General features: G+C 73.3%; 51 protein-coding genes and 2 pseudogenes (1 of these 53 cut by a window edge). 27 read left to right on the top strand and 26 right to left on the bottom strand.

All coding sequences use genetic code 11. The features are described from left to right. Positions 1-453, bottom strand: partial view of an alpha/beta fold hydrolase gene (locus tag HUN58_RS11045; protein ID WP_180224767.1) — the 5' portion only. 321 nt of this gene lie to the left of the window's left edge; 453 of the gene's 774 nt are visible here — the first part of the coding sequence; it begins with the start codon at positions 451-453; its stop codon lies off the left edge, out of view. Positions 454-536: 83 nt separating this feature from the next. Here HUN58_RS11045 and HUN58_RS11040 point away from each other — a divergent pair, with 83 nt between their 5' ends. The 3 genes from HUN58_RS11040 (at position 537) to HUN58_RS11030 (ending at position 2973) form a co-directional block, all read left to right on the top strand. Then, positions 537-959 (top strand): hypothetical protein, encoded by a 423-nt coding sequence (locus HUN58_RS11040; RefSeq protein WP_180224766.1) that lies wholly within the window; start codon positions 537-539, stop codon positions 957-959. Positions 960-998: 39 nt separating this feature from the next. Continuing rightward, complete coding sequence (locus HUN58_RS11035; RefSeq protein WP_058743175.1) at positions 999-1547, top strand: dihydrofolate reductase family protein; 549 nt, start codon at positions 999-1001, stop codon at positions 1545-1547. A gap of 94 nt (positions 1548-1641) precedes the next feature. Next, positions 1642-2973 carry an NAD(P)/FAD-dependent oxidoreductase gene (locus HUN58_RS11030; RefSeq protein WP_241490240.1) on the top strand — a complete coding sequence of 444 codons (1332 nt, stop codon included), beginning with the start codon at positions 1642-1644 and terminating at the stop codon, positions 2971-2973. Between the two features lie 35 nt (positions 2974-3008). Here the strand turns inward: HUN58_RS11030 and HUN58_RS11025 are convergent, their stop codons facing one another. Beyond that, complete coding sequence (locus tag HUN58_RS11025) at positions 3009-3911, bottom strand: SDR family oxidoreductase (RefSeq protein WP_180224765.1); 903 nt, start codon at positions 3909-3911, stop codon at positions 3009-3011. Positions 3912-4005: 94 nt separating this feature from the next. On the opposite strand from HUN58_RS11025, the gene HUN58_RS11020 reads away from it, so the two are divergent. The 3 genes from HUN58_RS11020 (at position 4006) to HUN58_RS11010 (ending at position 7085) form a co-directional block, all read left to right on the top strand. After that, positions 4006-4578: a TetR/AcrR family transcriptional regulator gene (locus HUN58_RS11020; RefSeq protein WP_180224764.1), complete on the top strand. Its 573-nt coding sequence runs from the start codon at positions 4006-4008 to the stop codon at positions 4576-4578. 67 nt (positions 4579-4645) lie between these two features. Beyond that, positions 4646-5857, top strand: coding sequence for an acyltransferase (locus HUN58_RS11015; protein WP_180224763.1), 1212 nt, complete (start codon positions 4646-4648; stop codon positions 5855-5857). A gap of 49 nt (positions 5858-5906) precedes the next feature. Further along, the gene (locus HUN58_RS11010; RefSeq protein ID WP_180224762.1) at positions 5907-7085 is read left to right on the top strand and encodes an NAD(P)/FAD-dependent oxidoreductase; all 1179 of its coding nucleotides are present in this window, start codon (positions 5907-5909) and stop codon (positions 7083-7085) included. A gap of 74 nt (positions 7086-7159) precedes the next feature. On the opposite strand, the gene HUN58_RS11005 is transcribed toward HUN58_RS11010, so the two are convergent. From HUN58_RS11005 to HUN58_RS10980, 6 genes are all read right to left on the bottom strand, one after another. Beyond that, positions 7160-8041: a UbiA family prenyltransferase gene (locus tag HUN58_RS11005; RefSeq protein WP_180224761.1), complete on the bottom strand. Its 882-nt coding sequence runs from the start codon at positions 8039-8041 to the stop codon at positions 7160-7162. A 108-nt stretch (positions 8042-8149) separates the two neighbouring features. Beyond that, complete coding sequence (gene fdhA, locus HUN58_RS11000) at positions 8150-9370, bottom strand: formaldehyde dehydrogenase, glutathione-independent (RefSeq protein WP_114850556.1); 1221 nt, start codon at positions 9368-9370, stop codon at positions 8150-8152. 93 nt (positions 9371-9463) lie between these two features. Next, the gene (dhaK, locus tag HUN58_RS10995; RefSeq protein ID WP_180224760.1) at positions 9464-10459 is read right to left on the bottom strand and encodes a dihydroxyacetone kinase subunit DhaK; all 996 of its coding nucleotides are present in this window, start codon (positions 10457-10459) and stop codon (positions 9464-9466) included. Positions 10460-10542: 83 nt separating this feature from the next. Further along, positions 10543-11172 carry a dihydroxyacetone kinase subunit DhaL gene (gene dhaL / locus HUN58_RS10990; protein ID WP_114850558.1) on the bottom strand — a complete coding sequence of 210 codons (630 nt, stop codon included), beginning with the start codon at positions 11170-11172 and terminating at the stop codon, positions 10543-10545. Beyond that, entirely contained in the window at positions 11169-11951 is a 783-nt protein-coding gene (locus HUN58_RS10985) for an HAD-IA family hydrolase (protein ID WP_114850559.1), read from the bottom strand. Before HUN58_RS10985 ends, dhaL begins: the two co-directional genes overlap by 4 nt. Beyond that, positions 11948-12811: a class II fructose-bisphosphate aldolase gene (locus HUN58_RS10980; RefSeq protein WP_180224759.1), complete on the bottom strand. Its 864-nt coding sequence runs from the start codon at positions 12809-12811 to the stop codon at positions 11948-11950. The genes HUN58_RS10985 and HUN58_RS10980 overlap by 4 nt, the downstream gene beginning before the upstream one ends. Before the next feature lie 142 nt (positions 12812-12953). Here HUN58_RS10980 and HUN58_RS10975 point away from each other — a divergent pair, with 142 nt between their 5' ends. Then, complete coding sequence (locus HUN58_RS10975) at positions 12954-13691, top strand: GntR family transcriptional regulator (protein WP_058743185.1); 738 nt, start codon at positions 12954-12956, stop codon at positions 13689-13691. Here the strand turns inward: HUN58_RS10975 and HUN58_RS10970 are convergent. After that, positions 13676-14608: a DMT family transporter gene (locus HUN58_RS10970; protein WP_217488516.1), complete on the bottom strand. Its 933-nt coding sequence runs from the start codon at positions 14606-14608 to the stop codon at positions 13676-13678. The two genes, HUN58_RS10975 and HUN58_RS10970, sit on opposite strands and share 16 nt — an antisense overlap. 70 nt (positions 14609-14678) lie before the next feature. Between HUN58_RS10970 and HUN58_RS10965 the strand changes: the two genes are divergently transcribed. From HUN58_RS10965 to HUN58_RS10920, 10 genes are all read left to right on the top strand, one after another. Then, positions 14679-15527 (top strand): LysR family transcriptional regulator, encoded by an 849-nt coding sequence (locus HUN58_RS10965; RefSeq protein WP_114850562.1) that lies wholly within the window; start codon positions 14679-14681, stop codon positions 15525-15527. A 29-nt stretch (positions 15528-15556) separates the two neighbouring features. Continuing rightward, positions 15557-16369 (top strand): fructosamine kinase family protein, encoded by an 813-nt coding sequence (locus tag HUN58_RS10960; protein ID WP_058743188.1) that lies wholly within the window; start codon positions 15557-15559, stop codon positions 16367-16369. 81 nt (positions 16370-16450) lie between these two features. After that, on the top strand, positions 16451-18658 hold the full coding sequence (locus HUN58_RS10955; protein WP_180224757.1) for a glycosyltransferase family 39 protein: 2208 nt from the start codon (positions 16451-16453) through the stop codon (positions 18656-18658). A 32-nt stretch (positions 18659-18690) separates the two neighbouring features. Next, positions 18691-19413: a response regulator transcription factor gene (locus HUN58_RS10950; protein ID WP_141862663.1), complete on the top strand. Its 723-nt coding sequence runs from the start codon at positions 18691-18693 to the stop codon at positions 19411-19413. 74 nt (positions 19414-19487) lie between these two features. Continuing rightward, positions 19488-20972, top strand: a complete 1485-nt coding sequence (locus HUN58_RS10945; protein WP_180224756.1) for a cell wall metabolism sensor histidine kinase WalK — start codon at positions 19488-19490, stop codon at positions 20970-20972. 99 nt (positions 20973-21071) lie between these two features. Beyond that, a complete protein-coding gene (locus HUN58_RS10940) occupies positions 21072-21347 on the top strand; it encodes a hypothetical protein (protein WP_180224755.1) in 276 nt (91 codons plus the stop codon). Between the two features lie 33 nt (positions 21348-21380). Next, on the top strand, positions 21381-21926 hold the full coding sequence (locus HUN58_RS10935; protein ID WP_180224754.1) for a hypothetical protein: 546 nt from the start codon (positions 21381-21383) through the stop codon (positions 21924-21926). Positions 21927-22149: 223 nt separating this feature from the next. After that, a complete protein-coding gene (locus HUN58_RS10930) occupies positions 22150-23430 on the top strand; it encodes a glycosyltransferase (protein ID WP_141862669.1) in 1281 nt (426 codons plus the stop codon). Positions 23431-23762: 332 nt separating this feature from the next. Then, the gene (locus HUN58_RS10925; RefSeq protein WP_217488515.1) at positions 23763-29375 is read left to right on the top strand and encodes a glutamate synthase-related protein; all 5613 of its coding nucleotides are present in this window, start codon (positions 23763-23765) and stop codon (positions 29373-29375) included. Continuing rightward, a complete protein-coding gene (locus tag HUN58_RS10920; RefSeq protein ID WP_180224752.1) occupies positions 29372-31159 on the top strand; it encodes a sulfite reductase subunit alpha in 1788 nt (595 codons plus the stop codon). The genes HUN58_RS10925 and HUN58_RS10920 overlap by 4 nt, the downstream gene beginning before the upstream one ends. Before the next feature lie 239 nt (positions 31160-31398). On the opposite strand, the gene HUN58_RS10915 is transcribed toward HUN58_RS10920, so the two are convergent. From HUN58_RS10915 to mvk, 8 genes are all read right to left on the bottom strand, one after another. Beyond that, the gene (locus tag HUN58_RS10915; RefSeq protein ID WP_114850570.1) at positions 31399-32532 is read right to left on the bottom strand and encodes an alpha/beta hydrolase; all 1134 of its coding nucleotides are present in this window, start codon (positions 32530-32532) and stop codon (positions 31399-31401) included. 4 nt (positions 32533-32536) lie between these two features. Next, on the bottom strand, positions 32537-33442 hold the full coding sequence (locus HUN58_RS10910) for a hypothetical protein (RefSeq protein ID WP_114850571.1): 906 nt from the start codon (positions 33440-33442) through the stop codon (positions 32537-32539). Next, entirely contained in the window at positions 33442-33942 is a 501-nt protein-coding gene (locus tag HUN58_RS10905) for a hypothetical protein (RefSeq protein WP_114850572.1), read from the bottom strand. The genes HUN58_RS10910 and HUN58_RS10905 overlap by 1 nt, the downstream gene beginning before the upstream one ends. Positions 33943-34108: 166 nt before the next feature. Next, positions 34109-35284: a hydroxymethylglutaryl-CoA synthase gene (locus HUN58_RS10900; RefSeq protein WP_141862684.1), complete on the bottom strand. Its 1176-nt coding sequence runs from the start codon at positions 35282-35284 to the stop codon at positions 34109-34111. Then, complete coding sequence (locus HUN58_RS10895; RefSeq protein WP_114850574.1) at positions 35281-36345, bottom strand: hydroxymethylglutaryl-CoA reductase; 1065 nt, start codon at positions 36343-36345, stop codon at positions 35281-35283. The genes HUN58_RS10900 and HUN58_RS10895 overlap by 4 nt, the downstream gene beginning before the upstream one ends. Then, positions 36342-37421 (bottom strand): phosphomevalonate kinase, encoded by a 1080-nt coding sequence (locus tag HUN58_RS10890; RefSeq protein WP_114850575.1) that lies wholly within the window; start codon positions 37419-37421, stop codon positions 36342-36344. Before HUN58_RS10890 ends, HUN58_RS10895 begins: the two co-directional genes overlap by 4 nt. Continuing rightward, positions 37418-38425 (bottom strand): diphosphomevalonate decarboxylase, encoded by a 1008-nt coding sequence (gene mvaD / locus HUN58_RS10885; protein WP_180224751.1) that lies wholly within the window; start codon positions 38423-38425, stop codon positions 37418-37420. The genes HUN58_RS10890 and mvaD overlap by 4 nt, the downstream gene beginning before the upstream one ends. Next, complete coding sequence (gene mvk, locus HUN58_RS10880) at positions 38422-39414, bottom strand: mevalonate kinase (RefSeq protein ID WP_180224750.1); 993 nt, start codon at positions 39412-39414, stop codon at positions 38422-38424. The genes mvaD and mvk overlap by 4 nt, the downstream gene beginning before the upstream one ends. Before the next feature lie 118 nt (positions 39415-39532). Here mvk and HUN58_RS10875 point away from each other — a divergent pair. The 4 genes and pseudogenes from HUN58_RS10875 (at position 39533) to HUN58_RS10860 (ending at position 43355) form a co-directional block, all read left to right on the top strand. Beyond that, positions 39533-41179, top strand: a pseudogene (locus HUN58_RS10875) (DHA2 family efflux MFS transporter permease subunit). 148 nt (positions 41180-41327) lie between these two features. Next, positions 41328-41843, top strand: a complete 516-nt coding sequence (locus HUN58_RS10870) for a MarR family winged helix-turn-helix transcriptional regulator (RefSeq protein ID WP_180224749.1) — start codon at positions 41328-41330, stop codon at positions 41841-41843. Positions 41844-41929: 86 nt separating this feature from the next. Beyond that, positions 41930-42352, top strand: a complete 423-nt coding sequence (locus HUN58_RS10865; RefSeq protein ID WP_058729284.1) for an organic hydroperoxide resistance protein — start codon at positions 41930-41932, stop codon at positions 42350-42352. A 28-nt stretch (positions 42353-42380) separates the two neighbouring features. Next, on the top strand, positions 42381-43355 hold the full coding sequence (locus tag HUN58_RS10860) for a zinc-binding dehydrogenase (RefSeq protein WP_180226125.1): 975 nt from the start codon (positions 42381-42383) through the stop codon (positions 43353-43355). Between the two features lie 61 nt (positions 43356-43416). Here the strand turns inward: HUN58_RS10860 and HUN58_RS10855 are convergent, their stop codons facing one another. The 5 genes from HUN58_RS10855 to HUN58_RS10835 form a co-directional block, all read right to left on the bottom strand. Further along, positions 43417-45195, bottom strand: coding sequence for a chloride channel protein (locus HUN58_RS10855; RefSeq protein WP_180224748.1), 1779 nt, complete (start codon positions 45193-45195; stop codon positions 43417-43419). Positions 45196-45268: 73 nt separating this feature from the next. Continuing rightward, positions 45269-45733, bottom strand: coding sequence for a MarR family winged helix-turn-helix transcriptional regulator (locus HUN58_RS10850; protein WP_058742475.1), 465 nt, complete (start codon positions 45731-45733; stop codon positions 45269-45271). A 20-nt stretch (positions 45734-45753) separates the two neighbouring features. Next, on the bottom strand, positions 45754-46458 hold the full coding sequence (locus tag HUN58_RS10845; protein WP_241490207.1) for a DUF4396 domain-containing protein: 705 nt from the start codon (positions 46456-46458) through the stop codon (positions 45754-45756). A 160-nt stretch (positions 46459-46618) separates the two neighbouring features. After that, complete coding sequence (locus HUN58_RS10840) at positions 46619-48076, bottom strand: sugar porter family MFS transporter (RefSeq protein WP_141862698.1); 1458 nt, start codon at positions 48074-48076, stop codon at positions 46619-46621. Positions 48077-48430: 354 nt separating this feature from the next. Continuing rightward, entirely contained in the window at positions 48431-48934 is a 504-nt protein-coding gene (locus HUN58_RS10835) for a hypothetical protein (RefSeq protein ID WP_141862700.1), read from the bottom strand. A 111-nt stretch (positions 48935-49045) separates the two neighbouring features. Here HUN58_RS10835 and HUN58_RS10830 point away from each other — a divergent pair, with 111 nt between their 5' ends. Further along, positions 49046-49951 (top strand): LysM domain-containing protein, encoded by a 906-nt coding sequence (locus tag HUN58_RS10830; protein ID WP_141862701.1) that lies wholly within the window; start codon positions 49046-49048, stop codon positions 49949-49951. A gap of 72 nt (positions 49952-50023) precedes the next feature. Here HUN58_RS10830 and pgi read toward each other — a convergent pair whose 3' ends face one another. From pgi to HUN58_RS10810, 4 genes are all read right to left on the bottom strand, one after another. Then, the gene (gene pgi, locus HUN58_RS10825; protein WP_058742471.1) at positions 50024-51730 is read right to left on the bottom strand and encodes a glucose-6-phosphate isomerase; all 1707 of its coding nucleotides are present in this window, start codon (positions 51728-51730) and stop codon (positions 50024-50026) included. A gap of 371 nt (positions 51731-52101) precedes the next feature. Beyond that, positions 52102-54348 (bottom strand): cation-translocating P-type ATPase, encoded by a 2247-nt coding sequence (locus HUN58_RS10820; RefSeq protein WP_180224747.1) that lies wholly within the window; start codon positions 54346-54348, stop codon positions 52102-52104. After that, complete coding sequence (locus HUN58_RS10815) at positions 54345-54563, bottom strand: heavy-metal-associated domain-containing protein (RefSeq protein WP_114850586.1); 219 nt, start codon at positions 54561-54563, stop codon at positions 54345-54347. Before HUN58_RS10815 ends, HUN58_RS10820 begins: the two co-directional genes overlap by 4 nt. A gap of 45 nt (positions 54564-54608) precedes the next feature. Beyond that, positions 54609-54920, bottom strand: a complete 312-nt coding sequence (locus HUN58_RS10810) for a metal-sensitive transcriptional regulator (protein WP_180224746.1) — start codon at positions 54918-54920, stop codon at positions 54609-54611. A 179-nt stretch (positions 54921-55099) separates the two neighbouring features. Between HUN58_RS10810 and HUN58_RS10805 the strand changes: the two genes are divergently transcribed. The 5 genes and pseudogenes from HUN58_RS10805 to HUN58_RS20245 all read left to right on the top strand — a co-directional run. Then, positions 55100-56293, top strand: a complete 1194-nt coding sequence (locus HUN58_RS10805) for a helix-turn-helix domain-containing protein (RefSeq protein ID WP_180224745.1) — start codon at positions 55100-55102, stop codon at positions 56291-56293. A 162-nt stretch (positions 56294-56455) separates the two neighbouring features. Beyond that, positions 56456-56911 carry an Asp23/Gls24 family envelope stress response protein gene (locus HUN58_RS10800; protein WP_114850588.1) on the top strand — a complete coding sequence of 152 codons (456 nt, stop codon included), beginning with the start codon at positions 56456-56458 and terminating at the stop codon, positions 56909-56911. Then, complete coding sequence (locus HUN58_RS10795) at positions 56904-57095, top strand: DUF2273 domain-containing protein (protein ID WP_022902999.1); 192 nt, start codon at positions 56904-56906, stop codon at positions 57093-57095. Before HUN58_RS10800 ends, HUN58_RS10795 begins: the two co-directional genes overlap by 8 nt. Beyond that, the gene (locus HUN58_RS10790) at positions 57092-57424 is read left to right on the top strand and encodes a hypothetical protein (protein ID WP_114850590.1); all 333 of its coding nucleotides are present in this window, start codon (positions 57092-57094) and stop codon (positions 57422-57424) included. The genes HUN58_RS10795 and HUN58_RS10790 overlap by 4 nt, the downstream gene beginning before the upstream one ends. A 12-nt stretch (positions 57425-57436) precedes the next feature. Then, positions 57437-57671 (top strand): annotated as a pseudogene (locus HUN58_RS20245) (hypothetical protein); the annotation flags it as partial.

The raw sequence follows: 57671 nt of genomic DNA, 5'->3' as shown, positions 1-57671 counted from the left end.
GACGGTGTCCCGCGTCAGGTCGAGCGCCTGCCGGAGCAGGGTGCGCCGGGACCGGTCGCACACGGGGCCGACCAGGACGACGGCCCGGACGACGCCGGGGTGGCGGAGCGCGGCCTCCGCGACGACCTGCGTCCCCATCGACTGCCCGATCGCGACGACGGTCTCCGCGCCGCCGTTCCGGACCGCCGCGATCACGAGGTCCGCGAGCTCCTCGACCTGCAGCCGGCGTCCGGCCGGCGGGAGGCCGCCGAACCCCGGCAGGTCGACGGCGACCGTGCGGTGGGTCCGAGCGAGGACCCGCTGCGTGCGGGCGAAGGACCGGTGCGACATCCCGATGCCGTGGACCAGGACGACGGTCGGGGCCAGGGAGTCGTGTAGACGACCGGCCGGCGCCAGGGTCCGGAGGCGCACGCGGAGGTCCCCGACCTGGAACGACCCGACCCGTGCGCGCACGACCCGAACCTACCCTCGGGTTCGCAGCGCCGGGTCAGGGTCGTCATCGGTTCCTCTTGGCCGAGCAGAGTGCACTGGCGCGCATGAGCGACCACTCCCCGAACACCGCACCGAGCCACGCGCCCGTCCCGCCGCACGGCTGGGGCGCGGCGCCCGCCGCCGGTCCGACCGCCACGCTCGACGGGCCGCCCGCCGCAACCGGCCAGCCCTCGTGGGCCGCGGCCCCGGTCGGTCCCGCCGCCTGGACCGGACAGCCGTCGGGGACCGCGGGGCGCACGCGTCCGAAGCCGCCGTGGTTCTGGCCCGTGGTGGCCGTGGCGGTCGGGCTCGGAGCCCTGCTCGCGGGCGGTGGCGTCGGGTACGCCGTCGGCCATGCCATCGGCGCGTCGCACTCGAGCTCCGTGACCGTCCCGGGTGGCGGGCGCGGCGGGTTCCCCGGGCAGGACGGGCAGAGCGGACAGCTGCCCGGCGGCGTGCAGGGCGGCGGGAGCGGCACGGGGAGTTGACCCTCGACGCCGGACGTGCCGGGCCCTAGGCTCCGGGTCATGCGCAAGGTGACCTCGGGGCTCTTCACGTCGGTCGACGGTGTCGTGCAGGACCCGTACACGTTCCAGTACGACTCCTTCGACGCGGAGCTCGGCACGGCGATGACGGCGTGGATGGACCGCACCGACACGGTCCTGCTCGGCAAGCAGAGCTACCTCGAGTGGTCCGAGTGGTGGCCGTCGCACGCCGACGACCCGTTCGGCCGCTGGATCAACCCGATCGAGAAGCACGTCGCCTCGACCACGCTCGGCCCGGACCTGACGTGGGAGAACGCGCACCTGATCCAGGGTGACGTCGACGCGTTCGTGCGCGAGCTCAAGGCCGGCGACGGCGGCGACGTCGCGGTGACGGGGAGCGTCACGCTCGTGCGGCACCTGCTGTTCGCGGGGCTGCTCGACGAGCTGCAGCTCATGACGCACCCGGCGATCGCGGGCGCCGGGCGGAAGCTGTTCGAGCCGACCGATCCGCCCACGCGGCTGCGCCTGGTGCAGAGCGTCGTGACGAGCAAGGGCAACGTGCTGAGCACGTACGCGCCGTTCGAGGCCTGACACCCCTCGAGACCGCAGGGCCGGTGGGACCGCTCCATCGGCACGGTGACGGGCGGGTGGACGGACACGGCTCCCGATCGGCGTACCCTTCTGGGTGGCCGTCGACCGCACCACCCTGGAGATCAGCATGTCCGAGGACACCCGCCCGCACGTCGTCATCGTCGGCGGAGGCTTCGCCGGCATCGCGGCGATGCGTGAACTCGCGGACGCACCGGTCCGGGTGACCCTCGTCGACCGCCACGTCTACAACATGTTCCAGCCGCTCATGTACCAGGTGGCGACGGGCGGCCTCAACGCCGGCGACGTGACGTACTTCCTGCGGAGCCTGCGCGCGAAGCAGTCGAACGCCGACTTCCGCCACGGGCTGCTCACCGGCATCGACGCCGAGCACCGCGTCGCCGAGATGTCCGACGGCGAGCACCTGCACTACGACTGGCTCATCCTGGCGAACGGCGTCAACACGAGCTACTTCGGCACCCCCGGCGCGTACGAGTACGCGTACTCGATGTACTCCCGCTCGCAGGCGCTCCGGATCCGCGACGAGCTGTTCACCCGGCTCGAGGAGGCCGCGGCGAACCAGGGCCCAGACGAGATCCGCGTGGTCATCGTCGGCGGCGGTGCGACGGGCGTCGAGATGGCCGGTGCCCTCGCGGAACTCCGCGACCAGGCACTCGAGGGCGCGTACCCCGAGCTCGACGAGGGCGCGATCACGATCACGCTCGTGCACCGCAGCGGCGAACTCCTCAAGCCGTTCGCCCCGCGCCTGCGCCGGTACGCGGCCAAGGTCCTGCGGAAGCGCGGCGTCGTGCTCCGGCTGGACACCGGGGTCGCCGAGGTCAAGCCCGACGGCGTCGTCACGGCCGACGGCGAGTTCATCCCCGCCTCCCAGGTGATCTGGGCGACCGGGGTCGCGGCCCACAAGGAGGTCTCGGGCTGGGGCTTGCCGCAGACCCACGGCGGGCGCATCCAGGTGAACGACGACCTCAGCGTGAAGGGCGTCGAGCGGATCTTCTCCGCCGGCGACATCGCCGCCCAGGACGACGCCCTCGCCCAGCTCGCCCAGCCGGCGCTGCAGGGTGGCCGCCATGTCGCCCGGCAGGTCGTCCGCCTGCTCGAGGGCAAGCAGACCGAGCACTTCAAGTACTTCGACAAGGGCACCATGGCGACGATCGGCACGAACGCCGCGGTCGCCCAGCTCCGCGGTGGCATCACGATGGTCGGCCCCGTCGCGTGGGCCGCCTGGGTGGCCGTGCACATCGCTTCGCTGCTCGGCAACGGCAACCGGCTGTCGACCCTGTCGCACTTCTTCGTCCGCTACCTGTGGTTCATGCGGAAGCGGTCCATCCCGATCGTCGGCGACGTCCGTCCGGTGCGCCCGAACGGGGACCGCGAGCCCGAGCCCTGGCAGATGCAGAAGGCCGAGTAGCCTCCCCCAGCCAGGGCGCCGGGCCCGCGAGCGGGTCAGCGCGCGACGTGCGCGTACGCCCCGGCGGCGATGTCCTCGAGCAGGGTCGGCCCGGTCGGGGTCCAGCCGAAGCGCTCCCGCGTGGCGTCGGCCGTCGCGGACATCTCGAGCGCGAAGAACCGCCCGATGAACCCGAAGTGCTCCTCGGCGTCCGCGGGGTCGATGCTCGTCACCGGGAGCCCGAGGGCGTCGCCGATCGCCTGCGCGATGTCCCGGATCGGGACACCCGTCTCGGCGACGGCGTGCAACCGCGTGCCAGCCGGGGCGTCCTCGAGCCCGAGGCGCACGAGCCGCGCGGCGTCGTCCACGTGCACGGCGGCCCACCGGTTCGTGCCCTCCCCCAGGTAGCCGGACACCCCGGTCCGGACGGCTGCGGCGACGATCGCGGCGATGAAGCCGTGGTCGCCGACGCCGTGCGTGGTCGGGCTGAAGCGCGCGCTGACAGCCCGGACACCGTCCGCCGTGAAGTCGAACGCGCGGTTCTCGCTGCCGCCGCGCATGCTGTCCGGGCCGACGAACGGCGAGGGGTCCTGCTCGGTGGCCGGTCGCCCGGGGGCCAGGCCGGCCACCCCGGAGGCCACCACGAGCGGACGGTCGGAACCGGCCAGGGCGCTCCCGAGCGTCTCGACGGCGGCCCGCTCGCTCGCGTTCGTGGCAGCCGGGTTGTCCCAGTCGTGCTTGTTCGCGAGGTGCAGGACGCCATCGGCGCCCGCCGCCCCGCGGCGCAGGGCGTCGAGGTCGTCCAGGTCGCCGCGCAGGACGGCGGCACCGCGGGACTCGAGTGCGGCGGCGGACGCATCGGACCGGGCGAGCCCGGTGACGGTGTGCCCGGTGGCGAGGAGCTCGTCGACGGTGTGGGAGCCGATCCAGCCGGAGGCCCCGGTGACGAACACGTGCATGAGTGCTTCCCTTCACAGGGTCCGTGGCGCGATGTCACGGACTGACATAACCGTAGCACTCGATGTCAGCCACTGTCATCAGTAGACTGCGTCCATGGCTCGTTGGCAACCCGGCACCCGCGAACGCCTGCAGTCGACCGCACTCCGGCTCTTCGCCGAGCAGGGCTACGACGAGACGACCGTCTCGCAGATCGCCGCGGCCGCCGACGTCACCGAGCGCACCTTCTTCCGGCACTTCGCGGACAAGCCCGAGGTCCTGTTCGCCGGCCGGACCGACTTCACGGCGATGTTCACCACCCCGGTCGAGCAGGCCCCGGACGGCACTCCCGCGTTCGACCTGGTCCGGCGGGCGCTGGACTCGGCCGCAGACTTCTTCCCCGAGGACCGTCGCTCGTGGTCCCGGTCGCGGCAGGCCGTGATCGACGCCGTCCCCGCCCTCGAGGAGCGCGAACTCGGCAAGCTCGCGAACCTGAAGGTCCGTCTGGGCGACACCCTGCGGGCGCACGGGATCGACGAGCCCCTCGCCACGATCGCCGCCGAGACGGCGGTCACCGTGTTCCACCTGGCGTTCACGCAGTGGATCGCCGAACCCGAGGAACGCGACTTCCGCACCCTGGTCGAGGAGCGGCTCGCGGCGCTGACCGCGCTCGTGCACCCCGGTCACTGAGGGTCCTCTTACCTGCGTGGAGCACGCTGGTCGTCACCCGGAAGACCGATCCTCGCAGGGAGGACCCGTGACGACGAACACGCTCGCCCCCGAGCACTCCAGCACGACCGGCCGCGCCACCGCGGCCGGTCGAGGGACCGGTGCTGCCCGGACGACGCCGCCACCGCCCCTGACGAACCGGGCGCCGGCACTCGACGGCCTCCGCACGATCGCGATCCTCGCGGTGATCCTGTACCACCTGCACGTCCCGCAGTTCCAGGGCGGCTTCATCGGCGTCACCGTGTTCTTCGCCCTGTCCGGGTTCCTCATCACGACGCTGCTGCTCGGCGAGCACCGGAAGACCGGCCGCATCCGCCTCGGCTCGTTCTGGTGGAAGCGCCTGCTCCGGTTGTACCCGGCGCTCCTCGCCCTCGTGGCCGTCGGACTGCTGCTGTGGAACTGGGTCGGCGACTACAAGGGTGCGTCGTTCGGCCCGGGCGAGGCCGCGTTCATCGCCCTCACCTACACGGGCAACCTGTTCCGCTCGTTCTGGGACACCACGCAGGGCGTCTTCGCGCACACGTGGAGCCTGTCCATGGAGGAGCAGTTCTACCTGGTGTGGCCGCCCGTGCTCGTGCTGCTCTTCGTGGTGCGCGCTCGACGTCGGTGGCTGATGGCCGGCCTCGGTGCGGTCATCGTGGGCTGCTCGATCGCCGCCGGGCTCGTCTACCAGACCCCCAACGGCGGGTCGACGCCGGACGTGTACTTCTCCCCCGTGCTCGGCGTCGTGCCGCTCGCGACGGGCTGCCTGCTCGCCCTGCTCCTCGACGACGTGCGCGTCCGCACGTGGGCGGCCGGGGTCGCCGGGCACGTCGCGAGCTGGGCGGGCCTGGCGCTCCTCGTCGGCATCCTGCTCTGGATCGGCGACGACTGGACGCAGCACGCGTGGACCTTCGGCGTCGTCCTGCCCCTGACCGGGGTCGTGTCGTCGGTGCTCATCGCCGGGCTCGTCTCGGTCCGGTCACCGCTCTCCGCCGCGCTCGCCTGGACGCCGGTGTCGTGGTTCGGCCGCCGCGTCTCGTACTCGGCGTACCTCTGGCACCCGCTCGTGATCGCCCTGCTCGACCCCTTCGCGATCGGGCCGTGGGGCACGGTGTGGCTCATCGCGGTCGCGCTGCTCGTGGCCGTCGGCGCTGCCTACGCGGTCGAGGTCCCGGTCGAGAAGGCGCGCAAGCGCGTCCGCGAAGCACGGTCCCTCGTCGCCGCCGACCGGGCCGAGCGCGCGAGCGTCACGAACTGACCACCGCGCGGCTGGCAGCCGCCGCACCGCCCGTCCGTAGGCTCGGCGCGTGACCTCCGACCCGACCGACGTCCTCGTGGTGGGCGGCGGCCCGGTCGGCCTCCTCGCCGCCGTACTGCTCGCCGCCGAGGGCGTCGACGTGCGCGTCTGGGAACGCCGGAACACGGCGCCGACGGGCTCGCGGGCGATCGGCATCCACCCGCCCTCGCTCGCGGTGTTCGACCGGGTCGGGCTCGCCGGTCCCGTCCTGGCCGAGGCGGTCCCCGTCCGCCGCGGGGTCGCGACGAGCCGCGGCCGCACCCTCGGGACGCTGTCGTTCGAGCACGTCTCGGACCCGTTCCCGTTCGTCGCCGCGCTCGACCAGCACCGCACCGAGACACTCCTGCGTGAGCGGCTCGCGGCCCTCGCCCCGGTCGCCCTCCGTACCGGCACCACGGTCACCGCGCTCGACCCGGAGCGCGGCCACGTCGCCGTGTCCGGCACCGGTCCGGACGGCGCACCGGTGCACGTCCGGGCACGGTTCGTCGTCGGCGCGGACGGTGCCAGGAGCACCGTGCGCGACCTGCTCGGCATCCGCACCACCGGCCGGACCTACCGCGAGCACTACGTGATGGGCGACTTCGCGGACACCGGCGACACCCCGGCGGACACCGCGGTCGTCGACGTCGGACCCGGCGGCGTCCTCGAGTCCTTCCCGCTGCCCGGCGGTCGCCGTCGCGCCGTCGCGCTCGTCACCGGCCCGGCCACGCGACCGCCCGGCACCGACGGGACGGAGGCGGGGCGCGCCTCCCGGCTGGCCGCGCTCGTCCGCGAGCGCACCGGCACGTCGCCCGACCCGGCGACCTGCTCGATGGTGAGTGCGTTCCGGACCCGGCGGCGGACCGCCGACCGGGTGGGCGTCGGGCGCGTCGTGCTGGTCGGCGACGCCGCGCACGAGATCAGCCCGATCGGCGGGCAGGGCATGAACCTCGGGTGGCTCGACGTCGCGGCGCTCGCGCCGCTCCTGGCCGACGCGGTCCGCTCCGGTGACGCGGGTCCGTGGCCCGCGTACGCGGCGACCCGGCAGGCGGCCGCGGCGCGCGCCGCGCGGCAGGCGGAGGCGAACGCGGCACTGGGTCGCCCGGCTCGCGGTGCGCTGCTGGTCGGACGGGAGGCACTGCTCCGGTCCGTCCTGGCACTCCCGTCCGCCAGGTGGCTGGCCTCGACGTACGCCATGGGGTGGGCCTGACCGCGTCGCGCCCGCCAGGCGGCTCGACTCTGCCCACGGACGGTACGCGATGGGGTGGGCCTGACCGGGTCGGCTCAGGCGACGAGTCGGGCGCCGGCGACGCCGAGCTCGACCACGAGGACGAGGGACGACGCGATCACCAGCCGGAACAGGGCGCGGGTCGGTCGCCCCACCAGGACGAGCCGGACCCCGACCACCGCGAGCACCACCACCACGAGCGCCCCGACGACCGCGAGGACCGCCGCCGCGCCGCGAGCCGGGTCGGCTCCGGCCAGCTGCCCGCCGAGCACGAGCCCCGCGGCGACGACGAGCGACCCGAACGCGAGGACACCGGCACCGCGCAGGCCGAGGCGGTGCGGGAAGCCCCGGACACCCGTGGCCGCGTCGTCGAGCAGGTCGGGGAGGACGTTCGTGCAGTGGATCGCGATGCCGAACACCGCCCCGGTCGCGATCGCCCACCAGGCCGGCCAGGCGCCACCGCCGGCGGCGACCGCGACGACCGGCAGCAGTCCGAAGGCAACCAGGAACGGTGCGACGGACCAGGCCGTGCGCTTGAGCCCCGCGTCGTAGGCCCACCCCGCGGCGACGAGCACGAGGTGCGCGACGGCCGCGACCGGACCGAGGAACACGCTCGCGAGCACCGCGACCGCGGCCGTGACGAACGCGGCGGTCCGGACGGTCGAGGCTGCGACGAGGCCCCGTGCAACGGGCTTGTCGGAGCGGCCGACGGCCCGGTCGCGGTCCGCGTCGATCCAGTCGTTCGCCAGGCCGATCGACAGCTGCCCCGCCACCACGGCGAGCGCGACGAGCAGCACGGTGCCGAGCGGGTGCCCGACCGCGACGGCGATCACCGTGGCGAGGACCGTGACGGTGACGGTCGGCCCGGGGTGCGAGGACGCGAACAGCAGCCGCAGGGTCGACGGTCGGCTGGCCCGGGGTCGGTGCGGTGCGTCCACACGGGCGAGCGTACGGACGGACGGCTGCACGCGGTCGGGCCCGGATGACGGACGGCCCCTGCGCCGCCGCCGGGTGTCGACGGTGCAGGGGCCGGTGGGACCGCCGGGTCAGGCCGCGGGGATGAGGCCGTTCGGGTTGAGGACGTACTTCGTCGCCGCGCCCTTGTCGAACTCCTCGTAGCCACGCGGGGCCTCGTCGAGGCCGATCGGCTTCGCGTTCACGTTCTTCGCGATGCTCGTTCGGTCGTGCAGGATCGCCATCATCAGCTGCCGGTTGTACTTCATGACCGGGCACTGCCCCGTCGTGAAGGACAGCGACTTCGCCCAGCCGGTGCCGAGGCTGAGCGACAGGGCACCCTTCTTGGCGGCCTCGTCGACGCCGCCCGGGTCACCCGTGACGTAGAGCCCGGGGATGCCCAGGGCGCCACCGGCTGCCGTGATGTCCATGAGCGAGTTGAGGACCGTCGCCGGCGCCTCTTCCCCGGATCCGGAGCCGTGCCCCTTGGCCTCGAAGCCGACGGCGTCGATGCCGCAGTCGACGAGCGGTTCGCCGAGGATCTGGTCGATCTGCTCGGCGGGGTCGCCCTTCGTCAGGTCGACGGTCTCGCAGCCGAAGCTCCGAGCCTGGGCCAGACGGTCGGCGTTCATGTCGCCGACGATCACCACGCTGGCACCGAGCAGCATCGCCCCGGTCGCGGCCGCGAGTCCGACCGGCCCGGCGCCGGCGACGTACACCGTCGAACCGACCTCGACGCCGGCGGTGACCGCACCGTGGAAGCCGGTCGGGAAGATGTCGGAGAGCATCGCGAGGTCGAGGATCTTCTCGAGCGCCTGGTCGCGGTCCGGGAACTTCAGCAGGTTCCAGTCGGCGTACGGCACGAGGACGTACTCGGCCTGTCCACCGACCCAGCCGCCCATGTCGACGTAGCCGTACGCGCTGCCCGGGCGGTCCGGATTGACGTTGAGGCAGATGCCGGTCTTCCGCTCCTTGCAGTTCCGACAGCGACCGCACGCGATGTTGAACGGGACCGAGACGATGTCGCCGACCTTGATGAACTCGACGTCCGAGCCCACCTCGACGACCTCGCCGGTGATCTCGTGACCGAGGACGAGGTCGCTCGGCGCGGTGGTGCGGCCGCGGACCATGTGCTGGTCGCTGCCGCAGATGTTCGTCGCCACCGTACGGAGGATCGCCCCGTGGTTGACCTTGCGCCCGACGTTCGCCGGGTTCACACCGGGTCCGTCCTTGAGCTCGAACGTCGGGTAGTCGGTCTCGATGACCTCGACCTTGCCCGGCCCCTTGTACGCGACTGCGTGGTTGCTCGCCATGTGATCCTCCTCGATCGTCGGCGTCGGGACACCCGCGGTCGCGGGCGTCCTGTGTGGGAGCCGTCGGCGGGCGGGGTGGTGCCCGCCGACGGGTCAGAACGTGCGGATCGGGATCTCGGCGGGGGCGGCGAGGAGCTCCTTGACCTCGTCGTCGAGCTTCACGAGCGTGATCGAGGCGCCGGCCATGTCGAGCGAGGTGCAGTACTCGCCGACGTAGCTCCGCACGGGGGTGATGCCCTGCGCGACGAGCTTCTCGTGCGCGATCCCGTAGAGCAGGTAGAGCTCGCTGATCGGGGTGCCGCCGAGTCCGTTCACCATGAGCGCGACCTCGTCGCCGTCGGAGAAGGGCAGGTCGGACACGATCGGGTCGAGCAGGATGTCGACGATCTCGTCCGCCGGGACGATCTTCTGCCGTGCGCGTCCGGGTTCACCGTGGATGCCGACGCCGACCTCGATCTCGTCGTCGCCGAGTTCGAACAGCGGCGAGCCCTTGGCGGGCGGGGTGCACGCCGTGAGGGCGACGCCCATGGTCCGGGTCACCGAGTTGACCTTCTTCCCGACCCGGACGACCTCGTCGAGGTCGGCGCCGGCCTCGGCCGCGGCGCCGACCGCCTTGATCACGAAGAAGTTCCCGGCGACGCCACGACGGCCGATCGTGTACGTGGAGTCCTTCACGGCGACGTCGTCGTCGATGAACAGGGTCGCGACCGTGATGCCCTCGGCCTCGGCGAACTCCTCCGCCATCTCGAAGGCCATCTTGTCGCCCGTGTAGTTGTTGACCAGCAGGAGCACGCCCTTGGGGCTGTTCACCCGGCGGGCGGCCTCGATGACGTAGTCGGTCGGCGGCGCGGCGAACACGTCCCCGGGGCAGGCCGCGTCGAGCATGCCCTTGCCGACGACCATGACGTGCGCGGGCTCGTGCCCGGAGCCGGACCCCTGGACGATCGAGACCTTGTCGTCGCGCGGGGCGTCGGCGCGGACGATCAGGTTCGCCTTCGGGTCGTAGGTCAGGGTGTCGGAGTTGGCGAGGGCCAGACCCTTCAGCATGTCCGGGACGAACTGCTTCGGGTCGTTGACGAACTTCTTCACTGCGGTTGCCTCACTTCATCGTGGTGGTCGGGTACTGCGAAGGGTCGTGCTGGTGGGGGCGGATCGGATCTGGTCGGCTCGCGTCACCACTCGTCGGCGATGCGCTCCGCGAGCACCGCGACGGCGACCGCGCCGGGGTCGGGCGAGCCGATGCTGCGCTCCCCCGTGTACGACGCACGCCCACGGCGGGCCTCGAGCGCCGAGGTCTCGTCCGCTGCCTGGCGTGCGACCTCGGCGGCGTGTCGGGCGATCGCGGCGCCGTCCCGGCCGTCCGCCGCGTCGGACTCGATCGCGTCGGTCATCGGGACGATCGCGTCGAGGAGCGTCTTGTCGCCGAGGTCGGCGCCACCGCGCTTCTTGATCCCCTCGACCGCGGCGCGGAGCATCGCCACGACGTCCTCTGCGGTCAGGTCGTCCTTGCCCTTGACGACCCCGGCCGCCCGCAGGAACGCGGTGCCCCAGATCGGACCGGACGTCCCGCCGATGCGGCTGCTCATCGTCATCGCGACCTGCTGCAGGAAGGTCCCCGGGTCCGACCGGTCGTAGTCGTCGAACCCGGCGAGCACGTTCTCGAACCCGCGGGCGAGGGAGTAGCCGAAGTCGCCGTCGCCGGCCACCGCGTCGAGGTCGCAGAAGTACCGCTCGTTCTCGACGCAGGTGCTCGCGATGAGCCGCACGGTGGACTCGAGGTGGGTGGTGGCTTCGGTGGTCATCGTCGTCCTCCGGTCGGGAGCTGGGTGAGGGTGTCGAGGGTCACCTGTCCGGGCACCGCGACGTGGTGGGGGTCCGCGAGCACGTGTGCCGGCTCGTCGGGCAGGTCGCCGAGCCGGTCGACCACGAGCGCCGCGCCGGTGAAGTCCTCGTCGGCCGTGTAGCTGCTGACGGTGACGACCGTGGTGAGTCCGGCGCCGAGCGCTGCCCGGAGCCCGTTCGCGCTGTCCTCGACGACGACCGCATCTGCCGCGGTGACGCCGAGCTCGCGGAGCGCCAGCTCGTACACGTCGGGCGCGGGCTTCTTGCGCGGGACGACGTCGCCCGCGAAGACCGCGAACCAGTCGGCGGCGTCCTCGCCCACGGCGTGCTCGAGCACCGCGCGGACCGACGCCTCGGCCGAGGTCGAGGCCACCGCGAGCAGCCAGCCCGCGTCGTGTGCCTCGTGCACGATCCTGGCGATGCCGGGCCGCCCGGGCATCACCCCCTCGCGGACCATCGCGGTGTACCGCCGGGTCTTCTCGGCGTGCCACTCGGCCACCAGGGCCCGCTGTTCCTCGGGATCGGTCGGCAGGCCGGCGCGCTCGACGAACTCCGGCGTCAACAGGGACGCCAGCCGCTCCTTCCCGCCGCCGATCCTGAGCACCTCGGCGTAGTCGTCCTGGCTCCACCGGACCGGCAGGTCGAAGTGCTCGAACGTCTGGTTGAACGCCGGCAGGTGCCCGTCGCGCTCGGTGTCGGCGAGCACGCCGTCGCAGTCGAAGACGAGCGCGCGGGTCACGACCGACCGGCCTTGCCGTCCGCGCCGAACCACGTGACGTGCTCGGCGATGACGTCGGTGACGGCGGACTCGATCGCGGTGACGAGCTTCGGCGGGTCCCAGCTGTCCGTCGCCCGTGCCTGTTCGAGGTGCTCGAGCGAGGCGCGCATGTACGCGTGCTTCACCGCTGTCGAGATGTTGATCTTCGACACCCCGGCGTCGATGAACGACCGGAAGTCGTCGCGGCTCAGCCCCGTGCCGCCGTGGAGCACGATCGGCCGGTCGGTCAGGGCGGCGAGCTCGGCGGCGCGCTCGGGCAGCAGCACCGGGTCCGCCTTGTACAGTCCGTGGCTCGTGCCCAGCTGCGGCGCGAGCAGGTCGCTGTCGGTCCGCTCGGCGACCTCCGCCAGTTGCTCGACCGAGTACGCGTGCCGGGACTCGTCGCTGCCCACGCCGTCCTCGACCCCGAGGATGTTCTCGATCTCCGACTCGACGTCCACCCCGGCGGCGTGCGCCGCGGCGGTGACCTCGGCGGTCTCGCGGACCGCGTCGTCGAACCCGCGGTCGGACGCGTCGAAGAGCACGCTGGACCACCCCGCGGCGATGACGTCGTCGAGCACCGCCCGGTCCGGACAGTGGTCGAGGTGCAGCGCGACCGGCACCGGGACGTCCCGGGTGAGCGCGCGGAACAGGTCGGTGGTGAAAACGGTTCCGGAGGCCTTCACGGTCTTCACGGAGATCTGCACGACGAGCGGCGCCCCGGTCCGGACCGCCGCGGCGATCACCGCCCGCATGCTCAGCTCGTCGAACACGTTCACGGCCGGTACCGCGTACCCGCCGTCCCGCGCGGTCCTGGTCAACGTCCTGGTGGACACGTCCATGCCTGGGTCCCCTCTTGCGTCGCTGCGTCGTGGGATGTCGCCGTCAGCGTCGACGACTGCTCGGACTGTACCTGTCTAGACCGGACTCGACAAGTATCATGAGCGGTTACCGGACGACCGTCCGGCCGGCAGGAGGTGGATCGTGGTCGACGAGGTGGACCGCGACTCCGCCGTGCCCATCTACCAGCAGCTCGAGGACATCTTCACGGCGAAGATCGCGAGCGGCGAGTGGGCGCCGAGCCAACGGATCCCGTCCGAGAACGAGTTGAACCGGCACTACGGGACCAGCCGGATGACGGTGCGCGGCGTCCTGACGAAGCTGACCACTGACGGCGTGCTCCACCGGGTCCCCGGCAAGGGCACGTTCGTCGCGCCCGAGAAGATCAGCGCGGTCTCCCCGGCGTACCGCGGCATCCGCGAGCAGCTCGAGGTGCTCGGCTACGACATCACCACGACGCTCGTGTCGATCGACCGGGCCCCGGCGCCAGCCCGCATCCGGGACCGCCTGGGCCTCGGCCGCACCGACGACGTCTTCGCGATCGTCCGGCTGCGGTCCGTCGACGGCAAGCCCCTCAGCGTGCACCGGTCGTTCGTCCCGGCGGCCCTCGCGCCCACCCTCGACGCGCTGGACGTCGTCGAGGAGCAGCTCTGCGTCGTGCTCGAGGACGCCTTCGGCCTGGCGATGCACGACGTCGCGGAGGGGCTCGAGGCCGTCGCCGTGGCCGAGGCCGACGCCGGGCTGCTCGGCCTGCGTCGGGGCGACCCGGCGCTGCAGCTCACCGACGTCATCGCCGACCGGGCCGGGACGACGTTCGAGTACTCGACGATCGTGTTCCGTGGCGACCGGATGCGGCTGCAGTTCGACTACACGCGCCCCTGACCGGCACCGGCCGGGGCCACGGCGGACCTCCGGCGCCTCCGGACGGCCAGCCGTCCCGACGCCAGCGCGATCCCCGCGAGCACGACGACTCCGCCGACGGGCTCGTTCCACCGCAGCGGCTCACCGAGCACGAGCACGCCGAGCGCGACCCCGACCACCGGGGTCAGGTACGTCACGGTCGACGCCCGACCGGCACCCCACGCGCCGACCAGGCGCGTGTTCCACGCGTAGGCCAGCCCTGTGCCGACCGCACCGAGCGCGACCATCGCGGCCACGATCCTCCAGTCCAGCTGCACCGGACCCGTCGCGACGACGGGCGCGACCAGCAGCATGAGCAACGCCGCCAGGGTGAGCTGCACCGTCGCGACGGTCGTCGGGTCCTGCCCGCTGCCGACGCCGAAGCGGCGGAGCCACGCCAGGCCGACGCCGTAGGACGCGGTCATCCCGAGCAGGGCGACCTGTCCCGGGACGGTCGCGAGCACCGCGGGGTCCCCCACCAGGCTCCACGGGCCGACCAGGACGAGCACGCCGACGATCCCGAGCACGACGCCGCCGACCTGCCGACGCGACAGGCGTTCGCTCGGCACCAGGACGGCCAGCGCGAGCAGCGTCATGATCGGCGTCGTCGCGTTGTAGATGCTCGCGAGCCCCGACGGCACGGTCTGCTCCGCCCAGGCCATCAGCGACGACGGCACCGCGTTGAGGAACACCGCGACGACGAGCAGGTGCCCCCACACCCGGCGTTCCCGCGGCCACCGACGCCGCGTGACGAGCAGCACGACCACGAGCGTCAGGGCGCCGAGCACGGTCCGCACGGTCGCGACCTGCTGCGGGGCGAGCCCCTCGAGCCCGATCTTCGCGAAGAAGAAGCTGGACCCCCAGGTGAGGGCGACGAGCACGTAGAGGAGGGCGTTCACGAGGGGTAGCATCGAGCACCGCGGCGCATGTGTCGAACGAATGTGCTGCATGGGCCCATGAAGGAAGCGCATGACCGTCTCGATCCCGCAGCTCCGTGCATTCGTCGCGACCGTCGACGCCGGGTCGTTCACCGGTGCCGCGACCGCGCTCGGCGTCGGGCAGTCCGCCGTCTCGCACGCCGTCGCGGGACTCGAGCGCGAGGTCGGCGGGAGCGTGCTGCGCCGCAGCGCGGCGACCGCGCCCACCCCGCTCGGGGACCGGCTGCTGGCCCACGCCCGCAGCGTGCTCGCCTCGGTCGACGCCCTGGAGGCGGTGGTCCGGCCCGCCACGGACCGCGGCACGGTCCGGTTGGCCGCCGTGCCGACGGTCTGCCAGGGGCTGCTCCCCCGGCTGCGTGAACTGTGGGCGGTGACGCTGCCGGGTGTCGACGTGCAGGTCTACGAGGGGGACGACGACGAGATGCCCGAGTGGCTCGAGGGCGGGACGGTGGACGCCGCGGTGCTCGTCGACCCGTCCCCGGTGCCGGCCGGCGGCGTGGTGGTCGCGCGGGACGAGATGGCCGCCGTCGTGCGCCGTGACCACCCGCTCGCCGGGACCGAGCAGCTGACGCTCGACGACCTGCACGACGACGGGCTGGTCGCGGGCGGCGGTGGGTGCGAGCACCAGATCCAGCGGATGCACGAACTGGCCGGGCAGCCGTTCCGCTGGGCGCACCGGGTCCGCGAGATGAGCACGATGTTCGGGATGATCCAGCGCGGGGAGGGGGTGTCGATCGTGCCGTCGCTCGGGCGCGTGATGCTGCCCGCCGACCTCGTGATGCTGCCGGTCGAGCCGCGGTACGTGCGGACGCTGGTGCTGAGCGGGCCGTCGTCGCGGCCGTGGCACCCGTTGGCGCAGGCACTGGTGGACTCGGTGTGACGCCCAGCCGCCGTAGGCAGGATGGACACGTGCCCGACACCCACGTGAAGACCTTCACCGACCCGGACGAGGCTACCGCCGAGGCCGCCGGCCTGCGCTGGCTCGCCGAGGCCGAGGACACCGGCGGCACCCGCACCGCCCGGGTCCTCGCGCACCCGTCCTCCACGGTCCTGCACCTCGAGCGCATCAGCGACGGCGCCCCGACCCGGGCCCAGGCCGAGCGCTTCGGCCGGTCGCTCGCGCACACCCACGCCGCCGGTGCCGCGCACTGGGGAGCGCCGTCCCCCGGGTTCCCGGCGAGCGCGGGGCTGCGGATGGGGCGCTCGCGCACGCCGTTCACCGCCGCGGCGGACGCACCGGCGACGTGGGGCGCGTTCTTCGCCGAGTACCGGATCCGCGACTTCGTGCAGCGGATCGTCGACCGGGGCGGCTTCGACGGTGCCGAGGCAGCGGTGTTCGACCGGGTCGCCGACCGGCTGGAGGACGGTTCGCTCGGGTCGCCGCAGCCCGCGCTCGTCGGGGACGGACCCGCCCGGGTGCACGGGGACCTGTGGGCCGGGAACGTCCTCTGGCCGACGGACAGCTCGGAGCCGACCGGCGCGGTGCTCATCGACGCGACGCCGCACGGCGGGCACGCGGAGACCGACCTCGCGCTGCTGGGGCTGTTCGGGCTCGCGCGGCTCGAGACGGTGCTGGCCGCGTACGACGAGGAGTCCCGGCTCGCCGACGGCTGGCAGGAGCGGGTCGAGCTGCACCAGCTCGCACCGCTGCTGCTCCACGTGTACCTGTTCGGCGGGTCGTACACGGCCGCAGCCCTGCGCGCCGCGCGTCGCTACGCCTGACCCTCACCCCACCGACGGGTCTTAGGGAGCGCCAAGGCAGCGCATCGGGTCGCACGGGGAACGCCGGGGAGGCTCACCGGCATGACCACGTACCCGACCCCCGTGACCGACCGTCCGGGCCACGCACGTCCCGGCGGGACCACCGCCGCGCGGGACCGGCGTCGACCGCCGCTCGTCCGCCTGTTCGCCGGCGAGCGCGAGGACGCCCGCTGGCTCCGGCCGGCGTTCTGGGCCCTCCTCGTCCTGACCGCCGTCGTGTACTGCTGGGACCTCAGCGTCTCCGGGTACGCGAACAGCTTCTACGCCGCTGCCGTGCAGGCCGGTACGAAGTCGTGGGAGGCGTTCTTCTTCGGCTCGCTCGACTCGTCGAACTTCATCACCGTCGACAAGCCCCCGGCCTCGCTCTGGGTGATGGTGCTGTCCGCGCGGCTGTTCGGCTTCTCGTCGACGAGCCTGCTGCTGCCCCAAGCGCTCATGGCCGTCGCCTCGGTCGCCCTCGTGTGGGGCACCGTGCGACGGACCATCGCCCGCCTCGGCACGACCACCGCGAACGTCGGTGCGCTCCTCGCCGGGTTCGTCGTCGCGGCGACCCCGGCGGCGGCGCTGATGTTCCGCTTCGACAACCCGGACGCGCTGCTCGTCCTGCTCATGACCGCGGGTGCGTACTGCACCGTCCGCGCCCTGCCCCGGGGCAGCTGGCGGTGGATCGCCCTCGCGGGGGTCGCCCTCGGCTTCGCGTTCCTGACGAAGATGCTGCAGGGCCTGCTCGTCCTGCCGGTCTTCGGGCTGGTGTACCTGGTCGCCGCCCGCACGTCGTGGGGGAAGCGCGCGATCGGCCTCGGCATCGCGGCGGTGTCCCTCGTCGTGTCCGCCGGCTGGTGGGTCGTCGCCGTGGCGCTCTGGCCCGCCGAGTCCCGCCCGTACATCGGCGGATCGACGGACAACACCGTCCTCGACCTCGTCTTCGGGTACAACGGCCTCGGCCGGATCTTCGGCGGCTCGGGCAACGGCGGCGGTGGCGGCGGGACGGGCGGCGGCACCGCGGGGTCGTCGTTCGGCGGCTCGACCGGCCTGGACCGTCTCTTCTCGTCCGAGATGGGGCTCGAGATCTCGTGGCTCCTGCCCGCCGCACTCGTCGCGCTCGTCCTCGGCCTGGTGGTCGTCGGCCGTCGGCACCTCGCCGATCCCGCCCGCGCCGGCCTGGTGCTGTGGGGTGGCTGGCTGCTCGTCACCGGGCTCGTCTTCTCGTTCATGTCCGGCACGATCCACCCGTACTACACGGTGGCCCTCGCCCCGGCGATCGCCGGTCTCGTCGGCACCGGCGGCGCCCTGCTCTGGCACGCCCGCGAGCGCGTCACCGGTCGCCTCGGCCTCGCCGCGATGGTCGGCGGGACCGCGTTCTGGAGCTGGTGCCTGCTGAACGAGGACCCCACCTGGCTCCCCTGGCTGCGCTGGGTGGTGCTGTTCGGCGGACTCCTCGCCGCGGCCGCGATCGTGGTCGGCAGCGTGCCGACCCTCCGCCGCCTGGTCGCCGTGGGCGTCCTCGCCGGCACGCTGTTCGGCCTGACCGGCACCACCGCCTACGCCCTCGTCACGACCACCGTCGCGCACTCCGGGTCGATCCCGAGCGTCGGTCCGGCGGGCAGCAGCTCCGGTGGGTTCGGTGGCAGTCCCGGTGGTGGCGGCATGCCGGGAGGCACGGCAGGCCCCGGCGGATCGGCCGCCGGTTCCGAGACCGACGGGTCCGACGGCGCGGGCAGCTCCGGCACACAGCAGGGTCCCGGTGGCCAGCCGCCGACCGGCGCGATGCCGACGATGCCCGGCGGCGCGACCGGCGAGGGCACGTCCGGCCAGGGCGCCAGCGGCGAGGGCACCACCGGCGAGGGCACGAGCGACCAGGGCACCACCGGCGAGGACGGCCGGACGGGCGGCGGCACGGGCGGCGAGGGGGCGACGACCTCCGCGGCGCTCACGAAGCTCCTCGCGGCGACGGACACGACGTGGTCCGCCGCGGTGAACGGTTCCCAGTCGGCCGCGCAGCTCGAACTCGACTCCGACACCGCGGTGATGGCGATCGGCGGCTGGTCGAGCGACCCGACCCCGACCCTCGCCGAGTTCGAGGCGCTCGTCGCCGAGGGCAAGGTCAGCTACTACATCAGCTCGGGGAGCCGCGGCGGGATGGGCGGCGGCTCGTCCACCGCATCGGCGATCCAGGAGTGGGTGGCGGCGAACTACGACAGCACCACCGTCGGCGGGTCGACGGTCTACGACCTGACCACCGCGAAGTGATGCACGACGAGGGCCCGGATAGGCTCGCCGACATGGCCGACCGAGCACTGCGGCGGACCGACGGCTCACCCGTCCGGGTCCTCGTCGTCGACGACGAGCACGCGCTCGCCGAGGCCGTCGCCCTCGCGTTCACGGGCGACGGCTGGGCCGTGCGCACCGTGCACCGGGGCCGCGACGTGCTCTTCGCCGCCCGGGAGTTCCTGCCGGACGTGGTCGTGCTCGACGTGATGCTGCCGGACATCGACGGGTTCGAGGTCCTCGAGCGCCTCCGCGACGGCCGGGACCCGGTCCGCGTGCTGTTCCTCACCGCGCGGGACGCCCCCGAGGACCGGCTCGCCGGGCTGACGGGCGGCGGCGACGACTACCTGACCAAGCCCTTCGGCATCGACGAGCTGCTGGTCCGGGCGCGCATCCTCGCCCGCACCGCACCCCAGGTCGTCGCGGCGCCCGGCTCGTCGGCGGTCGTCGTCGGCGACCTCCGGCTCGACGAGGAGGACCGCTCCGTCCGCCGCGGGGACGAACCGGTCGACCTCACGCCGACCGAGTACGAGCTGCTCCGGTACCTCGCCCGCAACGCGAACCGGGTGCTCTCCCGCGAGCAGATCCTGGCGAGCGTCTGGGGCATGGACTTCGGCACGTCCTCGAACCTGGTCGACATGTACGTCTCGTACCTGCGGAAGAAGCTCGACGCCGGACGCGAGCCGATGCTGCAGACGATCCGCGGGGCCGGCTACGTGCTTCGGCCGACGACGTGAGCGGTCCCGCGGAGCCGACCCGTGCCTCCCGGCCGGTCCGCACTCCGTCGCTGCGGTGGCGGATCGTGGGGGCCGTGGCGCTCCTGCTCGTCGTGACGAACGTCGTCGTCGGCGCGGTCACCGTCGTCGCCTACCGGGAGTACCTGGTCGGGCGGCTCGACGCCGAGCTGGCGACGGCCGCGGGGCGGACGCCCGGCGGCCGCGACGGCGAGCGGCCGAGCGGACCGCCGCCGGGGTCGGACGGGACGTCGTCGGCACGGCCCGACCCGGACAACACCTTCATCGGCGCGCCCGGGCAGGCGGCCGACACGGTGGTGGCGATCTTCCGGGACGGGGACGCCGTGCTGGCGGGGTACACCGACGACGAGGGGCGGCAGCACTCGCTGACCACCGCGCAGCGACGACAGCTCGCCACCGTGGCGGCCGACGGCGAGCCCGTGACGGTGACGCTCGGGTCGCTCGGCTCGTACCGGGCGCAGGCGGTCGGCGACGACGGCGACGTGTTCGTGACCGCCCTGCCGCTCGGGAACCTCGACGCCGGCATCGTGCGACTGGTCGTCGTGGTCGGGAGCGTCACGCTCCTCGCGCTGGTCGTCGCCACCTGGGCGCTGACCCTGACGATCCGTCGGTCGCTGCGCCCGCTCGAGCGCGTGGCGTCGGTCGCGTCGAGCGTCACCGACCTGGACCTCGAGCGCGGGGACCCGGACATCGCGGCCCGCGTCGCGCCGGCGGACCTCGTCGTGAACCGCGAGGTCGGACAGGTCGGCTCGGCCCTGAACCGGCTGCTCGGGCACGTCGCCCGGGCACTGACCGTCCGACGGGACGCCGAGCGCGGGATGCGGACCTTCGTCGCCGACGCCTCGCACGAGCTGCGCACGCCGATCGCCACCGTCCGGGCCTACGCCGAACTGTCCCGGACCACCGACGACATCGACGACCTGCACCGCAACGTCGACCGGATCGGCCGCGAGGCCCGGCGCATGGGCGACCTCGTCGAGGAGCTCCTGCTGCTCGCCCGGCTGGACGCGACCGCGCTGGCCGCCGGACCTGACCCCGTGCGCGAGGTCGTCGACCTGACCGCGACGGTCGTCGAGGCCACCGTGGACGCCCGGGCCACGGCGCCGGGACACCGGTGGACGCTGCAGCTCGCGGACGACCACCCGGTCGCGGTGTCCGGCGACCCCGGGCAGCTGCGGCGCGTGGTGACGAACCTGCTGTCGAACGCGCGGACGCACACCCCCGAGGGCACGACGGTGGTGGTCTCGCTCCAGCAGGTCGCGCTGCAGCAGGACTCGCTGCAGCACGACTCCGGCGGCGTTCCGCTCGTGCGGCTCGTGGTCGCGAACGACGGGCCGCCGATCGACGCGGACGTCCTGCCGACGCTGTTCGACCGGTTCACCCGGGGGTCGGCGTCCCGGACGCGGGAGCACGGGACGAGCGGCCTCGGGCTCGCGATCGTGCGCGCGGTGGTCGAGGCGCACGGCGGCACGGTGCGGGTCGTCTCCGAGCCGGGGCGCACGGCGTTCACGGTGGAGCTGCCGGTCCGCCCCCCGTCCTGACCGATCCGGTCGTCCGTCCGGCGCCCCGACCGTCCGGTCGTCCGTTCCGGTCCGCCGCTCCGGCGGGTACGCTGCGGGCACGAGCGGAGGGCGGACGCGATGGAGAACCGGTACGGCCACCTGCCGGAGCACCCCCGGCCGGAGGACCTCGTCGTCGAGGTCCCGGCGTTCGAGGACGACCGCCCGCAGCCCGATCCGGAGCCGCCCGCCGGCGCTCCCGAGCTCGTCGCGGCGACGCGCTTCGCGCAGGCCTCGCACGAGCCACCGACCATCCGCCGGACCCAGATGCGCGCGGGCGCCTGGATCGCGGGCGTCCCGATCGCGGCGCTCGCGGTCGTCGCGGTGGTGCAGGTGCTGCTCGGCCTCGGCGACTGACCTGGCTGCGACTGATATGTAGAGTGGTGCGCCATGGGGGCGCGCGGTGGTCGAGAGCGGACCTTCTTCGTCGACGAGTCGAAGACGAACGACTACCTCCTCGTCGCGGTGGGCGTCGCACGGTCCGACCTCGAGCCCTGCCGCCGGGCACTGCGCGCACTGGTCCTCCGCGGACAGTCGAGGCTCCACATGCGCAAGGAGAGCGATCCGCGTCGGCGGCGGATCCTGACGACGGTCCTCGAGCTCCCGATCAGCGACGTGGTCATCGTCCGCGCCCCGAAGGACGGGCGGACCGATGTCGAGCGACGAGCGGCCTGCATCCGACGACTCGTGGGGATCGCCGCAGACGGACCGGCCACGCTCTGCTTCGAGCTGGACGAGACGCTCCTCCGACGGGACCGGCAGCTCCTGGTCGAGAGCAACCGACGACTCTCGCCGAGCTCGCAGGTCCACCACCGGCACGACTCCGCGGCGCACGAGCCGTTGCTGGCCGCGCCGGACGCCATCGCGTGGGCATGGGCGAAGGGCGGCGACTGGCGCCGCCGATGCGGCGGAGGGATCGCGGTCGAACCGGCCTGACCCGAACAGCCCTGAACGCGAACAGCCCCGGACAGCGCGAGACCCGAGCGCCCAACCGTCCGGATGGGTCTCGGGTCCACTTCTCGGAGCTCAACGCCGCGAGCTCAGCCAGGCTAGCAGTGACTCCCGCGATGTGCCACGAGCGGAGGGCCCTCGCCCCTTCTTACGCGCGGCACAGGGTGCTGCTGCGGTCCGCATCGGAGCGCTGCCGAGCCTGATCGGCATGACGGACTCGGACCAGACCCTCGACATCGACATAGTGGTGCCCTGCCACGACGAGCAGGACACGCTCGCCGCACACGTCCGGCGCCTGCACCAGTTCTGCCGGACCTCGTTGCAGCACTCGTGGCGGATCACGATCGCGGACAACGCCTCGACCGACGACACCGCGCGCATCGCCGACGACCTCGCGGCCATGCTGCCCGAGGTGCACGCGGTGCACCTGGCCCGTAAGGGACGTGGGCGCGCGCTCAAGGCGGTGTGGGGCGACTCCCCCGCCGCGGTGCTCGTGTACGTGGACGAGGACCTGTCGACGGACCTCGCGGCACTCGAGCCCCTCGTCGCGCCGCTGCTGTCCGGCCACTCCGACGTGGCGATCGGCACGCGGCTGGTCGGGTCCTCCCGCGTGGTCCGGGGCGGCAAGCGCGAGTTCATCTCCCGCTCGTACAACCTGCTCCTCCGCAGCACCATGGGGGTCTCGTTCTCCGACGCGCAGTGCGGGTTCAAGGCCGTCACCCGAGAGGCCGCGGAGCACCTGCTGCCGCTCTGCGAGGACGACGCCTGGTTCTTCGACACCGAGCTGCTCGTGCTGGCGGAGCACGCGGGGCTGCGCATCCACGAGGTCCCCGTCGACTGGGTGGACGACGTGAACTCCTCGGTGCACATCGCCTCGACCGCGACCGAGGACCTCAAGGGCATGTGGCGGGTCTCGCGTGGCCTGGCCACCGGACGCATCCCGATCGCCCCGGTGTACGACGCGATCGGCCGGCGTCCGTTCAGCACGCCGCACGTGGGGATCCTCGGACAGGTGCTGCGGTTCGGCACGATCGGGGTCCTCTCCACGCTGGCCTTCGCGCTGCTGTACGCGCTGTTCCGCCCGGCGATCGGCGCGCAGACCGCGGACTTCCTGGCGCTCCTGGTGACGGCGATCGGCAACACCGCGCTCAACCGGCGGTTCACGTTCGGCGTGCGCGGCCGTGCCGGTGCCGGTCGACACCACGTGCAGGGGCTCGTCGTGTTCGGGATCGCCTGGGCGATCACGTCCGGGTCGCTCGTGGTGCTGCACGCGACGACGCCCGGCGCGTCGCACGGGGCCGAGGTGCTCGTGCTCACGGGGGCGAACCTCGTCGCGACCGGGGTCCGGTTCGTGCTCTTCAAGGCGTGGGTGTTCCGCACGCGGCGTCGCCCCGTGCTCGTGCGGCCGGGCGACGCACCCGCGCCCGCGCCCGCAGCCGCTCCCGCAACCGGCGACGAGCGGCAGGTCGTGGAGGAACGCACGAACTGACCGTCCCGCCCGCGGAACGCAGGCGTCGGCGGTTCCTCGCAGCGGTATGTCGCTGCGAGGAACCGCCGACGTTGCGTCTTGCGGAACCGGAAGCGGAACCGGCACCAGCACCGGCCGGCAGCAGCACCCAGCCGGCCGCCGCCCGCCCGCCGGACCCGACCCGTGCCTCCCGTCCGGTCGGTCTGTTGCGTGCGCGGTATACCAACCCGTAGCATCGCCCTACCGCACCACCCCACAGGGCCCGGCCACCATCCGACGGTCTGCCCGCGGCGAGCGCTCCACCGATGCAGCCTGGCCGACCGCTGCCGGCACTCGCTCCACTGGACCCGCTCGTGAACCCCTCCCCCTTCGGCCTGTACGACCCTGCTCGCGAATCGAGCGACTGCGGCGTCGGCTTCATCACCCGTCTCGACGGGACCCCGAGCCACGACGTCCTGGTGAAGGGCGACGAGGCACTGTGCGCGATCCCCCACCGCGGCGGCAAGTCCGCCGAGGGCGTCGGTGACGGCGCGGGCGTGAGCATCGACCTGTCGGTGGAGTTCTTCAGCGCGATCACCGGCCAGACCCTGCGCGCCGGGCACTTCGGCGTCGCGAACTGCTTCGTGCCGTCCGACCCCGACGAGCGTGCCGACGCCGAACGCCTCGTGACGGCGGAGCTGGCGGAGCAGGGCTTCGAGCTGCTCCTGGTCCGCGACGTCCCGGTCGACCACGGCGTCGCCCGCCCGGAGGCCGAGCAGTACCAGCTGCCGATCGTGCAGTGGGTCTTCCGCGCCCCGGAGTCCTGGTCCCGCGCCGACGTCGACGCCGCGGCGAACCGCGCGCTCCTCGCGATCGAGGCGGTGTCCTACGCCCGCGCCGCCGAGGAGCACGCACCGCACGCGGCCCTGTACCCGCTGTCGCTCAGCGCCCGGACCCAGGTGCTGAAGGGCCGGCTGAACTCGGGCGAGGTGATCGGCTACTTCACCGACCTGCGCGACCCGCGGCACTCGGTCCGGACGCTGTACTTCCACACCCGGTTCTCGACGAACACCGAGCCGCACCCGACGATGGCGCAGCCGTTCCGCCTGATGGCACACAACGGCGAGCTGAACACCGACCGCAAGAACCGGCTGTCCGACGAGGCCTCGGCGCGCGCCCGCACGCGCAGCATCGTCCGGCCGCCAGGGCAGTCGGACTCGAGCCGGCTCGACCAGACCCTGCAGAGCCGGGTGTTCGACGACGGCCTGGACCTGGTCGAGGCCGTCGTGACGCTCATGCCCCCGGCGTGGGAGAACGACCGCACGCTCACTCCAGCGGTGCGCGACATGCTCGAGTACCACTCGCTGTACGAGGAGAAGAACGACGGTCCCGCCGCCGTGATCTTCAGCGACGGCGACGTCGTGGGCGCGCGCCTCGACCGGCTCGGCCTCCGGCCGCTCCGCACCGTGCAGACCGCCGAGTACCTGATGGTCGCGTCGGAGTCCGGCCAGGTCGCGTTCGCCGCGGACGAGGTCGTGCACCGCGGCCGGATCGAGGCCGGCGGCATGCTCGTCGTCGACCACCGCACGGGTTCGGTGCTGCGCACGCGCGAGGCCCTCGAGCTGCTCGCCGCCCGCAGGCCCTTCGGCGCGCTGCTCGACGCCGCCCGGGTGGAGCTCGACGCCCTGCCCGCGCCCGCGTACGAGCGCGGCACGAGCACGCTCGGCTACGACGGGGACCTGTCGCTCGCCGGGCGCTACGTCGCGTACTCGCTGAACCAGGAGAGTTTCCGGTTCATGCTCGACCCGATGCTCGCGAACGGCTCGGAGCGCATCTCGGCGATGGGCTACGGCAACGCGATCAACGCCCTGAGCGACACCGAGGGCGGCATGGCGAAGTACTTCTCGCAGCGCTTCGCCCAGGTGACGAACCCGCCGCTCGACTCGATCCGCGAGGCCGACGGCATGTCGATGCGCGTGGCCCTCGGCGCCAAGCTCGACGCCCACACGCGGGCGGCTGCTGGTGGACACACCAGCGCGCAGGCCGACGCCGACACCAGCACGGCCGCCGTCCCGACCCGTCAGATCGTCGTGCAGTCCCCCGTGCTCGGCCACCTCGACATGGTCCGCCTGCGCGACCAGGACGTCGTCCCGCTCGAGCGCTTCGACATGCTCTACGTGCCCGTCGTCGACGACGAGCACGCCAACGCGGACGCCGTCCGCTCCGCCGTCGAGGCCCTGTGCGACCGGGTCGAGGCGTTCGCGCGCACCACGGGCGGCATCGCGGTCCTGACCGACCGCGCGGTGTCCTCGACCCGCGCACCGCTCCCGGTGATCCTGGCGGTCGCGGCCGTGAACCAGCGGCTCATCGAGACCGGCCTGCGCCTGCGCCTGTCGATCGTCGCCGAGTCCGGGCAGCTCCCGTCCTCGCATCACGTGGCCACGGCGCTCGGCTTCGGTGCGTCGGCGGTCTACAGCCTGTCGGCCCGGCTCCGTGCCGAGGAGCAGTACCCCGCCGAGGCCGCCCCCGCCGGCGAGGTCACCGCGACCGACCTGGCCCTGCGGCGCTTCCGGAAGGCGGCGGAGAAGGCCCTCGCGAAGACGATGGGCCGCGTCGGCCTGTGCACCGCGGAGAGCTACATCGGCGGCGCGTTCTTCGAGCCGAACTACCTGGACACCGGGGACGACCTGTTCGCCCGGGTGTTCCCGTACATGCAGGCCCCGGTCGGCGGTGTCGGCTTCACCCGCATCGCACAGGCCGCGACGGAGTGGCACGAGCGCGCCCGCTCGGTCGCGACCGAGGCCCAGGTCCCGCTGCTCGGCCTGTTCAAGGAGCGCTCCGACGGCGCCGGGCACTCGTTCGGCGTCGCGAGCGTCCGCGGCTTCGGCGGGATGACCGAGGAGCGCCCGGCCTTCGAGCGTGCCGGCGACTCGGAGGCGCTCCGCCTGCTCACCCTCGGCCAGCTCGACGACGCCTTCGGCATCACCGACAGCGCGTACCGGGGCACCGGCTACGACCGGCTGAGCGACGCCGAGGTCGACGCGCACCGCATCACGCCCGGCTACGTGTCGTTCCTGCAGACCACCCACGACGAGCGGTCCCGCCGTCCCGCCGCGCTCCGCGACGTGCTCGCGCTGCCCGCGGACGTCACGGGCATCGACGAGGCCGAGGACTTCGCGCGCGAGCTCGGCCGCTTCTCGACGACCGGCAACGCCAGCATCACGGTGCGCGGTCTGTCCGGCTCGCGGCCCGCCTCGCCCGACGGACTGCCGGGAGGCACGACCCGCTTCCGCCTGGAGCTCACGTCGACGGGACCCACGGGTTCCGCACGCCACCGGGCCCTCGCGGACGGGCTCGCCCTGCTGCACCCCGGCCAGGTGGACGTCGACGCCGTCGACGACGACCAGGTGACGCTCCGCGCCACCGGCGCCGCCGCCGCGCTCCTCGCGCTGCTGCAGGCGGCCCCGGCGAGCGTGGACCTCGACCGGGTGCAGCCCGCGCACGAGATCACCCGCACGCTCGCGTCCGGGGCGATGAGCCACGGCGCCCTCGTCGCCACCGCGCACGAGGCCGTCGCGCACGGCACGAACATGGTCGGCGGCATGTCGAACTCGGGCGAGGGCGGCGAGCACCACTCCCGCTACGGGACGATCCGCGGCTCGAAGATCAAGCAGTTCGCCTCGGGGCGGTTCGGCATCTGGGCGGGCTACCTGGCCGACCCGATGCTCGAGGAGCTCGAGATCAAGATCGGCCAGGGCGCCAAGCCCGGCGAGGGCGGTCAGCTGCCCGCGCCGAAGGTCACGGTGGACATCGCCGCCGCACGCGGAGGCACGCCCGGCGTCGAGCTCATCTCGCCGCCGCCGCACCACGACACGTACTCGATCGAGGACCTCGCGCAGCTCATCCACGACTGCAAGGCCGCCCGCGTCCGGGTCGTCGTGAAGCTCGTGTCCTCCGAGGGCATCGGGACGATCGCCGTCGGCGTCGCGAAGGCCGGCGCGGACGTCATCAACGTCGCGGGGAACACCGGCGGGACGGGTGCCGCGGCGGTCACGAGCCTGAAGTACGCGGGCCGCTCCGCGGAGATCGGCGTCGCCGAGGTGCACCAGGCCCTCGTCGCGAACGGCCTGCGGCAGAAGGTCACGCTCCGGTGCTCCGGCGCCCACCAGACCGGATCGGACGTCGTCACGAGCGCGCTGCTCGGCGGCGACTCGTTCGAGTTCGGCACGACCGCGCTCATGATGCTCGGCTGCGTCATGGCGAAGAACTGCAACGTGAAGTGCCCCGCCGGCCTGACCACGAACGCCGAGGCGTTCGAGGGCGACCCGCGTGCGCTCGCGCAGTACCTGCTCAACATCGCGCACGACGTTCGGCAGATCCTCGCGCGCCTCGGGCTGCGGTCGCTCCGCGAGGCCCGCGGGCGCACCGACCTGCTGCAGCTGCTCGACCACCCGGCGAGCGTCGGCCGGCTCGACGTGCGGGACCTCCTGGCGCAGGTGCCGGAGAAGGTCGTCGCAGACCCGGAGTACCTCGAGAAGGACTACCGGACCGACGACGCGCTCATCGCCCAGGTGCGTACGGCGCTCGTCGACGGACACGAGCATGCGCTCGTGGTCGACGGCGTCGTCCTCGGCAACGCGGACAAGTCCGTCGGCGGCCAGCTCGGCATCGACCTCGAGCGGATCCTGAACCACGAGCTCCGCGGGGCCGACCTGTCCGGGCACCCGGCGATCGCCGAGGACGACCGCGGTCGCCGTCGGCTGGTCGACGGCGCCCTGACGATCCGCACGAGCGGGTCCGCGGGGCAGTCCTACGGGGTGTTCACGAACGACGGCACGACGCTCGACCACACCGGCACCGCGAACGACGGTGTCGGCAAGAGCCAGTCCGGCGGCCGGATCGTCGTCCGCGCGCCGGGCGGCGGCAGTGCCGAGCGCGGCGGCAACGTCCTCGTCGGCAACTTCGCGCTGTTCGGCGCCACGGGCGGCCGGACGTTCGTCGAGGGCGAGGCCGGCGACCGCTTCGCCGTGCGCAACTCCGGGGCGACCGCGGTCGTCGAGGGCCTCGGCGACTTCGGCTGCGAGTACATGACCGGCGGTGCCGTGCTCAACCTCGGCGGCTTCGGCAAGGGGCTCGGGAACGGCATGTCCGGCGGCTTCCTGTACCAGTACGACCCCTCGGGGCAGGTGACCGAGCGCGCGAGCACCGACTCGCTCCTGGTGTTCCCCGTCACGGAGACCGGGCGCGGGGCGTTCCACGAGGCGGCCGCGAAGCTCCTGCTCGAGTGGCACCTCGAGGCGACGGGCTCGGCGCTCGCCGAGCGGCTGCTCGCGGCGTGGGAGACCACCCGCGACCACGTGTACGTCGGCATGCCGCGGGCGCTCCTGCTCAGCCAGGACGCCGACGAGATCCTCGCCGCCGCGACCCGACCGGAGCTCCTCGACGAGCTCGCGACCTCGGTCGCGACGGACAAGCTCCGCGCGTTCAAGACGGACTACCGCGACCGGCGCACCGTGCTCGACGGCCGCGCTCCCGCGCTCGGCGACCAGGGCGAAGACACGTTCGCGCTCCTGTCGTCGTACACGGTGCTCGGCGTCGCCCAGGACGTGGCGCAGGAGCGCGTCCCCGGTGCCGCGGCGGGCGACCCCCGGGTCACCGAGGCGGTCCGCAACCTCGTCCTGACCGAGGACTTCCAGGTCAAGCAGCGGGTCGTGAAGTATCTGCGCCGCACGCTCGAGTCCTTCGCGGACGACGAGCTCGCGACGCTCATCGCGACGAAGCGGCTCGACGACGCCAAGCGTGCGCTCGCGCAGCGGAACAACCGCAGCTCGGACGCACCGGGGACCACGGGGTGGATGATGCACCAGACCGCCAAGAACGCCGGCCGACGCCGAGCCGCACGGTTCGACGAGCTGCTCGCCACCGCGGCGCTCGAGGACATCGCCCGCCGCGCGCCGCTCGCCCCGGTCGAGGCGGTGACGGCATGACGACCATGCCCCCGACCGGGTCGCTCATCCCCGTCGACGCCCCGTTCTCGGCCGCGCAGGAGTCCTGGCTCGCCGGGTTCATCGCGGGCATCGCCGCCGCGGGGAAGAAGGCCGCCCCGGCAGCACCGACCACGACGATCGACGTGCTGTTCGGCACGCAGACCGGCAACGCGGAGCTCCTCGCCGAGGACCTCGTCGCCGGCGCGACCGCCAGGGGCCTGGGCGGTCGGGCGACCCCGCTCGACGCCGTCACCCCGGAGCAGCTCGCCGGCATGACGCACGTGCTCGTCGTCACCTCGACGTACGGCGAGGGCGAGATGCCCGACAACGCCGGCCTGTTCTGGGAGGCGCTGCAGTCCCCCGCGGTCCCCCGTCTCGAGGGCGTGCAGTACGCGGTGCTCGGGCTCGGCGACACGAGCTACGACGAGTTCTGCCAGGCCGGGAAGCTCCTGGACCTGCGGTTCGAGCAGCTCGGCGCGGCCCGCGTGCACGACCGGGTGGACTGCGACGTCGACTACGAGGACCCGGCCGCCCTCTGGAGCGCCGCCGTCCTCGACCGGATCGCCGCCCAGGCCGGCGTCGCCGCGACGGGCGGGACCACCACTGCCGGGGCCGCGCCGACGGCGACCGCAACCGGCGGGGCGGGCGCGGGTCGTGCCTCCCGGCCGGGTGCGCAGTGGACCAAGCGCACCCCGTACCGGGCGCCGCTCGTCGTGAACCGGGTGCTCAGCGCGCCGCGGAGCGCGAAGGAGATCCGGCACCTGGAGTTCGACCTCGGCGACTCCGGGATCACGTACGCGGCCGGCGACGCGCTGGCCGTGGTGCCGCACAACGACCCGGCGCTCGTCGACCAGCTGCTCGACCACCTCGGCGCGGACGGTGCGGCGGACGTCGACGGCCGACCGCTCGCCGAGGTCCTGCGCGTCGAGCGCGAGATCCGGACGCCGTCGAAGGACCTCGTCGCCGACCTGGTGCAGCGTGCGCCCGCGTCGGAGCTCGCCGCGGTCGTGGCGCACGGCGACAAGCAGGAGCTCGACCGGTGGCTGTGGGGGCGGGACGTCCTCGACCTGCTCGTGGACGCCGGACCCGCGGCGCCGTCGCTCGACGAGCTGCTGCCGAACCTCCGCGGACTGCAGGCGCGGCAGTACTCGATCTCGTCGAGCCCGCTCGCCCACCCCGGCCGCGTGCACCTGACCGTCGCGAGCGTCCGGTACGGGGACACCCGACGCACCCACCACGGCGTCGCGTCGACGTACCTGGCGGACCGGGTGCAGGCGGACGGTGAGGTCGGCGTGTACCTGCAGCCGAACGCCGCGTTCGGGGTGCCGGCCGACGGCGACGCCCCGATGGTGATGATCGGCCCCGGGACCGGGATCGCGCCGTTCCGCGGGTTCCTGCACGAGCGGGCGGCCGCCGGGGCGACCGGGCGCAACTGGCTGTTCTTCGGCGACCAGCACCGCGACACGGACTTCGTCTACGAGGACGAGCTCACCGCGTTCCGGGAGTCCGGCGTGCTCGACCGGCTCGACCTGGCGTTCTCACGCGACCAGGCCGAGAAGGTCTACGTGCAGACCCGGATGCGGGAGCAGGCCGTCGAGCTGTACCGGTGGCTCGAGGACGGCGCGTTCGTGTACGTGTGCGGCGACGCCTCGCGGATGGCGAAGGACGTCGAGCAGGCGCTGCTCGACGTCGTCGCCGAGCAGCGGGGCCGGGGCGCCGACGACGCGCTCGGGTACCTGGCCGACCTGCGGCGCGCGAAGCGGTACGTCCGCGACGTCTACTGACCCGCGCGCGGGGTGCCGATCCGCGCGTGGAAGGCGCTTCCGCGCGTCGGGTGCCGTTCCGCTCGTAGGAGGCCGTTCCTTCCGGCCTCCGACGCGCGGATCGGCATCCCAGGACGGAGGCGATGGGAAGGATCGCTCACGCGACCGGCTGACGGACGGGAGGCCCGTGGCGGCACCGGCACGGGCCTCCCGTCCGTCCCCGGGTCACCACCCGATCAGCGCGACGCGGTGCAGCGCCCTCAGCGCGCGGGCAGCCCCGCGATCCACCCGGCGACCTGCGCGTCGAACCACGCCGCGTCGAGGTTCCGCTCCCACGCGTGCTCGGCCGAGCCGCTGACCACCAGGGTCACCCGGTCGGGCTCCCCCGCGGCGAACTGCTGGCTCACGGCGAACGGCACGGTGCGGTCCCCGTCGGAGTGCACGAGCAGCGTCGGCGGCAGGGGCGGCGGGACCCGGAGCCACGACAGCGCCCGGACGTCGACGGGCGCCCGGAGCCCGACCACGCGGTGCAGCAGCGGCGTGCGCATCGCCGCGAGGGCCGCGGAGACGACGAACCCGGGCACCGGGGTGCGGGCCGCCTGAAAGCGGACGGCCGCCTCCCAGTCGAGCGCCGGCGCCACGAGCAGCACGCCCGTGACCAGGTCGCGGTGGGCCGAGCGCAGCAGCAGCTCGTGGGTGATCGTGGCGCCCATCGACCAGCCGACCAGGACGATCCGCCGAGCACCGTTCGCGACCGCGTGGTCGAGGGCTGCCTCGACGTCGACCCACTCCCGGGCACCGAGGTGGGACGCGCGTCCCTCCCACGGCGCCTCACCGTCTCCGCGGAACGATGGCACGATCGAGGTCCAGCCGGCCTCGAGCGCCGCCGGGACGGTCCGGAGCGCGGTCACCCGGGTCGTCCGGATGCCGTGCACGTGGACGGCCCACGTGGCCGCGGCGTCGTCGTCGGGGCGGGCGGGGCGCACCACCCACGCGGGTGCCGCGCCGAGCGGGGTCGGGATCGACACCTCGGACCAGTCGACCTCCATCGCGGCGGGGTCGGGGTGCACGTGACCGCTCCACCGGATGCGGGCGGACACCGCGCCGGTCGTCCGGACCACGGCGCGGCGGACGGTGCCGGCGGCCTCGTCGACCTCGAGCACCGGCCCGACCGTGGTGTGTCCGTCGCCCTCGTGCCACAGGCCGTACTCCCCCGGCCGCAGCGTGTCGGCGGTCAGGGGCAGCTGCACCGAGTCGGCGTCCGCGTCGAGCACCGGCGTCCACCGGTGCCGCCCGGGCAGGACGATCTTGCCGACCACCGCACGGACGGCCAGCAGCCCGCCGACCACCACGAGCACCACCAGGGCGACGAGCGCCCACACCACGACCGTCATGCCGTCATCCTCCGAGGTTCCGAGCGAGCAGCCGCTCCGCCGACCGCACGTGCGCGAGCTCGCCCGGGTCGATCGTCCGTCCCTGCACCTCGGCGTCGCGGATCGCGATGACGAGGTCGTACGTCCGCACCCGCAGGTCGGCACGGCGGTCGACGGGCCGCAGACCGTGGTGTCGGACGACGCGGGCGAGCCGACGGTGGTGCCGGCCGAGCCGCAGGTCGCGGACCCACCGGCGCACCGTGAACGAGGCCATCCCGACGACGACGAGCACGATGCCGAGGTAGAAGGGCGGGTCGAACGCGAACCGCAACGCGTCGCGGACGCCGGGGGTGGCCAGGCCGAGGTGGTCGGCCGTCAGCGACACGATCTCCTCGACGCTGGCCAGGGTGACGAGGACGAGTCCGACCCGGAAGACCCCGAGTGCCCCGCGCCCGGTCGGCATCCCGCGCACGAGCGTCGTCACCGTGATCGCGGCCACGCAGGCCATGTAGACCGAGGCGTAGAGCCACATCGCGGTCTGGTCGATGCCGAGCACGATGAAGTGGAACGCGGTCGTGCCCCGGTCGGTGATGCAGGCGAACGGGATCGTGAACGCGGTGACCACGGCGAGCAGCGCGAGGGGGTGCGCCAGGACCGGTCGGCGCGGCAGGTCGCCCGTGGACGCGCGGAGCATGAGCCAGAAGGCGGTGGTCGCGCAGACGTTCTGCACGAGGTTGATGAGGTTCGTGCCGCCGAGCCACCCGTCGAGCACGGTCTGCGGCACGACGCTGCCGAGGGTGAGGAGCCCGAGGGCGCCCACCCCGGTCGCCGCCCAGGCCGCGCGACCGCGCGGGTTCCGCCACACCGACGGCGTCCGCGCCACGAAGATGAGGGCCGCGCACCAGAAGGTGGCGGCGTGCAGGGCACCCATCAGCCGTAGGCCCGCTCGTCCGACGACCCCGCGCCGAGCAGGACGGTGGCGACCTCGTACGCGAAGCGCTCCGCGAAGTGCTCGTCGTCGCCGGACACGCGCACGAGCCCGTGCCCGGCAGTCTGCGTCGGGTCGTCCGCGTGCGCCGCGCTCCGGCCGTCGACGTCCCGCTGGCACACGTTCGTCCCCGCGGCGAGCGACGCGACCGACGCGGGCGTCGGCGCCCCGGCGTCGCCGTGCAGCAGGTGCCCGAGTTCGTGCAGCACGCAGTGCATGCGGTACAGGGGCGGCACGGCGGCGGGGACGAGCACGAGGTTCTCGTGCGGCGCCTGCGAGACGAGTGCGGTGAGGCTGCCCCACGACGGGCCGTCCACGTCGACGACGCGGGTCGGCGTGCCGACCGTGCGGGCGACCGCGGCCACGACGTCGTCGAGACGCGGGTCGGCCGGCAGCGTGCGCACGAGGTCGGCGACCACCGTCGTCACGTTCCGCCCTGCCATCGACTCCCCCTCGTCCCGCGGACAGCCTACCGGCCCGGATCCACGCGTCGGGCGGTGCGGTCCCGGCGACGGCGCGCGCGGTCGCGGGGTGACCGGACGACGGACGGGAGGATCGTGGCGGGCCCGCCACGGTCCTCCCGTCCGCGTCCTGGCGGGCCGGACCCGCTCAGTCCTGCGCGACCGCCTCGTAGTGGCGCGCGCCACCGCGCACCCCGGCGAACCGGTACGGACCGGCGGTGACCCGGGGACGCTCGACGTCCTCGCTGGTGGCGGCGCCGCCGGCGTGCAGCGCGCGGTACTCGTCGACCGTCAGCCGGACGCGCGCGTCGAGCACCGCGCGCACGCGACCCTCGCGGCGGTGCGACCGGTAGTCCGGCTGCACGATGCCCGTCATGAGCTCGCCGACGCTGCCGGAGCCGTAGCTGAACATCGCGATGCGCTGCCCGCCGAGCTCGTCGTCCAGGTCGAGGAGTGCCGCGAGGCCGATCCAGATCGACGCCGTGTAGGTGTTGCCGGTCTGCCGGTTGTAGGTGAAGCCGATCGCGAGCTCGGACTCGTCGAAGGGCTCCCCGACGTGCTGCGTCAGCTTCCGGTGCGCCTTGAGGGCCATCTTCGTGAACGGCTGGTGGTGCACGAAGCGGGTGATGTCGGCGTACGCGGGACCGCCCTGCGCGGCGAGGTCGTCCCAGGCGCCGACGAAGGCGTCGACGTACGCGCTCACCGAGAGCCGCCCGTCGACGAGCGCCGTGGAGCGGTCGTTCGGACGCCAGAAGTCGTCGACGTCGGCGGTGAAGACACCGGCGGCCGGCTCGAGCTCGACGAGGTCCGGGTCGGCGGACACCAGGATCGCGGCGGCGCCGGCGCCCTGCGTGGGCTCCGCGGCGGTGTCGACGTCGTAGCGCGCGACGTCGGCGGCGATCACGAGCACCCGCTCGTGCGGGGCGCGCGCGACGATGCCGAGCGCGAGCTGCACGGCCGCGGTCCCGCCGTAGCAGGCCTGCTTGAGCTCGACGACGCGCACCGACTGCGGCAGGCCGAGCAGCCCGTGCACGAAGACGCCGGCGGCCTTGGACTGGTCGACGCCGGACTCGGTGGCGAACAGCACCGTGCGGATGCCCTCGACGCCGTGGCGGTCGATGACCTCCTTGGCGGCGGCGGCCCCCATCGTGACGATGTCCTCGTCGGGCGCGGGCACGCTGAACGCGTCCTGGCCGATGCCGACGTGGTACTTCGCGGGGTCGACACCCAGGCGCTCGGCGAGGTCGTCGAGCTCGAGCACGTGGTGGCCGGTGGCGATCGCGATGTCGTGGATGCCGATGCTCAGCGGCTGCTGCGCGGTCATGCTGCACCTCCTGCAGGCCGGGAGCCCCGGCGTTCCATGGCGACGTGGGCCGCCATCAGTTCTCCGGGGTTCGTCTGGGCGGCGAGCAGGGAGAGCTCACCGCAGAGGACCGTGGCGGCGCACAGGGCCGCCAGGCGTCGGGCGTTCGCGCCGGGTTCGCGCTCCTCGCGGCAGCCGAGCCGCACGAGCGCGTCCTCGACGACCGGCAGGTCGCCGCCCTTGCCGTTGCCGACCGTGCCGACGATCAGGTGCGGCAGCGCGGTCGAGAAGTACAGGTCGTCGCCGCGGGCCTCGGCGTAGGTGATGCCCTGCGAGCCCTCGACGATGTTCGCGGCGTCCTGCCCGGTGGCCAGGTAGAAGCCGAGCAGCATGTTCGCGTAGTGCGCGTTCGCGGAGCGCAGGGCACCGGCGATCGTCGACCCGACGAGGTTCTTCGCGACGTTGAGCTCGGCGATCCGCGCGGCACTCGACCGGAGCCGCTTCTCGACGACCTCGCCCGGGATGACGATCTCGGCGATGGTGTTCCGGCCGCGTCCGCGGATGCCGTTCACCGCGGTGGCCTTCTTGTCGGTGCAGAAGTTGCCCGAGACGCTGACGTACCGCAGGCCCGGCTCCCACGCGAGGATCGCCGGCAGCAGCTTGTCCGCCGCCTGCGTGACCATGTTGTGGCCGGAGGCGTCGCCCGTGGTGAACGCGAAGCGCAGGAACAGCAGGTCGCCGACGATCTCCGGGTGCACCTCGATCAGCTTCGCGAACCGGCTCTGCCCGGCGACGAGCTGCTCGAGCTCGTCCTGGCGCGCCAGGATCCGCCCCGCGGCGATGTGCGCGGCGGCGGCGCTGTCGGCCTTCACGACGACGGAGCGGGTCATGCGCTCGTCGACGACGGTCGCGACGATCCCGCCCTCGACCATCCGCGAGACACGGGCGCCGCGGCCGACGGACGGCCAGAGCGGCGACTCGTACGTCGCGAGCGGCACCTCGTGCTCGCCCTCAACGGCGTTGCCGCTCACGCGGATCGGCCCCACCCACTTCGTGGGGATCGGGGTCAGCAGGTCGGTCATTCGACGCTCCCTTCGGGCGCTTGCACCGCGACGCTGAGGTGTCTGATGTCGTGCGCCTCCCAGGCGCGGTGGATGCCGGCGAGGTCGGTGTCCGCCGGGACGAGCGCGATGCCGCAGTCGCCGCCGCCGGCGCCGGACGGCTTCGCCGCCCCGCCGGCCGCCTCGACCACGTCGCACAGGGTCGCGAGGCGCTCGGTCTCGATCTGCGACCCGACCGACGCGCCGAGCCCCTGCAGGAGCGTGCGGGCGCGTCGCAGGGCGTCGAGCGTCTGCGCCGCGTCACCGGACCGGAGGCCCGTGGTCAGGTCGTCGACGCACGTCCGGCTCTCGTCGAGGAACGCCGGGTAACCACCGTTGCGGTGGCGCCGCACGACGTCGACGAGCTTCGTCGTGGACGCGGGCGAACCGGTCCAGCCGACCAGGAGCTCGAGGTCCTTCGGCGCCGGCAGCCGTTCGACGTCGAAGCCGGCCCAGGCGTCCGCGTCGGCCAGGACCTCGGACACCGTCCGGCCGCCGAGCATCCCCGCGAGGCGCTCCCGGTCGGGCGCGCTGTACCGCAGCCACCCGCCGAACGTGCTCGCCGCGAGGTCGCCGCCGGACGCCCGGGGGTTCACCCGGATGGTGGCGAGCAGGGCGACCCGGAAGCGGTCGCGCTGGGACAGCCCGATGCCGTAGAAGCGGTCGAGCGCGCCGACGGTCGCGACGGTCACGGCGGCGGAGGACCCGAGCCCGAACTTCCGGCCGCTGGCGTCGTCGAGCTGGCTCTCGATCCGCAGGTCGTGGAACCGCGGGGCGATCCCCCGCTCGGCGCGGAGCTTCTCGACGAGGTCGATCGTCGCCATCACGTAGTCGTACGGGTGGTGCTCGCGGTCGAGCGCGAGCCCGTCGTCCGCGCGGGTCCAGGTGAGCGGCAGGTGGCCGTACTCTTCGGAGTGCACGCTGCCCGAGCCGTGGCCCTCGGCGACCCGGGCCGTGATGGCGCGGTCGAGGGCGATGAGCACGGACGGCTGCCCGGGCTCGACGACGGCGTACTCGCCCGCGACGAACAGCTTGCCGTGGGCGCGGAACTCGATCACTCGGCGGTCTCCTCCGGTCGGACGGCACCCGCTCCGGGTGCCTCCGTTCCTTCGGAGCGGAGCAGGTGCGCGCCTGGTCCGGTGCCGGACTCGATGACGTCTCCCAGGTCGGCGAGCGCGGCAGCGACGGCGCCGCGGTCCTCGGGGGTGGTGAGCACGACGACGTTCGGGCCGGCGTCGGCCGTGGCGTACGCGGTCAGCCCGTCGGCACGGAGTCCGGCGACGGCGTCGAACACGGCGACGCTGCGGGCGTTCAGGTAGCGGATCGGCGGGAACGCGCCCTCGATCGTGGCGTGCATGCGGAGCGCGTTGCTCTCGGTGAGCTCGCCGATGCGGGCGAAGTCGCCGGCGGCGCACGCGGCGAGCATGTCGTCGACGGTGGCCGTGGTCGACTCGACCCACGCCGGGTAGAACGGCGAGGTCGCGATCGTGCGGCGCATCGCCTCGCGCGACCCGACCGCCTTCTCGCCGGCCGAGATCGTCACGACCACCATCGCCATCGGCGGCGCGGGGACGCGTTCGGCGAACGACGCCTGGTCGTCGCCCGCGTGCCACACCGCGACGCCGCCGGGGATCGACCGGGTGGCCGAACCGGAGCCGCGACGGGCGAGCCGGGACAGGTCGCGCTCGGACAGGTCGAGCCCGTACGCGGCGGCCGCGGCCGTCGCGAGCGCCGCGAAGCCCGACGCGCTCGACGCCAGCCCAGCGCCGGTCGGCACGGTGTTCTCCGACACCACCGCGGCGTGCACGGACGACCCCGCGGCCTGGCGCACGAGGTCGAGGAACTGCTGCACGCGGAGCAGGGCGCCGTCCGGGGCCGCGCCGCCGTTCAGCACGAGCGAGTCCGCCGCCGCGGCACCGTCGAGCGTGACGGTGGTGGTCGTCGGGAACACGTCGAGGCCCATCGACACGCTGCCCGTCGCCGGGAGGGCGAGCTGCGCGTCGGCCTTGCCCCAGTACTTCACGAGCGCGATGTTGGGGTGCGCGACGGCGGTGGCGGTCATAGGGCGCGGGCTCCGATCGTGGTGGTCCAGGTCTCCGTCGCGCCGGCGGCACGGAGGGCCGTCGCGACGCGGTCGGCGTGCGCGGCGTCGGCGACGAGCGCGAGGACGCATCCGCCGCGCCCACCGCCGGTGAGCTTCGCGCCGAGGGCGTCCGCACGGCGTGCGGCGTCGACGAGCCGGTCGAGGTCCGCGCTCGACACGTCGAGTTCGGTGAGCAGTCCGTGCGCGGCGTCCATCGTGGCACCGAGGCCCTGTGCGTCGCCGTCCACGAGTGTCCCCCGTGCGCGACGGGCCAGGTCGCCGATCGCCGCGGCCACGGCGTCGACGGCCTGCGGGTCGCGGTCGTGCCGCTCCCGCACGGCGGCGACGGCCTCGCGCGTGTGCCCGGGGACGCCGGTGTCGGCGACGACGAACGTGAACGCGGCGCCGAGCGGGACGGGTTCGACGACGCCGTCCTCGAACCACACCGGGACGTCGGCGACCACACCGCGGGCGTCGAGCCCGGACGGTCGGCCGTGGGCGACCCGCTCGCACTCCTGCACGAGCTCGTGGTGCTCCTGCGCGTCCAGGGTCCGGTCGAAGACGTCGGCGACGGCGGCCGTGACGGCGGCGGCGACCGCGGCGCTCGACCCCATGCCGCGGGCTGTCGGCACGGCGCTGTCGACGCGGACGTGCAGGTGCTGCTCGGGGGCGCCGAGGTGCCGCAGCGTGGCCGTGACCGCCGTGACGGTCGGCAGCACGGCGGCGGGCGCGGTGTCGAGCGGACCGGTGTGCACGGTGGACTCGAGTGCGCTGCCCGAGGTCGACGACACCGGGGTCGCGGTCGCGGTCACGCGGACGTCCAGGACGGGCAGCACGAGTGCGGGTACGCCGTACACCACGGCGTGCTCGCCGATCAGGATCGTCTTGCCGTGGGAGGACCCGGTCCCGGTGCGGAGGGTGGTGCCCGGGTGCGGGGTCGCGGTGCGGTCGGTGTCGTGGTTGGTCATCGTGGCTCGGGTCAGCCTAACCGGACGCGGGCGGTGCGGGACGTGTGCGCCGGCCGGACGCGTCCCCGGACACATCGACCCGGACGCGCACGGGCCGCAGGCGTACATTGTCGTCAGCATGCTGACGATCTCCGTCTGCCGACCACCAGGAGGGCCCGTGCACACCCCGTCCGTCCCCGACCGTCGCCGCTGGGCGGGACTCGTCGTCATCAGCGTCGCGGTCTCCCTGATCATCGTCGACTCGACGATCGTGAACGTCGCGATCCCGCGCATCGTCGCCGACCTGGACATCGACTCGACGCTCGTGCAGTGGGTCCAGGAGAGCTACACCCTGGTGTTCGCCGCGCTGCTGCTCGTGCTCGGCTCGCTCGCCGACCGCTACGGACGCCGGCGCCTGCTGACGATCGGCGTCTCGGTCTTCGTGGTGGCCTCGGTGCTCGCGGCGATCGCCCCGACGGGGGACCTGCTCGTCGCGGCCCGGATCCTGCAGGGCCTGGGCGGCGCGATGGTGCTCCCGACCACGCTGTCGCTCGTCAACGCGACCTTCACCGGGCGTGAGCGTGGCATCGCCTTCGCGGTCTGGGGATCGACCATCGGCGGCATGGTCGCGGTCGGCCCGCTGCTCGGCGGCTGGCTGACGACGGACTTCTCGTGGCGCTGGGCGTTCGGGATCAACGTGCCGCTCGGCATCGCGATCGTCGTCGGTGCGTTCCTCACCGTCCGGGAGTCCCGGGACGCCGCACACGCCGGCGGGATCGACGTGATCGGTGCCGTGCTCAGCGTGCTGACGAGCGCGTCGCTCGTGTTCGGGTTGATCGAGGGGCGGACGTACGGGTGATGGACGCCCGCGGAGCGCTTCCGCGTCGGCGACTGGGCGTGGCCGGCGGGCACCTCCCCGATCCCGTTCGCCTTCGCGCTGACCATCGTCGCCGGGATCGCCTTCGTCGCCTGGTCCCGACGCCGGCAGCGCTCGGGACGCTCGACCCTGATCGCGCTCGACCTGTTCCGCATCGGGTCGTTCCGGAACGGCTCGATCGCGGCCCTGATCGTGTCGCTCGGCGAGTTCGGGATCGTCCTGTCGCTGCCGCTCTGGCTGCAGAACGTGCTCGGCTACTCGGCACTGCAGACCGGCTTCGTCCTGCTCGCGCTGGCGATCGGCTCGTTCGTGGCGAGCGGGTTCGCGGCCACCGCCGGCCAACGGATCGGCCCGCTCCCCATCGTCCGGATCGGCATCGCCGCGGAGATCGTCGGGGTCGCGGCGATCGGGTTCGTCGTCTCCGCGGACACGCCGTGGTGGGCGGTCGTGCCGTGCCTGTTCGTCTACGGGTTCGGCGTCGGGCTCGCGACCGCACAGCTGACCGGGGTCGTGCTGCAGGACGTCCCGGTGGAGCGCAGCGGCGAGGCTTCCGGCGCCCAGAGCACCGCGCGGCAGATCGGGTCGGCGCTCGGCATCGCGGTGCTCGGGACGGTGCTCTTCACCAGCACGGGCGGACTCGTCCAGCAGCGGCTCGAGGACGCCGGGACCCCGTCCGGCGTCGCGTCCCGGGTGTCCGACGCGGTCGTGACCTCCTCCGGCGGGGCGATCGCCGGCCTCCGGGAGCGCGACGCAGCGACCGCCGACGTCGCCGCCACGGCCTTCAGCGACGGGACCCGTGCCGCAGCGTGGTCCGCCGCCGGGTTCCTCGTGCTCGGCCTGGCCGCGACGCTCCGGCTCCGTCGCCCCGACCCCCGATCGGACGAGCAGCCGACCCCCATGTCCGCCTGAGCCCCCCCCCCCAAGACGCAACCTCGGCGGTTCCTCGCAGCGAGATGTCGCTGCGAGGAACCGCCCACGTTGCGTTTCGCGAAGGCGCCACGCAGCACTGCGCGCAACCGGGTTGTGCACAACTGGATTGCGTGGCACACTTGGGGGCATGCCGGTGACCGACGAGATGGTGTGCTTCTCGCTCTACGCGGCGTCCCGGGCCACCACCCAGGCGTACCGCGCGCTGCTCGAGCCCTGGGGCCTGACCTACCCGCAGTACCTCGTCCTCGTGACCCTGTGGATCGAGGGCGACCAGACCGTGTCGAGCCTCGGCGAGCACCTGCAGCTCGACTCGGGCACGCTCTCGCCGCTGCTCCGCCGCATGGAGCAGTCCGACCTGGTCCGCCGCGAACGCCGCAGCACCGACGAGCGCGTCGTCACCGTGACCCTCGGCGACCGGGGCCGCTCGATCCGGCCCGAACTCGCGCACGTCCCCGCGCGCATCGCCGCCGGGATGGGCCTGCCGGACGAGCAGGCCGCGCTCGAGCTCATCGCGAACCTGCAGCGCCTGACGGCCACCATGCACGCTGCCGCCGACGCACCGGCCCCCGGATCCACCTCCGGCCCCGCACCCACAGCCGGTCCCGGCCCCGAGTCGCGCTCTCGGCGACGAGTCTCGGGCTGACGGACGCGGGACTCGTCGCCCACCCCGAGACTCGGGCCGGCCCCGTCGCCGGCCCACTGACCCCCACGAAGGAAGGAAGGACCCACATGGACGTCCTCTACACCGCCGAGGCCCTCGCCACGGGCGAAGGCCGCAACGGCCACGTCGCCACCAGCGACGGCCGCGTCGAGCACGACCTGGCCATCCCGAAGGAGATGGGCGGCTCCGGCAACGGTGCGAACCCCGAGCAGCTCTTCGCCGCCGGCTACGCCGCGTGCTTCCACTCCGCGCTGCAGGGCGTCGCCCGCGCGCAGAAGGTGAAGATCACCGACTCGACCGTCGGCGGCCGCGTGTCCATCGGCCCGAACGGCCAGGGCGGCTACCAGCTCGCCGTCATGCTCGAGGTCGTCATCCCGGACGTCGAGCACGACGTCGCGCAGGCCCTCGCGGACGCCGCGCACCAGGTCTGCCCCTACTCGAACGCGACCCGCGGCAACATCGACGTCACCATCGTCGTCTCGGAGGACTGACCCAATGACCGACACCACCCCCACCACCATGCGCGCCGTCGTGCACGAGACCTTCGGTGAGCCCGCCGACGTCCTGACCGTCGCCGAGCGCCCGGTCCCGCAGCCCGGCCCCGGCCAGGTGCTCGTCCGCACCGTCCTCTCCCCGATCCACAACCACGACCTGTGGACCATCCGCGGCACCTACGGCTTCAAGCCCGAGCTGCCCGCCGCCAGCGGCACCGAGGCGCTCGGCGTCGTCGAGGCCCTGGGCGAGGGCGTCGACCGCCTGCAGGTCGGCCAGCGCGTCGCCGGCGGCACCTTCGGCGTCTGGGCCGAGTACTCCGTGGCCGACGCCGCCGGGCTCGTCCCGGTCCCCGACGCGATGGACGACGAGTCCGCCGCGCAGCTCGTCTCGATGCCGTTCAGCGCGATCAGCCTGCTGCACTCGCTCGACCTGCACGAGGGCGACTGGATCATCCAGAACGCCGCGAACGGCGCCGTCGGCCGCATGGTCGCACAGCTCGGCAAGGCCCGCGGCATCAACGTGATCGGCCTGGTTCGTCGCGCCGAGGGCGTCGAGGAACTCCGCGCCCAGGGCATCGACCGGATCGTCGCCACCGACGCGGACGACTGGAAGGACCAGGTCGCGGCCATCACCGGCGGCGCCCCGATCGTCGCGGGCGTCGAGTCCGTCGGCGGCAGGGCCGCCGGCGACATCGCGTCGGTGTTGGGCGAGAACGGCACGCTCGTCGTGTTCGGTGCGATGGCCTCCCCCACGCTCGAGATCCCGTCGGGCAAGGTCATCTTCGGCCAGCTCACCGTCAAGGGCTTCTGGGGCGCGGTCGTCAGCAAGACGATGCCCGCCGAGCTCAAGGGCCAGCTCTTCGGCGAGCTCATCACGCGCGTGCTCGACGGCTCGCTGACGCTCCCCGTCTCCGAGACCTTCGTCTTCGAGGACGCCCGTGACGCCGCCCGCGCCAGCGACACCGCCGGTCGCGTCGGCAAGGTCCTCCTGCGCCCGTAGCGGGTCCGGACCACAGACGGACTGGAGGCCCGTGGCGAGACCGCCACGGGCCTCCAGTCCGTCACGGGGTCGGGACCAGGGCCCGCAGCGCGTCCGTGGTGCCGAGCCACCCGACCGGCCGACCGTCGCCGTCCACGACCGGCAGTCCGGTCCCGCCGTCGGCGTCGACGACCCGCTCGACGACGTCGGCGAGCCGCGCGTCGGCCGGGACGGCCTCGACGTCCGCCAGGACGTCCCCGACCACGCGGGTGCCGAAGCCCTCGTCGGCGAGCAGCGCGTCACCGACCGACCGCGCCGTCACCACCCCGGTCAGGCGACCGTCCGCGTCCACGACGACCAGCGCCCCCGCGTCCGCCGCACCGAGCCGGGCGAGTGCCTCGTCCGCGGTCGCCGTGGCGGGCAGCACCGGTCCGAGCGGCCGGACCGCCGCACCGACGGGCACGTCCGACCTGGCACCCTCGGTCGGCAGCGGTGCCGAGTCGGTCAGGTCCACCCCGCGGCGGCTGAGCTTGAGCGTGTAGATCGTGTCGCGGGACAGCACCCGCGAGACCGCGGTGGCGACGACGATCGCGACGAACAGCGGGAGCACGAGGGCGTAGTCACCCGTCAGCTCGAACAGCATGATCCCCGCCGTGATCGGCGCCCGCGTCGACCCGGCGAACACCGCACCCATCCCGACGACCGCGAACGCACCGACCTGACCGTGCATCCCGGGCGCCACCGACGCCACGACCTCGCCGAAGGCCGCACCCGTCATCGCGCCGACGAACAGCGACGGCGCGAACACCCCGCCGGAGCCGCCGATGCCGAGCGTCAACGAGGTCGCGAGCACCTTGCCGACCACGAGCACCGCGAGGAAGCCGAGCGCGTACCGACCGGCGACCCCGTCCTCGAGCACCGGGTAGCCGACGCCGTACATCTGCGGCAGCACCAGGAGCAGCGCGCCGAGCAGCAGCCCGCCGACCACGGGCCGCAGCCACTCCGGGCCCCGGGTCGCCCGCCAGGCCACGTCGCAGAGGTCCTCGACCAGGTACAGCACGCGCGTGAAGCCGATGCCGACCGCGCCCGCGAGCAACCCGAGCAGGGCGAACAGCAGGTACTCCGGCGGGGTCACGGCGCCGATCGTCGGCAGGTGCAGGAAGGCCGTGTCCCCGAAGGCCGCACGGCCGATCAGGGCCGCCGTGACGCTCGCGACGGCGACCGCCCCGAACGACGTCGGCGTGAAGTCGCGGAGCAGGAGCTCGAGCGCGAAGAACACCCCGGCGACCGGGGCGTTGAACGTCGCCGAGATGCCCCCGGCCGCGCCGCAGGCCACGAGCGTGCGGAGCCGACCCTCGGGCATCCGCATCCACCGGCCGATCGTCGAGCCGAGCGCCGAACCGATCTGGATGATCGGCCCCTCGCGGCCGACCGAGCCGCCCGACCCGATGCAGATCGCACTCGCGAGGGCCTTGACCACGGCGACGCCGCCACGGATCCGGCCGCCGTTCCGGGCGATGGCGAACATCACCTCGGGGACACCGTGGCCGCGGGCCTCCCGGGCGAAGCGCTGGATGAGCGGTCCGTACAGCAGCCCGCCGACGGCCGGGGCGAGGACGACGAACCCGGCGCCGAGCCACGGGACCCAGGGGTTCGGCGGGTGCCCGGTCGTCGCGGCGTAGTCGGCGTGGCCGCTGAACAGGAGCGTCGCGTGCTCGATCAGCCAGCGGAAGACGACGGCGGCGACCCCGGCGCCGGCGCCGACGACGAGTGCGGGGAGGGCGAGGCGGAGCGCCGCGGACCCGAAGCGGGTCCCGGCGAGCCGGACGTGGGCGTGGACGGTGGGGATGCGGGCGGGCACGGTCCTCCGATCAGTTGCATGCAAGCAATGATTGTACGCATGCAACTGTTGCTCCCCGCAAGAGCGGTCGGCGTCAGCCCCCGAAGGCGGAGACCTCCTCGGGCGCCGGCTCCCCCATCGCCCGGCGGAACGCCGCCATGCCCGCGACGGCGACCGCACGGTCCTGCTCGGGCATCCCCGCGACGATCGCCTCGAGTTCACGACGGCGGCGCTCGGTCACCTCGTCCACCAGGGCGCGCCCGCGGTCGGTGGCGGCGATGCGGACCTCGCGCCGGTTGTCGGCGCCGGGACGCCGCTCGACCCAGCCGCCCGCGACAAGCCGGTCGACGTTGCGGGTCAGGGTCGAGGGGCCGACCGCGAGCCGGTCGGCCAGGTCGCCGGAGCGCGTCGGCCCGAGGGAGACGACGAGGACGATGAGCCGGAACTGCGGCACGGTGACGTCCTCGAGCGCGGGGGCCAGGGACCGGGCGACGACCCCGAGGAGCCCCCGGGAGGCGGCGAGGACCTCGTCGATCCCCTGGACAGCGTGCTCCGACATGCCCTCATCCTGGCAGGCGGTCACATCGCCTCCTTGAGCCCCCACCGCACCAGGAGCGCGTTCACCGGGTAGGAGCACACGAAGCCCGCGACCATGGCCAGCTGCATCGCGACCCAGAACTCGGGCGTCGTCACCGCGAGCCGACCGCCCAGGACCGCCGGGAGCACCGCGAACTGCAGCAGCGCCATCACGCCGTACATGCCGACCTGCCACGCCGTGATGCTCAGGGTGTCGGCCTTGAGCGCGGCGACGAGCCCGTCCCGCCACCCGAGCCCGCGCATCGGGGCGATGGCCGCGTACTGGAACGCGATCCCCACCACGAAGGCGATCACGAAGTCGATGATCCAGCCCGCGAAGATCGGGTCCCCGTAGAGCGACCCGAGCCCGACGAGCGTGCCGAGCGCCGGGAACGCGACGAGCCCGAACTCCCCCACCAGGTCGCCGAGCGCGCACCCGGCACCGCAGTGGCTCGTGTCGATCGCGGTACCCGCCCAGCGGCCGTGTCCGTCCACGGTCGCCCGGCCGCGGCGCAGGTAGAAGACGAGCCACACGACGCTGCCGAACAGCATCGTGAGCGGCCAGACGAGCGCCATCACCCGCATGTGCGGCGGGTGACGGACGACGTCGACGGCCACGAACGCGGCGCAGCCGACCGCCACGACGAGCAGGACGGCGCAGACGGCCGTGAGCGCGGGCGGGAGGTCCGCCACCTGCAGTCCGGTCACCCTGTCCACCCTCCGCGCATGGTTGTACCCGTACAACCGCCGAGCGTACCGACACCGCCGACGTCGGTTCCCGGGCTCGCGTCCCCCGCGTGACCGGCAGACGGACGGGAGGCGCGGTGCCCGCTGGCACCGCGCCTCCCGTCCGTCCCGTGCGCGCGCCTCAGGCGCGCGTCTGCTTCTTGTCGACCACGAAGATGTTGCCGGTGGTGACGCCCTCCTCGACCTCTTCGAGGGTGCGCCCGCGGCTCTCCGGGACGAACTTCCAGATGAAGAAGAGCGCCAGCAGGCCGACGATGCCGAAGCCGAAGAACGTCCCGGTGATCCCGGTGGCGGCGACGATCGTCGGGAAGTAGAGTCCGAGGAACGCGTTCGCGATCCAGAGGCAGAACACCGCGATGCCCATGCCGAGCGCGCGGATCTGGGTCGGGAAGATCTCGGACAGGATGACCCAGGTGGCGATGTTCAGGAAGGTCTGCATCGATCCGACGAACGCGACGACCAGGAACAGGATGACCCAGGGCCGGGCAGGGTTGCCCTCAACGAGGGTCATCGACGCGATCCCGATCAGGAAGTGACAGACCGTGGTCAGCGAGTACCCGATGATGAGCGTCGTCCGACGGTTGATCCGCTCCATGTTGGCGATGGCGATCACACCGCCGACCACGGCGATGACGCCGGGTGCGATGTTGGCGATGAGCGCTGCCGACTGCTGGAAGCCGGACTCGATCAGGACGGTCTGTCCGTAGTACATGATCGAGTTGATGCCGGTGAGCTGCTGCGCGACGCCGATGCCAGCCCCGATGAGCACGATGCGGATGAGCCACTTGTTGCCGAGCAGGGTGCGCCAGCCGCTCACCCGCTCGACCTTCGCCTCGAACTCGTTCGTCCGCTTGATGTCGTCGAGCTCGGCGACCGCACGCTCCCGCGATCGGATCTGTCCGAGGACCTCGAGCGCCTCGTCGTTGCGGCCCTTCGACGCGAGCCACCGGGGCGACTCGGGGACGCGGAGCATGCCGACGAAGAGCGCGATCGCCGGCAGGGCGCAGACGGCGAGCATGACGCGCCAGACGCCGTTGCCCTCGCCCCAGAGGTTGCCGATGATCGCGTTCACGACGAAGGCCGCGAGCTGCCCGATGACGATCATCAGCTCGTTGCGACCGGAGAGGGATCCGCGGATCTCGTACGGCGCGAGCTCGGCGAGGAACACGGGGACGACCGTCGAGGCACCGCCCACCGCCAACCCGAGGAGCACTCGGCCGATCACCATGACGCCGAACGCCGGCGCGGCGACACAGACCACGGTGCCGACGAAGAACGTCACCGCGAGCAGGATGATCGTCTTGCGACGCCCCCAGCCGTCGGCGATCCGACCGCCGAGCATCGCGCCGATCGCGGCCCCGAACAGCAGGGAACTGGTCACGACGCCCTCGGTGAGGTTCGTCAGCCCGAGCTCCTGCTTCATGGGCAGCAGAGCACCGTTGATCACGCCGGTGTCGTAGCCGAACAGCAGGCCGCCGAACGTGGCGACGAGGGCCAGGACGCCGAGGCGGCGACGGTGCGGGCCGGTGCCCACCGGGGGCAGTGCGACCTTCGGTGCTGTCGGCTTGATGTCGACCATGCGGTGACTCCTTCGTCGGGTGATCGCGCGTCTTCGCGTGGGACCGATGGTAGCCCCGATCCATGTCCTGTCAATCACACATTAAGCCAATCTGACGTGTGGATCGCTCCATGAAAGCCCCGATCAGCGCGGGCGCGGTCCAATCACCCGGGCGCGCGCCACGGCCGGCGGGTGGTCGGTCGATCGGTCGGCAGCCGACCGACCCGGCCGGGACGTTCGGCACAACCGGAAGCACGTCGCGCCACGGAAGCCCGTGGCGCGAGCTGCTTCCGGTTGTGCGGAGTCACAACGCACCTCGGTCCAGTCGAGACGCACGGCACCGCACAGCCGTGACCGTCGCCGCACCACGGCGCGCTACTCGGCCGCCGTCGCCCCGTCGCCCAGGACGTCCCCGAGCGAGGCCATCCCCGCTCCGTGGTCCGTGTACCGCCGCACCGTCCGACGGGCCGCGGCACTCGCAGCCCCCGCGAGCGCCGGGTTCCGCCGTGCGGCGTCCGCCACCCGTCCCGCGTGCCCGGCGGTGGACAGCAGGACGTTCGCGAGCGCCCGGGCGTCGCCGGACTCCGGGACGCCGGTGACGGCCCACGCGCTCCGGAGCTGGTCGTCCGGTGTGACCCCGCGGCGGGTGCCCATCCGGTGCCAGTCGGACAGGGCGCCCTCGGTCCGCGAGGCCGCGCGCTCGACCTCTCCCGCGCGACGGCGCTCGACCGACCGGGCAGCGTCGGCGGCGTCCGACCCGGGCTCCCGACCGGCGACCGCCTCGGCACGCTGTCGGGCGTCGGTGGCGTCCCCGCCGGCGGCCGCGATCCGTGCGGCGTGGGCGGCTGCGGCGGCGGCGAGGATCTCGTGGCGGTCCATGCCCTCGACGGTAGCCGCTCCGACCGACAGCATGGGTCCGGCGACACATCCGTGCACCTCGGACTCGTGCAGTCGCGAGCGGCTCGGTACGCTCGGACCCGAGGGGGAATCATGAACCGAACGGCCGCGATCAGCGTCGCTGCACTGACCCTGGTCGCACTGTCCGGCTGCTCGCTGTTGCGCGGGTCCGACGGAGCGCTCCCGGCGCCCTCGGACCCGGCGACGGCGTCGGCCACCGCGACCCCCACGCCGTCCGCGACCGCCGACGGCACGTCCGACACCGAGCGACTGGCCGCCTCCGCCACCCCGCGCGTGCCGACCCCCGCCCCGACCGAGGCCGCGGCGCCCGACCCCGAGCTCACGCCGATCCCGGCCGGGACCGTGCTCACCGAGGCCGACGTCGCATCGCCCAAGGGCAGCATCCACTTCCACCTCCGGGTCGTGGCCGACGGCGACGACACCTTCACGGCGCAGTACACGGGCTTCACCTCGACGCTGCCGGTGCCCGTGGGCGTCGGGTTCTTCGAGAAGGCCCGTCAGGTCGGCGACGCCCTGACCTACCACGGCGTCGGGGACCACGTCCTCGGCGGACCGACGTCCGGGCCGCAGTCGGTCGACGTCCCGCTGGACGGCTCCGGCGTCGACCCGTCCGGACTCACCGAGCTCGTCGTCGCCTCGGCCGCCGCGCAGGGGCAGGACGTCCCCGTCGAGATCGCGCTCGACAAGGTGCTCGCCGTCTCGACGGTGCGGTGGTCCGTGCCCGCTCGGCAGACGAACGTGCACCCGGTGGACGGCGGCGTGCGGGCGAACGCCTCGGGTCCGGTCACGGCGACGACGGCGTCCGGAGCGCCGAAGGCCTACACGGTGCGGTCCGGGGACCTGATCGCGGACGTCGCGCTCCGGTTCGGGATCACCGTGAAGGACCTCGTCTGGCTGAACCAGGGCCTGCAGGTCTTCGGCGACGACCAGGAGCTCTACCAGGACACGTCGCTGAACCTCGACCCGCTCGGTCGCTGACCCCCACGAGACGGACGGGAGGCGCGTGGCGGACCCGTCACGCGCCTCCAGTCCGTCTCGGGGTGACGCGGTCTAGCCGCGCAGCTCCAGGTACTTCGCGATGAGCGCCTTGGTCGACGAGTCCTGCGCGTCGAGCGCGGACTGGTCGCCGTCGACCGCCGGGGCGATCTGCAGCGCGAGCTGCTTGCCGAGCTCCACGCCCCACTGGTCGAACGAGTCGATGCCCCAGATGGTGCCCTCGGTGAACACGATGTGCTCGTACAGCGCGATGAGCTGGCCGAGGACGCTCGGGGTGAGCTCCGGCGCGAGGATCGACGTCGACGGCTTGTTGCCGGTGAAGGTGCGGGCCGCGACGATCCCCTCGTCCGTGGTGCCCTCGGCGCGGACCTCGTCGGCGGTCTTGCCGAACGCGAGCGCCTTCGTCTGCGCGAAGAAGTTCGCGAGGAACAGGGCGTGCACGTCCTGGCCCGGCTGCACGGCCTTCCCGTCGCCGGACTCGTCCTTGAGCGGACGGGCCGGCTTCGCGACCGTGATGAAGTCCGCCGGGATCAGGCGCGTGCCCTGGTGGATGAGCTGGTAGAACGCGTGCTGGCCGTTCGTGCCGGGCTCGCCCCAGAAGACCTCGCCGGTGTCCGTCGTGACGGGGCTGCCGTCCCAGCGGACGCGCTTGCCGTTCGACTCCATCGTGAGCTGCTGCAGGTACGCGGCGAAGCGGTGCAGGTACTGCGTGTACGGCAGGACCGCGTGGCTCTGGGCGCCGAGGAAGTTCGTGTACCAGACGTTGAGCAGGCCCATCAGGACGGGGACGTTCTGCTCGAGCGGGGTGGTCCGGACGTGCTCGTCGATGGCGTGGAACCCGGCGAGGAACTGCTCCCAGTTCTCCTTGCCGATGGCGATCACGACCGAGGTCCCGATGGCGGAGTCGACCGAGTAGCGGCCGCCCACCCAGTCCCAGAACCCGAAGGCGTTCTCCGGGTCGATGCCGAACGCGGCGACCTTGTCGAGCGCGGTCGACACGGCGACGAAGTGCTTCGCGACGGCGTTCGACTTCTCGTCCTCGGACGCGTCGGTCAGGCCGAGCCGCTCCCAGAGCCACTGGCGCGCCAGGCGGGCGTTCGTCAGGGTCTCGAGGGTGCCGAAGGTCTTCGACGCGACGATGAAGAGCGTGGTCTCGGGGTCGAGGTCCGCGGTCTTCTCGTAGATGTCGGCGGGGTCGATGTTCGAGACGAAGCGCGCCTCGAGCCCGGGCTGCACGTACGGCTTCAGGGCCTCGTAGACCATGACCGGCCCGAGGTCCGAGCCGCCGATGCCGATGTTCACGACGGTCTCGATGCGCTTGCCCGAGACGCCGGTCCAGGCGCCGGAGCGGACCTGCTCGGCGAACGCGTAGACCTTGTCGAGGGTGGCGTGCACATCGGCGTCGACGTCCTGGCCGTCCACGACGAGCGCCGGCTCGATGCCCTTCGGACGACGGAGCGCGGTGTGCAGGACGGCGCGGTCCTCGGTCACGTTGATGTGCTCGCCGGCGAGCATCGCACGGAAACGCTCGGCGACCTTCGTGTCCTTCGCGACCTCGAGCAGCGCGTCGAGGATCTCGGGCGTCACGAGGCCCTTGGACAGGTCGACGGTCAGGTCGGCGGCCTGGAACGTGTACTGCTCGGCACGACCGGGGTCGCTGTCGAACCAACCGCGCAGGTCGGGGGTGAAGCCGTCGGCGATGCCGGCGAGCTTCTTCCAGCCGTCGGTCGACGTGGGGTCGACGGGAGCAGATTCGGTCACTTCGGTCCTCCTGGGATCGCGTTCGATCAATCGAGCCCGCGGGTCACCGCAGCGCTGCGTCGCGGACCACGTCCGAGCGTAGTGCCGTCCGTACAGGCGCGCGCACAGCGGCCGTTCCGCTCGTGGCGGACCGTTCCGCGCATCGGGTGCCGGACCTTTCGTCCTCCGACGCGCGGTCCTGCATCCCACGTCACGTGCGATGGGCAGGAACCGCCGGACGGGAGGCACGACCAGCGTCCGCCGCGCGCGTCACGCGAGCAGCGCCGCCAGGACGTCCGCGACCGGTCCGTGGGAGCCGACCGCCAGGCGCGACCAGCCCGCAGGTGGAGCCGCGCACCGCGCGCGACCGCCCACACCCGGAGTCGCTGCGGTCAGGACCGGGCGGCGAACCGGCGGAGCCGCAGGCTGTTCGTCACGACGAAGACCGACGAGAACGCCATCGCCGCACCGGCCAGCACCGGGTTGAGCAGCCCCGCCATCGCGAGCGGGATCGCCGCGACGTTGTACGCGAACGCCCAGAACAGGTTGCCCCGGATCGTCCGCAGCGTCGCCCGCGCGAGCCGGACCGCGTCGGCGACGACGGTCAGTCGGCCGCTCACCACCGTGATGTCGCTCGCCGCGATCGCCGCGTCGGTGCCGGCGCCCATCGCGATCCCGAGGTCGGCCGCCGCCAGGGCCGCCGCGTCGTTCACGCCGTCGCCGACCATCGCCACGGTCCGTCCCTCGGCCTGCAACCGCCGGACGGTCTCGAGCTTCGACGCCGGCGTGGCCCGGGCGTGCACCTCGTCGATGCCGATCTGCTCGGCGACCGCACGGGCGGCACCCGCGTTGTCACCGGTGAGCAGGACCGGTCGGAGCCCGAGCTCCCGGAAGCGCCGGACCGCGTCGGCGGCCTCGGGCTTGACGGTGTCGCCGACCACGACGACCCCGAGGGCCATCCCGCCGCGGGCGACCACGACCGCGGTGCCGCCAGCGGTCTCGACTGTGGACACGGCGGCGGCGAGGTCGTCCGGGAGCGCGATCGCCCAGTCCGACGCCAGCCAGGACGCGGTACCGACGAGCACGACCTCGGTCCCCACGAGCGCCTGCACGCCGGCACCGGGGACCGCGCGGAAGTCCACCGCGCGGGGCACGTCGAGCCCCCGGGCGCGCGCCGCCTCGACCACGGCGCGGCCGACGGGGTGCTCGGAGCCGTCCTCGACGGACGCCGCGAGCGCGAGCACCGTGGCGGCGTCGGCCGACGCGACGGCCCGCACGTCCCGGACCGTCATCTCGCCGGTCGTCACGGTGCCGGTCTTGTCGAGCACGATCGTGTCGACCGTCCGGGTCCGCTCGAGTGCCTGCGGTCCACCGATCAGGATGCCGAGCTGCGACCCCCGACCGGTCCCGACGAGCAGTGCCGTCGGGGTCGCGAGCCCGAGGGCGCACGGGCAGGCGATGATGAGCGTCGCGACGGCCGCGGTGAACGCCGCCGTCACCGAGCCGCCCGCGACGAGCCACCCGACGAACGCGACGACGGCGAGTCCGATGACGACGGGCACGAACACGGCGGAGACCCGGTCAGCCAGGCGCTGCACCGCGGCCTTGCCGGTCTGCGCGTCCTCGACGAGCTTGCCCATCCGCGCGAGCTCGGTGTCGGCGCCGACCGCGGTGACCTCGACCACGAGCCGACCGCCCACGTTGACGGTCGCCCCGGTCACCCGGTCGCCCGGCCGGACCTCGACGGGGACGGACTCGCCCGTGAGCATGCCGATGTCGACCGCCGAGGAGCCGTCCCGGACGACGCCGTCGCTCGGGATCCGCTCCCCCGGTCGGACGACCACGACGTCGCCGACGACGAGCGAGGCGGCCGGGACCCGCTGCTCGACCGGGCCGCCGGGGCCGTCGCGGAGCACCGAGGCGTCCTTCGCCCCGAGGGCGAGCAGGGCACGCAGCGCCTCGCCCGAGCGCTGCTTGGCCCGGGCCTCCATGTACCGCCCGGCGAGGATGAAGACGGTCACGGCCGCCGCGACCTCGAGGTACAGGTCGCTCGCCTCGGGGTCGGTCGCGAACCACGAGAACGCCATGTGCATCCCCGGCCGCCCGGCGTCGCCGAGGAACAGCGCGTACAGCGACCAGAGGAACGCCGCGCCCACCCCGACGCTGACCAGGGTGTCCATGGTCGCCGCACCGTGCCGCGCGTTCGTCCACGCCGCACGGTGGAAGGGCAGGGCACCCCACACCGCGACGGGGGCCGCGAGGGCGAGCGCCGCCCACTGCCAGTTCGGGAACTGCAGCACGGGCACCATCGACAGCAGCACGACGGGCACCGCGAGCACCGCGGACACGACGAGTCGCTGCCGCAGGGCCGCGGTCGGATCAGCGGGCGGGACGTCGCCGTCCGACTCGGGTGCCGCCGGGGCGTGCACGGTCGCGCCGTACCCGGCGGCCTCGACCGCGGCGATGAGGGCGGCGGTGTCCGCCGCGTCCGGGCCGGCGACCTCGACCTGCGCCTGTTCCGTGGCGTAGTTCACCGTCGCCGTGACCCCCGGGAGCTTGCCGAGCTTGCGCTCGATCCGGTTCGCGCACGAGGCGCAGGTCATGCCGGTGATGTCGAGCTCGACGACCCCGTCGCTCACCGTGCCACGACCTCGTAGCCCGCCTCGGCGACGGCGGCGCGCACGGCCGCGGGGTCGAGCGGACGGTCGGAGGTGACGGTCACGGCCGAGGAGCCGCCCGGCACGAGCTCGACCGCGACGTCGGTGACGCCCTCGAGCTCGGACACCTCCTCGGTGACGCTCGCCACGCAGTGCTCGCAGGTCATGCCGGTGACGGCGAGGGTCTCGGTGCTCATGGGGTTCCTTCCGGTCGGTGGATCAGTGATCGTCAGCAGGGGTGGTCAGGAGCGCACGAGGCGTGCGATCGCGTCGCTCGCCTCGCGCACCTTGACGTCGGCGGCGTCGCCGCCCTCGGCGACCGCCTCGGCGACGCAGTGCCGCAGGTGGTCCTCGAGCAGCGACAGCGCCACGCGCTCGAGCGCGCGGTTGGCCGCGGAGATCTGGGTGAGGACGTCGATGCAGTACGTCTCGTCCTCGACCATGCGCGCGATGCCACGCACCTGCCCCTCCGCGCGGCGGAGCCGCTTGAGCAGGTCGTCCTTGTCGTCGATGTACCCGACGTGCGCGTGGTCGTGCATGCTGTCCTCCGGCATGGCCAACACGGTACCCCCCTGGGGTATTCCGCGTGCGGTCGCGCAGGTGGTGCGGATCGGCCGGGAGGCACGTGGCGGGCCCGCCACGTGCCTCCCGGCCGGGGGTGTCCGGGCCTGTCTGCGGTCCGCGATCCGTAGTCGTCAGCGCGGTTCCCGGACAGTGCTGTCATGATGCGCGGGTGAGCACCTCGTCGACGAACGGATTCCGCCGACTGCGGTTCACCGACGGCGACGGCACCTCGTACGAGCGGATCTTCTCCGCGGAGTACAACGGTCGCGACCTCGGGACGGACACCTTCGTGACCGAGGGGACCCACTACGAGTACACGATCGTGGGCGACGACGACCTCACGCTGCGGACCATGCGCTCCGAGGGTGGACGGCGGGGCGGCGTCATCGGGCCGCGCGACGACCACGTGGTCTTCTGGCTCACCAAGGGCCTGCTCGAGATGCACTTCGCGGACCGCTCCCGGATCATCGAGCCGGGGAGCGCCTACATCGCGTCGGCGTCCGAGGCGTACCGGTTCGAGTCGGCGGACACCGTCTACAACGGCCTGCACCTGTCCGACGCCTTCCTGCGGTCCGTCGGCGACGAGCTCGGCTACCGGCTGCCGTCCGGGCCGCTCCTGTTCGACCAGCAGGACGAGGCCGTCGCGCAGCGTGAACCACTGCGGCGGCTCGTGCAGGACCTCGCGCCGGCGCTCCTCGACGACCGCGTGGTCGGTCCGATGCGCACGGCGCTCAACCGACGGCTGGCGACCGTCGTCCTCGACACCTTCCCGGTGCGGGACCGCGGGGACGACATCCCCGTCGCGAACCGGTTGCGGGACGCGATCCGGTACGTCGAGGCCCACGCCGCCGACCGCCCCTCGGTGCCCGAGATCGCCGCCGCGTGCGGCCTGAGCCAGCGCGGGCTGCAGGACGTCTTCGCGCGCACCCTCGGGACGACGCCGAACCGGTTCCTCCGCGACCACCGCCTGGACTGCGTCCGCCGTGCACTCCTGCACGCCGCCGGCGACGACGGCGTGACCCCGATCGCGCGGCAGTGGGGCTTCACGAACCCGGGGCGCTTCGCTGCGGCGTACCGGGAGCGCTTCGGCGAGGACCCGGCCGCGACCCTGCGGGCGTCGCGCGCGGCGCAGCCCGAGATGGGCCGGTCGTCCTGGCGGGTGCGACGGGCCGTGGCGCACATCGAACGGCACGTCGACGCGGAGCTGACGGTCGAGCAGATCGCGGCGGCCGCCGGTGTCCGACCTCGCCGGCTGCAGCAGCTCTTCCAGGAGGAGTGCGGGCAGTCCCCCATGGCCTACGTGCGCGCCCTCCGCTCCGCTGCACGGCGCAACACCCGGGCCGGAATCGGCGGCCGGGCCTGAGCCTCAGCTCACGGGGTACAACGAGAACCGCCGTTCTGGCGTCCTGGCTGGAAGTTCTCTGGAACCGCTGAACCGAGCGTGACGAACCTCGGTGGCAGTCCGTCCCACTCGTGAACAGCATCCGCTGGGATCGCCCGGCGGACACCTCGGAAGGAGCAACCAATGGCTGACACCACGAACACCACCCCCGCCACCACCGCCGCTCGCGCGACCGGCTCGCACGCTTCGGGTTCGACCTCGGGCAAGACCACGATCGACGACACCGTCGTCTCGAAGGTCGCCGGCATCGCCGCCCGCGAGGTCAACGGCGTGCACTCCCTCGGCAACGGCGCGGCCCGTGCGATCGGCGCCCTGCGTGACGCGATCGGCCAGCGCGACTACGGCCAGGGCGTCAAGGTCGAGGTCGGCGAGAAGCAGGTCGCTGCCGACGTGGTGATCGTCGCCGAGTACCCCGTGTCGCTGCAGCAGGTCGCCGACGGTGTCCGCTCGTCGGTCGCCCGTGCGCTCACGCAGATCGTCGGCATGGAGGTCGCGGAGGTCAACGTGACCGTCCAGGACGTCCACATCCCGGGTGACGACGACGACAACGAGGACAAGAAGGAGTCGCGCGTTGAGTAACACACTCGTCGGCGCCCTGATCGGCGCCATCCTGGCCGTCGTGGCCCTGCAGTTCGGTTTCTGGGGCTTCGTCCTGGTGATCGTGTTCGGTGCGATCGGTGCCCTCGTGGCCGCGATCAGCTCGGGCAAGATCGACCGCGGCGCCCTGACCGACGTGCTGACCGGACGCCGGAGCTCCCGGTGAACGCCGGCCCGGAGGGCCTCGCCCAGAGCTCCGTCCCGGGCCGCGTCGAGATCACCGCTCGTGCACTGACCGCCCTCGCCCGGGCAGTCGCAGCCGAACGGCTCGGCGCTCCCGCGAAGCGAGTCCGTGTCGGGCTCGGTGACCACGCCGGCGCCCTGGCGCTGGACGTCACCGGCCCCATCCGTGCCCAGGCGGACGTCCTCGGGGCGGCTTCGGCCGCCGCCGAGCGGGTCCGCTCGCGGGTGTCGGAGTTGTCGGGGCGGCAGGTGGGCAGTGCCCACATCGAACTGACCGGGATCGTGCGTGAGCACGAGGACCGGGTCCGGTAACAGGAGGAACTGATGAGCAGCACTTCTTCGCTCGAGCGGCGCCTGCGCCGCCGGAGCGTGCACCGGTCCCGGTCCACCGCGGTCGCGATCACCCTGATCGTCACCGCCCTGGTCGCGGCGTGGATCGGTGTCGAAGCGGTCCTGAAGGCCATCGGCCAGCGCCCCCTGCTGGCCGACCCGCAGACCATCGTCGACGCCGCCCTGCAGCCCGACGCCGCGTTCACGACCATCGCCGAGGTGACCGCCG

This window comes from Curtobacterium sp. Csp1, from assembly GCF_013347185.1.
This window is presented reverse-complemented; position numbering and strand designations above follow the sequence as displayed.

What these genes read in the sequence shown, in the direction of transcription:
- HUN58_RS11040 (WP_180224766.1), top strand. Translation starts at nt 537, where the DNA reads ATGAGCGACCACTCCCCGAACACCGCACCGAGCCACGCGCCCGTCCCG.
- HUN58_RS11035 (WP_058743175.1), top strand. Translation starts at nt 999, where the DNA reads ATGCGCAAGGTGACCTCGGGGCTCTTCACGTCGGTCGACGGTGTCGTG.
- HUN58_RS11025 (WP_180224765.1), bottom strand. Translation starts at nt 3,911, where the DNA reads ATGCACGTGTTCGTCACCGGGGCCTCCGGCTGGATCGGCTCCCACACC.
- HUN58_RS11020 (WP_180224764.1), top strand. Translation starts at nt 4,006, where the DNA reads ATGGCTCGTTGGCAACCCGGCACCCGCGAACGCCTGCAGTCGACCGCA.
- fdhA (WP_114850556.1), bottom strand. Translation starts at nt 9,370, where the DNA reads ATGGCGAGCAACCACGCAGTCGCGTACAAGGGGCCGGGCAAGGTCGAG.
- dhaL (WP_114850558.1), bottom strand. Translation starts at nt 11,172, where the DNA reads ATGACCACCGAAGCCACCACCCACCTCGAGTCCACCGTGCGGCTCATC.
- HUN58_RS10980 (WP_180224759.1), bottom strand. Translation starts at nt 12,811, where the DNA reads ATGGACGTGTCCACCAGGACGTTGACCAGGACCGCGCGGGACGGCGGG.
- HUN58_RS10965 (WP_114850562.1), top strand. Translation starts at nt 14,679, where the DNA reads ATGACCGTCTCGATCCCGCAGCTCCGTGCATTCGTCGCGACCGTCGAC.
- HUN58_RS10955 (WP_180224757.1), top strand. Translation starts at nt 16,451, where the DNA reads ATGACCACGTACCCGACCCCCGTGACCGACCGTCCGGGCCACGCACGT.
- HUN58_RS10950 (WP_141862663.1), top strand. Translation starts at nt 18,691, where the DNA reads ATGGCCGACCGAGCACTGCGGCGGACCGACGGCTCACCCGTCCGGGTC.
- HUN58_RS10940 (WP_180224755.1), top strand. Translation starts at nt 21,072, where the DNA reads ATGGAGAACCGGTACGGCCACCTGCCGGAGCACCCCCGGCCGGAGGAC.
- HUN58_RS10935 (WP_180224754.1), top strand. Translation starts at nt 21,381, where the DNA reads ATGGGGGCGCGCGGTGGTCGAGAGCGGACCTTCTTCGTCGACGAGTCG.
- HUN58_RS10930 (WP_141862669.1), top strand. Translation starts at nt 22,150, where the DNA reads ATGACGGACTCGGACCAGACCCTCGACATCGACATAGTGGTGCCCTGC.
- HUN58_RS10920 (WP_180224752.1), top strand. Translation starts at nt 29,372, where the DNA reads ATGACGACCATGCCCCCGACCGGGTCGCTCATCCCCGTCGACGCCCCG.
- HUN58_RS10915 (WP_114850570.1), bottom strand. Translation starts at nt 32,532, where the DNA reads ATGACGGTCGTGGTGTGGGCGCTCGTCGCCCTGGTGGTGCTCGTGGTG.
- HUN58_RS10910 (WP_114850571.1), bottom strand. Translation starts at nt 33,442, where the DNA reads ATGGGTGCCCTGCACGCCGCCACCTTCTGGTGCGCGGCCCTCATCTTC.
- HUN58_RS10905 (WP_114850572.1), bottom strand. Translation starts at nt 33,942, where the DNA reads ATGGCAGGGCGGAACGTGACGACGGTGGTCGCCGACCTCGTGCGCACG.
- HUN58_RS10900 (WP_141862684.1), bottom strand. Translation starts at nt 35,284, where the DNA reads ATGACCGCGCAGCAGCCGCTGAGCATCGGCATCCACGACATCGCGATC.
- HUN58_RS10895 (WP_114850574.1), bottom strand. Translation starts at nt 36,345, where the DNA reads ATGACCGACCTGCTGACCCCGATCCCCACGAAGTGGGTGGGGCCGATC.
- mvaD (WP_180224751.1), bottom strand. Translation starts at nt 38,425, where the DNA reads ATGACCGCCACCGCCGTCGCGCACCCCAACATCGCGCTCGTGAAGTAC.
- mvk (WP_180224750.1), bottom strand. Translation starts at nt 39,414, where the DNA reads ATGACCAACCACGACACCGACCGCACCGCGACCCCGCACCCGGGCACC.
- HUN58_RS10870 (WP_180224749.1), top strand. Translation starts at nt 41,328, where the DNA reads ATGCCGGTGACCGACGAGATGGTGTGCTTCTCGCTCTACGCGGCGTCC.
- HUN58_RS10865 (WP_058729284.1), top strand. Translation starts at nt 41,930, where the DNA reads ATGGACGTCCTCTACACCGCCGAGGCCCTCGCCACGGGCGAAGGCCGC.
- HUN58_RS10860 (WP_180226125.1), top strand. Translation starts at nt 42,381, where the DNA reads ATGCGCGCCGTCGTGCACGAGACCTTCGGTGAGCCCGCCGACGTCCTG.
- HUN58_RS10850 (WP_058742475.1), bottom strand. Translation starts at nt 45,733, where the DNA reads ATGTCGGAGCACGCTGTCCAGGGGATCGACGAGGTCCTCGCCGCCTCC.
- HUN58_RS10840 (WP_141862698.1), bottom strand. Translation starts at nt 48,076, where the DNA reads ATGGTCGACATCAAGCCGACAGCACCGAAGGTCGCACTGCCCCCGGTG.
- HUN58_RS10835 (WP_141862700.1), bottom strand. Translation starts at nt 48,934, where the DNA reads ATGGACCGCCACGAGATCCTCGCCGCCGCCGCAGCCGCCCACGCCGCA.
- HUN58_RS10830 (WP_141862701.1), top strand. Translation starts at nt 49,046, where the DNA reads ATGAACCGAACGGCCGCGATCAGCGTCGCTGCACTGACCCTGGTCGCA.
- HUN58_RS10815 (WP_114850586.1), bottom strand. Translation starts at nt 54,563, where the DNA reads ATGAGCACCGAGACCCTCGCCGTCACCGGCATGACCTGCGAGCACTGC.
- HUN58_RS10810 (WP_180224746.1), bottom strand. Translation starts at nt 54,920, where the DNA reads ATGCCGGAGGACAGCATGCACGACCACGCGCACGTCGGGTACATCGAC.
- HUN58_RS10800 (WP_114850588.1), top strand. Translation starts at nt 56,456, where the DNA reads ATGGCTGACACCACGAACACCACCCCCGCCACCACCGCCGCTCGCGCG.